Origin of the sequence: Lysinibacillus cavernae, assembly GCF_009724685.1 — a bacterium.
Lineage (GTDB): Bacteria > Bacillota > Bacilli > Bacillales_A > Planococcaceae > Lysinibacillus > Lysinibacillus cavernae.
The window spans coordinates 456,197-513,867 of record NZ_WMEF01000002.1 but is presented as its reverse complement, the minus strand read 5'-3'; the positions used below and the strand labels follow the sequence as shown (position 1 = coordinate 513,867).

Sequence of the window (57,671 nt, the reverse complement as noted above, 5' to 3'; positions counted from 1 at the left end):
AATTCTAGTCTTAAACTATTCTACCCTTTTATAGTCATGATTTACATTTAAATGTTTAACTTTTTCCTTCCTTACTCTATTTAACGGAATAAGGCATTATTATTTGTTCCTTTCCATGATAATGTATTCCCAAAATAGGTTCTAAACAACAATAAAAGAGCATCATTCTTACATGTGAATGATACTCCTCTAAACTGAAACTAGCATAATCTTGTTTTTCTATATTTGAAGAACGTTGAAATTTCTCAACAACATCTCTATTACTTTTATCAGCACCACCTATTCCTTTGTTCCATTATTCATTTGGAAATTTTGGTAGATAAATTATGGCCTTAAATAAATCGCCATCTACTTGAACTATGAACTTTCCGTGCTGGATGTGAACAAGGCTTTCTGCAATAGACAACCCTAATCCGCTACCTTGACTTGATCTAGATTCATCTCCTCGTTTAAAGCGTTCCATTAGCTCATCGACTGAAATATTTAATTCGTATGCTGAAATATTTTTAAATGTCACGAGTATTTCATTTCCTAAATCTTCAACATCTATATATACCCTTGATGCAGGCAGTGCGTATTTAAAAATATTTGAGAATAAGTTTTCAATGGCGCGCCATAGGAGTTTACCATCAGCCTTCATATACACCTTTTCTTTTGGATAGGCTAACTTAAAATCTAATGAAGATGCTTCAATTTTTTCACCCATTTCTCCTACACCTTGCGTTAGTAATGATACGATGTCAATCCGTTCTAATTGAACAGGCATACTTCCACTTGAAGCTTTAGCAGCTTCAAATAAATCGTCCGTTAAGAGCTTGAGTCTTTTCGATTTTTGGTCTAATACGTCTACATACTCAGCAATCATGTCAGGGTCGTTTTCTATTTTTAATAAATCGACATACGTAATGATTGACGTTAAAGGTGTTCTGATATCATGGGAAACATTCGTAATGAGCTCTGTTTTTAAACGTTCGCTCTTGATCTCACTGTCCACCGACTTTTTTAACCCATCGGTAATGCTATTAATATTTGCTGCAAGTTGGCTAAACTCTCCTTTGCCATCTACTTCAATTCGATGATGAAGATCCCCATCCTTAATTTGCTCTACGCCCTCTTTAATGCGGTTAAATGACTTTACCTTTCTCATAGCAAACCAGGCAGCTAGACCCATAGTAACGGGAAACACGAAAAACGTTGCCGCAACTACCAATGGATAGCCAATGACAAGCAGCACGATTTTTACAGCCATACTGCCATTATCAAACACATTTTTTACCGAAAGAAAAACCTTTTTGAGAATTTGATAGATAAGTGTATGCTGAAAAAATGATCTATTTTTGATATGCTTTACGAGCGATAAAATCAACAGTAAGGCAATGCTAAAAATAGGTACCGTGAGGAGCATGTACATATCATGCAACACTTCAACAATCATTGCTACCCACATCGCTATTAAACAAACGACTATGACAATATTGAGATCGTTATATAGTTTGTCAATGACATGAAAATGAATTTCTTTATCTTTAAATGACGTTCTTCCAATAACCAAGATTAAATAAATGAATGATAAAATAAATCCTGCTAGAAATACAATGAACGCATTAAGAAATCTTTTGGCAAGCTCTTTGTCTTTTTCCCATTCCGACATTTTTTGTTGTAAATAAGAATCTTTAAACGCCACATAAATGACGTCTGTTTGTGGATTCAACTTTTCAACGTCTTGTGTAAAGTAATCCAAGTATCGACTTTCTTTCACTTCATTTGGATAAAGCTTTTGTTGATAATCCTCAAATAGTATATATGCACCAAATGATTCAAATTGCTCTTTCTTACTTAGTTTACTATTGGAGAATACATGTTCACCGTCACTTGCATAAAACACGATTCCTTCATATTCTTCTAGTGTGCTGAGTAACCGATAATATGCTCTTACTTGTTCTTGCATGTGCTCGTCTTTTTTACTAGTTATATCATCTGCATATTTTTCTTGATAGATACGCTTATTTTCCACTTCACTCAAATTCGAATCATAACTGTGTGAATAAAGGAATTCATCATATAAATTATCTTCGATTTCTCTAATTTCTTCTTTTGTTAGTGTCTTCCCGCTTAAAATATGCTCTTCACTTTTGTATTTTCCAATTAATTGCGCTACGGAGGCAATAAGGCTGTAACTTTCATCAGCGAATGCTCGACTTTCAAAATAATTATCTTGATTGATACTACTAAGATGAATCTCATTAAATTCTAGATTGATAATAACCTTCGCTATACCAATTAAACATACGATGGCAATCAGAAACACAACCACTTTCGTAATGAGTGCATGACTAATACTTCTCAATTTTCTCAACTTTATATCCAACTCCCCATACAACTTTTAAATACTTCGGCTCTTTCGGATTAATCTCAATTTTTTCTCGAATCTTTCGAATATGAACCGAAACCGTATTTTCTGGATTAATGGCCCTTTCATTCCATACCTTTTCATAAATCTCTTCAATGGTGAACACTCGCCCAGCATTTGTTGTGAGAAGCTTTAAAATTTTATACTGCACGGGTGTCAAATGAACCTCTTGTTTATCAACGGTAATGACTTTCTGTTCATCATCAATCATGAGCCCGCCCGTTTGCAGTACATAACTATCCACCTCAAGACTCCCAAATGTCGTATACCTTCTTAACTGCGATTTCACTCTAGCCACAAGTTCTAATGGATTAAACGGCTTGGCCATATAATCATCTGCTCCGATATTTAATCCGAGTATTTTGTCATGATCCTCCGACTTGGCAGAAAGCATAATTAACGGAATCATATTATCTTCCCGTATCTTCATCGTCGCTGTAATCCCATCCATTTTTGGCATCATAATATCCATAATAATTAGGTGAATAACATGATCTCGAATAAGGTCGATTGCCTCTATACCATTGTAAGCTTTGAATACTTGATAGCCCTCATTTTCTAAAAAAATGCTAATCGCTCTTACAATTTCTTTATCATCATCACAAATCAAAATGTTCAACTACATTCACTCCTCCATCTCTCTTGGCTCATGTGATCACCCCTATAGGATTCGTATAAGGATATAATACTAATTAAATCTTAACAAACGCGCACACCAATTCTTAAGATTTTCTTAGTGTTTTCCTATAGGCATTAAATATTGTTATGTCCATCCTCTTTAAATACGGCGTGGTTTGAAGAATTGCCTATATAATAAGTCTCCGTTACGTTAAAGTGAAATAAAATTTGTCTTTATTTAAAAATGAATAAATAAAAAGGATTAGATTCGATATATACCGAACCTAATCCTTACAAACGCGTTCTCTTTTAAACCCTATTTTGTACCACTCGCTCCAAATCCAGAAGTTCCACGGATTGTCTCCGTTAATTCATTTACTTCTACTAATTGAATGGACGGGACAAATTGAATAACCATTTGGGCAATACGCATTGATTTTTCTACTTTAAATGTTTCTTTACCATGATTAATTAAAATAACGCCAATTTCCCCTCTGTAGCCTTCATCTATTGTGCCTGGGCTATTAAGAACTGTTACGCTATGTTTTAATGCTAGGCCACTTCTAGGTCGAATTTGAGCTTCCGTTCCTTTAGGTAATTCAATCTGTATGCCTGTTTTAATTAGTTTGGATTCGCCTGCTGGTATCTCTGTAGCTTCAATGGAATAGAGATCCATCCCAGCATCCCCAGGGTTGGCTTGCATAGGTAGCATGGCATCAGCGTGAATTCTTTTGATTTTTACTTCTACGTTCATTTTTCTTCATCCTTAGCGATTAAAATTAAATGTGTCATCTGTAATTGGCGCTACTTTTGCTTTTGCATAGGTAGCACCCTTTTGTGAAAAGAAATCATATGTGGAGCCTTCATTACGAATTCCATTCATAACAATCGGATTAACTTCCTCTTCAGGGAACATTGCTTCAAAGCCGACATTCATTAATGCTTTATTTGCATTATAACGGACATAGGCTTTTACCTCAGGAGATAACCCTGTTTCCGCATAGATATCATCTGTATATTTCATTTCATTCTGATATAAATCCAGCAATAATTCATAACCCCATAATTGTAACGCTTCTTGTTTTTCTTTTGAAAATTGCTTAAATAGATTTTGAGCAAAAAATCCTACTGCAACACCATGGATGGATTCGTCGCGTAAAATAAGAGAAATAATTTCAGCACTGTTTCTTAGGAAACCTTGTCCTCCTAAGTACAGTGGGTAGAAAAAGCCAGAATAGAAAAGGAAAGATTCCAGCATAACGGAAGAGTACATCGCTTTCCATAGGCTCTCAGAATCGCCTTCTTCAATACCGTTATAAATATCTGCAATTTTATTCGCTTTATATTGTAGAAATTCATTTTTCTTTACCCATTCAAATAGCTCATCGATTTCTTCGTTTGTACAAAGCGTTGTGAATATATAAGAATATGATTTGGCATGGATCGCCTCAAATGCATCAAAAACGGTTAGTACAGCCTTCTCTTGTAAATCGTTAGTATAAGCGGCAACACGATTCATCCCTATATTTGTCTGAACAGTATCAAGTAAGGTTAATCCTGCGAATACTTTTTTATACGTATCTTGATGCTCAAAGCTTTTCCACTGTTTGATATCTTTGCTGACTGCAATTTCTTCTGGAAACCAAATTTGCTTCCATTGCTGGTCCCAGAATATTTGTGCAAGTTCACTCGTTGCCTTATTCCAGTTGACTGCCTCATATATTATATTTGACATGCTACACACTCCTCTAAGCTTTGTAATCGTTGACGAACATAGTAAACGGACTTAATCCCCTTTACCCATGCATAAATGTATACTTTGGCCAATTGTTCTGTTGTCCAATTGTCAGTTACATAAAGAGTCATTGAAATACCTTGGTCAACGTGTTTTTGAGAAGCTGCGTATAAATCAATTAAATCATAAGGGTCAACATCATAGGCCTCCACATATAAATGACTGTTGTCATTTGTTAAATGTGGCATTGGGTATATGGTTCTACTATCTGCATAATCACGAACTTCTACACGCTCTGTACATGGAGAGATTGAAGCCGTACAGCTACGGATGTACGAAATGCTGCCAGTTGGTGCAATAGCCAAACGATATGAATGAAATAGACCATATTGCATCACATCTTGCTTTAACATGTTCCACATCTTGTTTGTAATGATTGGTATATTACCAAGCGCTTTTAACACAACAGGCGATAGCTCTTCGTCAGTTTTATTTATATATTGTTCAAAATAGCTACCTGAAGCATAATCGCTGTCCTCAAATCGGTAGAAAGTTTCAGCTTTTTCTTTAGCCATTTCCATAGATGATTTGAGTGAATAATAGTTCATGGCCTCCATAAAGCGATCCATGAAATCAATAGAATCTTTCGAGCCATACAAGATGCCCTCAGTAACAAGATGTCCGTGGAGATTCATACAGCCAAGCCCTACTGAATGCATTAATTGATTTGCTTTTGCAACAGAAGGTACATTCTTGATGTGCGTCATTTGCGACACATTTGTTAATAGGTGCATAGCCGTATCGATTAAGGCTTCGAAATCATTCACTTTACTTGCTGCATGAATATCAATGGACCCTAAGTTACAGGATACATCTAAGCCATATTCGTTCGGTTGATCTTGATCTGTAATGACACTAGTTTCTTGAACTTGCAAGATTTCTGTACATAAGTTTGACATTTTTACGCGACCGATATTTTTTAGTGGATGCATTTTATTTACATTATCATCAAAAATTTCAAACGGATAGCCCGATTCAAATTGTGCTTTTTTCACCTCAGTATAAAGTTTACGCGCATTCAAACGTTTAATTTTACGAATTTTAGGGTTATCAAGTAGCTCATAGTACATGTCTGAAATTGAAATCTCAGACATACGTTTACCATATTCTTTAAAAATATCGTATGGACTAAATAATACAATATCTTTATCACGTTTCATCAGTTCAAAGAAAATACTCGGAATAATAATGCCTGTTGATAGTGTTGCAAGGCGAATTTTATCATCAGCATTTGGTTTTTTTGATGAAATGAAATTTTCTATATCTGCATGGAAAATATTTAAATAGACAACACCAGAGCCATTTCGTTGACCAAGTTGATTTGAATAACTGAAAGAATTTTCTAATAGTTTCGCAACAGGGATTACACCACTTGCACGATTTAGTATTTCTTTAATTGGATCACCTAAAGGACGTAAATCCGTTAAGTTTACCCCAACCCCACCACCTAGACGTGATAGCTCTAAACAATAACCAATATTTTCAGAAATGCTATTCATAGAATCATCCATTGATAATTTAAAACAACTTACTAATTCGCCACGGGCTTTCTTCCCACTATTTAAAGCAGTTGGTGTAGCAGGCTGATAGGCTTCCATCATCGCTTCAACAGAACGTTCTGCTAGCACTGTGTTCCCTTGCGCCAAATACAATGCAATAATGACAATACGGTCCTCATATTTTTCTAAGATTTCTTCCCCATCACGACTTTTCATGGCGTAGCTATCGTAAAACTTGCTAGCACTCATAAAGGATGGGAAGCGGAAATTATAATCATATGCTTTTTTGTACAACTGCTTAATAAATTCCATCTCGTACATGTCGATAAATGCCTTCTCATAGTAGCCCTCATCAACTAAATAGCGGATTTTTTCCTCGATATCTATAAAATAACGTAAACGTACGTTGACATACTCTAAAAAGTAGCGACGCGTAGCTTCACGATCCTTTTCTAACTCTAATAGCCCAGTTGTACTGTAACGATTTAGTACGTCATTATTAAGCTTTAAATAGGTTTTCATTTCATTACCCTCATTTCATAAAACGTTTGTATCGCTTCATAATCTGTTTGATTTCCTCGTAAGTCTAATTTCCTCACTAAAGGTACTTGATATGTAGTAGCAATTTTCTCACCTGCAGCGCCAAACACATGATGTCCGAAGTTACTATTGCCACTAGCAACTACTCCCTTACAAAAATCTCTGTTTTTTTCTAAAAAACGTTGCACTTTTGCTGGAATGTCACCTAATCCATCCGTGTACGTAATTAAAAGATAAGGCTTAGTTAATCGTAATTCCTCAGAGAGTTCGATAGATTCAGCCTTTAATTTGGATACAACATTTCGGACATTGCCTGTACGACTAGCGTAAACGATCATTGTGCAATCATCTCAATACGAGAAACAATTTCCTGTGCATCTCCTATAAATGTTGCATCCATTTCTAAAACGGGCACACTTAAAAAACCTGCATCAATAATTGTTTGCTTAGCTTGTTCATCGTGATCAATGTTAACAATTTCTGCTTCAAGTCCTGCACGTTGTAATTCAGATTTTACCCAAAGGCATTTTGGACAGATTGTTTTCGTATAAAGTTTCATAGAAATCCCTCTTTTCGTAAAATAAAAATAGGCTATCCCTTCTAGAGAGATAGCCTAAATGGAAACGTTAACATACTTAAAATACCGACGTTCCCATCTCTTAATCCCCGAAGAAATGATTAATTTGTTTATAAAGGCAGGTCTCCTGGCTTGCATCATTCTCTGATTTCCTTCCCATGCGAATGCACAGTGGTTTTTCAATCATCGTCAGCTTCACAGTTGCGGGGACAGCGTCGGTATGTACCGAACTTCCCTATTAAACTACATGTAGTAGTACCTTTATGAAACGAACACAATATGTAGTTGTTGTTCAATAGTCTTAAGTCTACCATCCTTCAAATAAAAAGTAAATCTAGATTCGAAACTTCTTTCATTTTTGATTATTTAGTATTTTGTGTTATGTGATTTAAGATAGGCTACACTAATTATTTATACCTAAACACATTGTATATTTTAAACTAAGTATGAATTTATCTGTTAAAATTTATTTATAGTAAAAGGCAAATACTTTGTGAAATACCTAAACTAATCTTTTTTTTAAGTTGTATTCATTATAGAAACAGCCTATATTCTAAAGAATAATAGACTGTTTTACACTTTGAATGCATATCAATTTATTTCAATAAATAGGGCCAATTCCTTATAAAATTTAGGTGTTGCTGCAGAATTTATATGAAAATGAGGATTATATTTGGATAAAAGTTTATGTAGTTTAGTAGCAGTTAAAAGATTCTGTTCTCTGACGTAAGACCTGAAACTATCGTAGACTTCTTTCACTTTCCCGTTTATGGAATGACAAAAGAAATGTTGTACATCTGCATCCTCTAAATAATCTATTTCCCATTTGTAACATATTAAATTTGTTAGGAAAAACATTTCTAATCCTGGCATTTCTCCACCCTTAATTAGCAGTGTCAACCCATAATCAAAGGCATTCTCTAACCATTTTATTCCGTGACGTTCCTTGTAAAAACGCAGTAACTTTTGTAAACCATGTCCTTGTTCTTTCACTAGGTAAGAGTGGATATTAGTTTTTGCAGCATTGCTTTCCCATTCATCAAGAGAAAATTTATGTTTTCTTATTAGCTTCATCCAAAGCTTTTGAAGTTTGTCTTCCGAAATATGTTGTGTTTGTTTATTCCATCTTAAAAAAATTTCTAAATTTTTTAATACCATACATCTCTCTAGCTCAAAATTATCCAAATTTCTATATAAGGTCAAAAAATATTCTGAAGGATTGATTAACTCATTTTTTTCAATAATTTTATTGTCGATAATGTCTTCAGATTTGTTTATTTTGTATGTCATTTAAAAGTTCACTTCTCTTACGATTTTTTTATCTATCATCATTTCCATTTCTCTATATGTAAATGTGCTTAATGAATATACTTGTAATCAAAAGTTGTAATGAAATAATGTGCTTACCAGCAAGTTTGTCCGAAATTTGCTGTTTTAATTGATTTTCATAATAAGAAATTGAATGTGATGTCATCTTGTTCACTCCTATTCGTTCATAAAAAAAAACATCTTTCCCTTATGGTTAAGATGCTAGTTATGACTGAAATACTACATAGCTTTGCAACCAATATAAAATAAGTCGTCTATCTTTAATAGAGACCCTTTTTTGGTTGTCACACTATGAGTATGATGAAGGTTATTTGTCACACTCAACACCCCCTATCCACGTAGGTTTTTGGCTGTATTAGACAAAGGCAGGTCTCCTGGCTTATGATCATCACACATTTTCCCTTCCCATTACTTCACATAACAGTGGTTTATAAAATGTGCTCCTAATTACAGTTGCGGGACAGCGCCGGATTTTCACCGTTCTTCCCTTTTAAACAAACTCGCGATGAATTTGTACCTTTATCCTATTATTCCGTTTTTTATAGTATATCATATTATACTTCTCTCGCTGTCTACTCACTATGAAAATAACTATATACAAGAAACCACCTACCTCTTAAATAGTAGATGGTTTAAATATAAGATTGTTTTACTTCATTACTGTCCCACTATTATCTTGAAAGAACTTTTCCATATCAGCATCTGTAAATTCAGCTAATGTTTTATAGAAATACTGTGGATTTCGATCCTTATCAATAACGACAGAACGTACGCCTTCAAAGAAATCCTCATGTTTTAAAAAGTTTTTAGCCAAAATTAAATCCGTTGAAAAACACTCTTCTAATGTTTTATTTCGCGCATCTATAAGCTGCTTTAACGTAATTTTTAACGATGATGGGGATTTAGACAGAAGCAACTCCTTTGTTTCTTGGGCAAATTCGCTTGGGTCATGGTCTAAGGATTCTACAATCTCCTCTACTGAATGTTTTGAGAAATGTTGATCAATCTCATTTAGCAGGCTCGCAAGTTTGCTGTTTGTTAATGGTTTACTTGAATAATCTTCAATTAATTGGTTTAGAGCTTTGTTAGTCTCCATTGTATGCCAATCTGTCTGTTCAATGCGTGTAAGGAATGTGTGTAAATGATCGCTCGTCATGTAGTAATCTGCGCCATTGGCAAAGAGAACATCCGCAGCTTGGATGACTGATGCAGTTAAGGCTAAGTAGTAGCCTACATACCCTGGTGCTTTATTTAAGAAATAGGCAGCTCCAACATCAGGAAAGAAGCCAATATTCATTTCTGGCATAGCCCATTTTGTTTGTTCCGTAACGATTCGGTGGCTAGTCCCATAGGATAAACCGACCCCGCCTCCCATAACAATACCATCAAGGCATGCAATTATTGGTTTAGGATAGTGATAGATAGCCATATCTACTTGGTATTCTTCCTCAAAAAAGACTTCAGCATTTTTGTAAGCTTCCTGATTGGATCGAGCTTTATAGAGTGTTTTAATATCACCCCCAGCACAAAAACCCTTATGACCAGCACCTCTTAGGATGATAAGATGGATTTGATCATTTGCTTGCCATTCCTTCAGTTTCTCTCCAATGGGCTTTAACATGTCAGTGGAAAGAGAGTTTAAAGCTATAGGGCGATTCAGCGTAATAGTTGCTGCGCCACCGTCACTGACCGAAAATAGTACTTCTTTTTCCATATTGGATTCCCCCTACGAATGTTTAAAATCTGGCTGTCGTTTTTCAATAAATGCTTGAACGCCTTCTTTGGCATCCTCTGTTAAAAATAGCTCAGCAAAGCGTGTTCGTTCAAGTTCCAGTCCTTTTTGGAGGTGATCTTTCCCGCCCTGAATGACACATTCAATTGTACGAGATACACTTGTCATACTTTTATTTTCAACAAAGGACTGAGCAATAGCTTTTGCAGTTGGCAAAAGTTCCTCAGGTTCCTTAACTAGTTGAATAATCCCTAATTGTAGTGCTTCGTCAGCACTTAACTGTTTGCTTGTTAAAATTAATTGTAGAGCTATTGCTTGATTCGTTATTCTACTAAGTCGTTGCGTACCACCGAATGTCGGCAGTAAACCGAGCTTTAACTCTGGTAAGCCAACAACGGCATTAGTTGAGGCGATTCTAAAATGGCATCCTAACGCTAGCTCTAGTCCTCCTCCAAGGGCTGGACCATTAATAGCAGCAATAACAGGCTTTTTCATGGCTTCAATTTCATCACATAGAGCTTGACCAGCCTCAGCCATTTGCATGGCTCTTTCCTGTTGCCCAAAGGCAGAAACAAATTCCTTAATATCTGCACCAGCGGCGAAAAATCGTCCAGAGCCAGTCACAATGATGGCGCTCGTTTCCTCGTCCACAGCTAGCTCTTTGAAAACAAGACGAAGATTTTCAATAGATGCTGATGACAAAGTATTTGCTGGTGGATGGTCTAAATGAATAATCGTGATAGAACCTTCTTTGCTTACGTTTGCAAATGTATCGACCATTACTGTTTCCCTCCTGTTTAGTAGAAATAACTTATAGCTTTTGGATTGTTGATCACACTTCTTGCAATCTCTCGCTTTTTCATAAAGAGATTCTGATGTAGCGGTATGTTTAGTTGTTGAATAGCATCTAGCCACGTTTTTCGAGTTTGTTCATTTGTTTCAGCAGCGCAAATAATGTCAATTGCATTTTTTTCTATTTTACGATAGCCTTCTTGACACAAGATTTCTGTCATCAAATGTTTCGTTTTTTCATATGCGATTTTTTCTGTTCTCAGTAAAGAACATTCCATAACGTAAATATCCTTTGCCATATCAGCCAACAGACGCATGTATTCCTGCTCTTGTTCCAGATGAATCTGTGCATCTGTAATGACAGCAATGACTATTTGCAATAAATAATTGGAAAGCTGGATATATTGCTGATTATTTTCCGCTGGTTCATATGCCTTTGGAGCATTATAGGTAGTAGGTGTCTGCACATACTTCTTATATAACATTTTTGCAATTGTTAAACGATTGATTTCGTTTGTTCCTTCAAAAATACGGCTTATTCTCGCATCACGATACAATCGTTCGATCTCGTAATCTTGCATATAGCCATATCCACCATGTATTTGTACAGCCTCATCAACAATTTTTCCAAGTGCTTCTGAGCAATTGACTTTATTGAGTGCGCATTCCAAAGCAAAATCGGCTATTTTTTGAACCATTGATTCTTTACTAGCTAACTCAATGGCATCATCCATTTCTCCAGCTGTCCGGTATGCAGCACTTTCAGCACCATAAATGAAGATGGCCATGTCAGCAAGTTTTTCTTGTATCATTGTAAAGTCAACGATCGACTTGTTAAATTGCTTGCGTTCCTTACCGTAATTCACAGCTAATTGAAGTGCCTGTTTGGCAGTTCCGATATTGGAGAAAGCAAGCTTTAGACGCGCCATATTCAATATATTCATAGCCACCTTATGCCCTTTTCCAATCTCGCCAAGGACATTAACTGTTGGTACAACGACATCCTCTAAAATAAGAGTTGCTGTCGAAGACCCTTTAATGCCCATCTTCTGTTCTTCCTGCCCTACAGATACCCCTGTAAAGGCACGTTCTACAATGAAAGCAGTCATTCCTTCGTTTGTTTTCGCAAAAACAACAAAGATATCTGCTAGTTGAGCATTGGTAATCCATTGTTTTTCACCGTTTAATACCCATGCTGAGCCATCCTCAGCCAAAATGGCATTTGTTTTGGGATGTAACGCATCTGAACCTGCGTCTGGCTCGGTCAGGGCATAAGCTCCAATCCATTCACCTGAAGCTAGCTTTGGTAGGTACCTCAGCTTTTGCGACTCGTCTCCAAAATAGACATAGGGTAATGTGCCTACTCCCGCATGAATGTTGTAAGATACACTAAATGAGCCGCCATGTCCCATTTTTTCTGCAACTAGCCCTGCTATTTTTTTATTGAGCGCCAGTCCTCCATACGCTTCGGGTATCTCGATAGCAAGTAAACCAAGATCACCTGCTTTTTGAAATAACTGACGAGTGATTTCATATTGATGCTGCTCAATAGCTGAAATATTAGGAGAGATATCCTGTTTAATGAAGAGTTCCGCCGTTTTTGCTATGAGCTCTTCCTCATCTTGAAAGTCCTCAGGTGTAAAGATCCCCATTTTGTCCTCAAGTTTATCCATGATAGCCCTCCTATTTTATTTCCTCTTTAGGTAAGATGGTTTTCGCCAACTCACTATCTAAATCTTCAAATTTGTAATAGGAAATGGTTTCATATAGTTCGCTTCTCGTTTGCATATCTTCAATAGCCTCTTTTTGAGTCCCTGTATTTTTTATTAAGTCAAACACTTGCTCATAGGCTTTGGCAGCTACTCTCATGGATGTAACGGGGTAAATAACCATTGAATAGCCCATTTTTTCAAATTCCTTAGCCGTATAATACGGTGTTTGTCCAAATTCAGTCATATTGGCTAATAAGGGAGCATCTATCTTACTTGCAAATTGTTTAAACTCTCTTTCAGTTTGGAGAGCCTCTGGAAAAATAGCATCTGCTCCTGCTGCTACATAGGTTTTAGCTCTTAAAATAGCCTGTTCTAATCCTTCTACAGACCTTGCATCTGTGCGTGCAACAATCACTAAGGTAGGGGCTATTTGTTTGATCATTTTAATTTTTTGTATCATTTCCTCTTGGGAGACGAGTGTTTTACCATTTAAATGGCCACATTTTTTAGGAAGATTTTGATCTTCTAGCTGGACAGCAGCAACTCCTGCCTCTACCATTTCGCGAGCTGTGCGTGCAACGTTCAATACACCACCAAAGCCAGTATCAATATCTACTAGCATTGGTAAATTAGTAGCTCGAATAATATCGCTCGCACGCTGCGCAACTTCATTTGAATAAATCATACCTAAATCAGGTAAGCCTCTACTGGCTGTGTAGGCAGCTCCAGAAAGATACAATGCCTCAAAGCCAACCTTTTTAGCCATTAAGCCAGCCATTGCATCATGAGCTCCTGGTATTTGTAAAATCGTTGAACGAGAGATGAGTGTTCGAAATTGTTCAGCCAATTGTTTTTGTGTTATCATTTCATTGACAATCCACGCCATCTATAAAGCCCTCCTAATAATCCATTTTGCCTCGGCATGATTGCGTGACATCCGTAGGCTTTAATTTCCTGAAAGAAGTTAAACAAATAGATTAATAAATTCATGAACGCCACTTTTTTCAAGAAGCTCTTTATCACCACAAATCTCATTAATTTTAATGAACTGTTTTTGAGAATAGTGTGTTCGAATGTTTTGCTGGAATTTTTCAATAATTTGAGGGAATGCTTCCTCACGACGGAAACGGTGTCCTAAAGGATATTCACACTCAATTAATTCAGATGATGTGCCATCTTTGTAATGAACTTGAACAGCATTGGCAATCGAGCGTTTTTCGGGATCTAGGTAATCGATTGTATATTGTGATTTTTCCACGACCACCATTTTCTTTCTCAAGTCATCGATACGTGGATCTGCGGCCACATCATCTTCATAGTGGTCTGCTGTAATGTCACCGTAAATGAGTCCAATAGCTGTAATGTATTGAAGACAGTGATCACGATCAGCTGGATTATTGAGAGGTCCTTCTTTATCAATAATTCGTATAGCGGATTCATGTGTTGTAATTTGAATGCGTTCAATGTCATGTAAGCGATTTTTCACTTCATGATGTAAATGAACGGCACATTCTGCGGCTGTTTGTGCATGAAATTCGGCTGGATAGGAAACTTTGAATAGAACATTTTCCATAACATAAGATGCAAGTGGTCTAGCAAGCTTTAATTCTCGCTTATTAAAGAGCACGTCTTGGAAACCCCAGCCCGGTGCAGATAAAGCTGTTGCATAGCCCATTTCGCCTTTCACAGCCATCATTGCTAAGTGTACGGCCCTGCTCGTTGCATCACCAGCAGCCCATGATTTTCTAGAACCCGTATTCGGTGCATGGCGATATGTTCGTAGGCTTGAATTATCAATCCAAGCATTTGATAAGGCATTGACAATTTCCTCATGAGTGCCACCTAATGCCTTTGTCACAACAGCTGTTGTCGCAATTTTGACAAACAGAACATGATCTAACCCAACGCGGTTTAAGCTATTTTCTAATGCTAAAATGCCTTGGATTTCATGGGCCTGTATCATCATTTCTAAAACATCTTTCACATTCATAGGCTCTTTACCTTCTGCAACACGCACGCGACTCAAATAATCGGCCACAGCTAATATGCCACCTAAATTATCAGAAGGATGCCCCCATTCAGCTGCTAGCCAAGTATCGTTATAATCTAACCAACGAATCATACAGCCGATATTGAAAGCTCCTTTAACTGGGTCAAGAATATAGGAAGTTCCGGGAACACGTGTACCATTGGGAACGATTGTACCTGGTACTACTGGACCAAGAAGTTTCGTGCATTCAGGATATTGCAAGGCCAAAATGCCACAACCTAAAGTATCTAATAAAACGTAGCGTGCCGTTTCGTATGCTTCTTCACTTGTTATTGTTGTATTTACTACATAATCCGCAATATCTGTAAGTAATTGATCTGTTTTAGATATGTCATTTGTTTTAATCATCTATATCTTCCTTTCAAGACGTGAGTTTGATATACTAGTATGCTGATGGGCATTGGTCAGAATGCCCATCAGCTCAATGGCGAGTAGTTAAAACTTGATTATACCGACAATTCTTCAAGGTTATGACGCTCGCCAATATAATTGACACGAGGTCTAAATAATCGATTATTGTCATGCTGCTCGATCACATGAGCACATAAGCCAATCGTTCGTGAGCCAAAGAAGATGGGTGTATAGATTTCAATCGGCAACCCAAGCATGTAGTACACTGGTGCTGCATAATAATCTAAATTAGGGTACAACCCCTTCTCCTGTACCATCACTTTTTCACCAGCTTCACACATGTGATATAAGCGGTCATCTCCTTGCTCCAAACATAATTTGTGCAAAGCCTCTTTCATAATTTGTGCTCTTGGGTCCATCTTTTTCATATAGACACGGTGACCAAAACCCATAATCTTTTCTTTATTTTGTAGTTTGTTTTTCAGCAAGCTTTCAAAGCCTTCTACCGTTTTGGCTTCTAGAAGCATGTACATAACTGCCTCGTTGGCCCCTCCATGTAAATTCCCCTTCAATGATGCGACAGCTCCTGTTAAAGCACCATACAAATCAGATTGTGTAGAGGCAATGACACGAGCCGCAAACGTCGAATTTGGCATCTCATGCTCACTATATAAAACAAGTGACTGATCAAAAATCTCTTCTTCTAACGTAGTTGGTTTTCTGCCAGTAATCATGGTATAAAAATTGGCACTATAGGAAAGTTGGCTATCAGGCTCAACAACATTTTGTCCATTTAATACACGATAGCTGTTTGCTACAATGTTGGGCATACCACCTAAAAGTCTGTATGCTCGCGACAAATTCATTTCAGTCGAACGATCATTGATGTGCTGATCATAACCTGCCAAAACAGAAATGCCTGTTCTAAGCCCATCCATCGCATGTGTCCCGTTAGGCAATAGCTTGAAAATTTGAAATATCTCTTGTGGAACCTGATAATTGGATTTTAAAGTGTCCTGTAAGTCAGCCTGTTGCTCGGTTGTTGGTATTTCTCCATGTAACAATAAGTAGACAATGTCTAGATACGAATATTTTTGTGATAGTTCAATCAAGTCATAGCCTCGAATAACTATTTGACTTCCTACAGTGTCTAAAAAAGAGAGCTTTGTTTCTGCGGCGATGATTCCATCAAGACCTGGTGAATAAGTTAACTCCATTTAACGACCACCCCTTTGTTTAATTATTCTTGTAAGCGTTACCATTCAAACACGAAAGAACAACAAAAAAACAACTTCTACCCTTTTCTAGAAGTTGTTAATCTACAAAAGCATGACAGCTCAAAAAAACAGTGAATTTACATGAATTCACAATCATCATGCAGTAGCTAACACCTCCCTATCCTCGTAGGTCAATTGATGCTTATTTAGTGGCAGGTCTCCTGACTTATGATCAACGCTACAATAACACCTTCCCATTTTTGAAAAACAAAACAGTGGCCTTGTTATAGAGCTCCTAAATACAGTTGCGGGACAGCGTTGGATTCTCACCAACTTCCCTTTTAATCAAATGAAATCAAATTCATTTGAACCACCAAAATTTAGCATATTCAATTTGTCTTTTTACCTTAACATAGAGTTTTCAAAACAATCAATATAGGTAAAATTCAGAAAAGACTGATTATAAAAAGCTATTTTTCATTTTTGACGAACTATTCTTCATTTCTTAGCATTATTTTGAATAAAAAAAGATTGTTATTTCATACCAATGAAGCTATTTTGAAGCTTATACGTAAAATAGAGGTATTTTATTTAGGGAAGGCGAATAGTTTTTTATGACATAAATGAGGAGGCGAATATGGGGTATATTTCAGAATTAAGAAAACACATCGGTAGTAGACCTATTATAAGCATTGGGGCGACAGTTCTTGTGGTCAACGATGACAAGAAAATTCTCTTTCAACATCGTTCAGATACATTGGATTGGGGATTACCTGGAGGCTCAATGGAACTTAATGAGACGTTAGAAGAAGTTGCTGCTCGTGAGCTCCATGAAGAAACAGGACTAGTGGCCAATAAATTTGACTTGATCGGTGTTTTTTCAGGACCAGATTATTATTTCCAATATCCAAATGGGGATGAAGTCTATACAGTCATTCATCTGTATATTGCGAAAAATGTAAGTGGTGTATTGGACATGAAAGATGGCGAGAGTTTGAACCTTACATATTTCAATAAAAACGAGCTTCCAGAAAATCTTGAAAAGAGAACAAAAACGTTATTAGACCATCTAGGGGACAAATTGTGGGATTTATTGTAGTCCTTTTCGTATAAAAATGTTTCAAGCTTTCCACATCTAGCATCATTGGTAATAAAAAGGCTACTTGTGCTTGAATAATTTTAAGCTTTTTCTAAAATGGCAACTTGTAAAGGCATATCAAGACTTGCTTTTGATTCTTTGGTAATAAACATAACCTACTCAATTTTATTGAGTATAATTAAAGTCTTGGAATAATGAAACGACAGAAGACCAGGTACATTACCTGGTCTTCGTTGTATTTAGGAGAGAAGATGTAGTAGTTGAAGTGGATTAAATCATATTGATTTTGTTATCTCGAGATAGATTGTTGTACTTCCTGGCGCAACGTTTTTGTTGCAGCTACCATATTAGCTAAAGCAGCAACGGTTTCCGTTTCTTTTCTTGTTTTTAAGCCACAATCTGGATTCACCCAAAATTGATGACAATCAAGCACCTGCAAACTATCTCGCATAATAATTAGCATTTCTTCATCACTTGGTACACGAGGACTATGAATGTCATAGACGCCTAGGCCAATGCCTTTTTGATAAGGTTGCACTTGCAGGGATGTGATAAGCTCCCCATGGCTTCTCGATGTTTCAATAGAAATCACGTCTGCATCAAGCGCGCTAATAGGTTCGATGAAATCGTTAAATTCGCAGTAACACATATGTGTATGGATTTGTGTTTCATCTTTGACACTAGATGTAGCTAGCTTGAAGGAATGGACCGCCCAATCTAAGTAAGCTCCCCACTCTTCTTTCCGGAGCGGTAAACCTTCTCTTAAAGCGGGCTCATCCACTTGAATAATCGAAATACCTGCGCTCTCTAGTGCTTCAACCTCTTTACGCAGTGCTAATGCAATTTGATAAGCTACCTCTTTTCGTGACAGATCATCTCGCACAAAGGACCAATTTAATATCGTCACGGGTCCAGTCAGCATGCCTTTTACAAAGCGCTTTGTTAAGCTTTGGGCATAGGCTGACTCTTTTACAGTTATGGGTGAAGCCCATGCAACATCTCCATAAATAATCGGGGGCTTAACACATCGTGAACCATAGGAAACGACCCATGCTTTTTCTGTAAAAGCAAAGCCAGTCAGTTTTTCACCAAAGTATTCGACCATGTCTGTACGTTCAAATTCACCATGAACGAGTACATCAATATCTAGTTCTTCTTGAATTGTAATCCAGCGTTTTGTTTCCTGCTCTATAAATGCCTCGTAGGCTTCATTCGATAACTGTTTTTTGCGCCAAGCATTACGATTCCTTTTCACCTCATCTGATTGCGGGAAGCTTCCGATTGTTGTCGTTGGAAATAGCGGTAATGCTAACGCAAGCTGTTGAATTTTTTGACGTTGAGTAAATTTACTATGTCGCTCAAAGTCTTGTGTTGTCACAGTTTGAACTACTTGATGGATCATCTTGTTTTGACGGATTGGATGATTTTTTAGAGCCTCAATCGCCTTCATACTTTCTGAAAAATTGTGTTGTAAGGTACCCACTTTATCTCGTCTACATGTAGTCAGTTCAATAATCTCTACGATTTTTTCATCTGCGAAGGCCAATGCATGTTTTAAAACTGGGTCAATCTCATTTTCAAGAGCAGTTGTAATAGGTACGTGTTGTAGATTGCTGGATGGTTGAATCCATAGCTCTGCTGCATTACTTAAATGCTCAATCGCCTGAATCGTAGCATTGACCTCCGCTAGGTTGGAACGCCAAATATCACGTCCATTTACAACCCCGATTGCTAGTACTTTATCCTGAGGGAAACCATATTGACGAAGTGACGCCATATTTTCTTTATAGCCATGAACAAAGTCTAGGCCAAATCCTTGTACAGGCAATGCTATCAATGTTTCATAGGCACATAATGCTTCAAAATAGGTTTGTAACATGATCTTCACTTCTGGTACGGCATCGGCTAACTGGTCGTAAATCTCTTGCACTAGCCTGATGTCTGCTGAATCAAGGGTTGTGACAAGGGATGGTTCTTCTAGTTGAATCCAAGTTGCCCCTGCCTCCACTAATTCTTTTATTACTTGGGTATAAAGTGGTAGTAAGGCTAGTAAGTATTCAACCTGTGTTAATTCGCTGTAGCCTTTCGTTAATTTACAAAATGTATAGGGACCAATCAATGTTGGCTTCGCAATAATACCATACGCTTCCTTCACCTCTAAAAAATCGGCTAACACTTTATTTTCTGTTAGTTGCAAGGCTTGTCCCTCATACTCAGGAACAATATAGTGATAGTTTGTATTAAACCATTTTGTCATTTCACTAGCTACAGCTGTTTTATTTCCTCTTGCTACGCTGTAGTAGGTAGATAAATCTACTTTACCTCCTTGCCAGTTAAAGCGTTTTGGAACTAGACCAAACATCAATGCCGTATCTAACATTCTATCGTAATACGTAAAGTCGCCGACTGTCACCATATCTAGACCAAGTTGTAGTTGTTTGTCAATTCTAGATAAACGAATCTTCTTTAATCTTTCCTCAAAATCTTCTTCAGAAAGTTCATTGCGCCAAAATGCTTCTAGTGCTTTTTTCCATTCTCGTTCTTCCCCAATATACGGGTAACCAATGAGTGTGCTTGTGTATGTCATTTTTATATCTCCCTTTCAGAAAAAAATAAAAAGCCATTCTCCTCCTCGGAAAATGGCTGCATGTAAAAATTATAAATTGCATAAACAATACGAAAAAAGTGGGTTCTTTCGCATAAATATTTATTATCGCACAGTGCCTATTTGGTCACTTTTCACCACCTATTTCCACGTAGGTATTTGGTGTGTACTAGAAATTGGCAGGTCTCCTGGCTTTTCATCAATACGTCTCACAGCCTTCCCAGTTCCCCAGTGGCAGTTGTGATTTGCTCCGAATTACAGTTGCGGGACAGCGTCGGATTTGCACCGACTTCCCTTTTAAGCCAAACTTTCATTTGGCACCAAGTCTTACACAATATTCAATTATGCTCCTACTATAACATACATTTCAGAATAGTAGAAATTATTTTTAAACTAATTACCCTATTATTTATTCTAATCTGATTGGATTACTATGTTAAGTATCCTAATAATGGTTTTTAAGTATTTATTCTGCCAACGTAAGGTAACCCATACAAGTTCTATGGGAACAGGTACTTCTATAAGTGGACCAATAACAGCGGCGAATGCCACGCCACTATGGAGGCCAAACACGCCAACTGCCGCAGCAATCGCTAACTCAAAGTTGTTACTTGCAACCCGTGAAGAGAAAAATGAAACAGCAAACATGACCACAAAGTAAATATATAAAGGAATGGCGATTAGTACTACATCGAGTGGTAGCTCGACTAACTGCTCACCTTTATGGATACACACATATAAACAATAGACAACTAAATTCTTATTAAACCAAACTGCTTCGTTAGCACGATAACAAAAAAGGAGCTGATCACAGCCCTCTTTTATTTGAATAACGCTATTTATTTTGAAGTGTATTCTTTCGCAATCTATTGTTCACTTTAATAATTTATAAGTACATTGATAATTGTTCTGAGGGTTTTAGCCTATTTTACTCGTTGGAACATAGGATGGTCTTCTTTAAATTGAATTAAATCCCATAAATTACCGTATAAATCTTTGAATACAGCCACAATACCATATGACTGTTCTTTTGGTTCTCTAACGAATTCAACTCCATTTTCTATCATTTCATTATAGTCTCTCCAAAAGTCATCTGTCCCAAGGAATAGAAAAACTCTTCCTCCTGCTTGATTTCCAATAAAAGATGTTTGTTCTGGCTTTGAAGCCTTTGCAAGTAATATGGTAGTTCCAGATGAACCAGGTGGGGATACTACTACCCAACGTTTATCTTGATCTGGTTGATACGTATCTTCAAGTAACGTAAAATGAAGTTTTTTTGTGTAAAATTCAATAGCTTCATCATAATCTTGAACAACTAAAGCAATATGTACAACAGATTGTATCATTTTATGAACCCTTCTTTCTTTGTAAAGCAATATTCTGTTCTTTGCAAATCATTTCTGATAAATTATAGCAATAATAGAGATTTAGTTATATTCATTTATTCAATGTTATTTATTACACGAAACTACACTGGTAGCATAAAAAGCGACTGCTCTTATTGAACAATCGCACCCTATAGGCTAACTAGAAATCTTCACAATCTTTATTCTAACAAGATATACTCTTTTAAATGTGTTTAGGCATTCCAAAAAATGAGATTGTTTCATCCTTATATATCCTGTGAGGATATCCATTTATTAATCATAAAACCCTAAAATCCTCCATACTTTCTCCAAGAAGATGGTGTGAAAACCACATCAAATTCTGCTTCATAATAGCCATATTCACTCCTGGTTGGTCAGAACTATAGGCCATTCCTTTATATATAATTAATTCTGTATCAACTTCCATATCCCTTAATCCTTGATATAGTTCATATGCATTTGGAGTTGGGACTCTTGCATCCCTTTCGCCATGTTGGATTAGAGTAGGCGTACAGGCTGATTTAATATATGTCATTGGTGATGTTTTCGTATATATCTCTGGATCATTCCATGGATCATTTCCTAAATACATCCTAATAAAGTAAGGGATATCTGTATTTACATAATGGGTACTCCAATTAGTAATGCCACCTCCAACTGAAATAGCTTTAAATCTATTACTAAATGTAGAACAGAAAGCTGATATATACCCTCCGTTGCTCCAACCCATAACACCTACGCTATCTTTATCTGCAATCCCTTTGTCAACCAGTTTATCCACTCCAGTAATAACATCATCGTAGTTAGCAATTCCCAGCTTTCTATAGTTTGCTTTTAAGAATTCATTACCATAACCCGAGCTTCCCCTATAGTTTGGCTCTAAAACGATAAAGCCTTTTTCTATAAACTGTTCAATAGGATATTTCTCATTAAAACAGTCTGAAAATATTGGAAAGGATGCCCAAGCCGGACCACCATGGATTACTACTAATAAGGGATATTTTTTATTTGCGTCAAACTCTACTGGGGTTGATAAAACTCCCTCTATTTCAAGACCATCACTACTTTGCCATGAAATTATTTGCCTGTTGCTTTTAAGCTTTCCTTTGAAAATGCTATTTTCATTTGTTATTTTTTTATGGTCTACATAGATTTCAAAGGTTTCATTTGTTAAAGCCTTATTATAGGCTATATAATTTCCATCCCTTGTAATAGAAGCATCCATTATAAAGCCATCTACATTTTCGCTTAACATTTCCACAGAGCCATTGTCAGATAACAGCCCAATAAGATAATTGGTTTTATGCTGCCATCTAATTAATATTCCTCTTGCTGTCCATCGTAATGGAGTAACCGTACTATCAAAATCTGTTAAAGGTTGAAATAGCTCACCATTATGAATATCATATATCTCTAGCGTACTGTCTTGTATATGGGTCTTATAGTAATCCCTCTCCATTAAGCTTGCTGCGTAACATATTTTACTGCCTTCAGGCGAAAAGCAAACGCTCCCTCCCAACAACTTATTTAGATTCAACTTTTGCAGTTCTCCAGCTTTACTATCTAGTATGTATAGATCTCCATTGATAGTATCTTCCATATTTGGGCTTGGTGTAGCCATTAATACAACCTTTTTTCCACAATTTGAAACATCAAATTCATGGACATGAAAATCCTTACCATCCGTTAGTTGATAAACAACGTTATCTCCGTGTTCATATTTATCATTTTGTATCACTTTTTCTATTTCAATGTAATATAAACAATTATTCTGGAATTCTTTACCTATATGATGGAAATCTCCATATAGTTCCTTACGTTTCTTTATCGACTCAGTTTCTTTTGACTGTGCAACATAATAAAAGCCCTTGCCAGTAGGATCCCACTTGAATTGACTGACACCTTCTTTTTCGTCCGTAATTTGAACCACACTATAACTATCTATTGACTTAACAAAAATCTGATTTTTCTTATTTTCCCCGTCACCAGCTGGGCTAAGGTATGCGATATCTCTAGAATCTGGAGACCATAATGCGTGTGTACTATCTATATCCCTAGTTGTTAATGGGTAACACTGCTCCTTATCTTTTTCATATATCCATACATCATTTCTATATCTATTGTCTTTCCAGTTAGCTGTTTTCTTGACAAATGCTACGTTTTTGCCATTTTCACTTATAGTTGTACCTGATAAGGTTGGTAATGAAATAATCTCTTCTATACGTAGATATGTTTTTTCATTCATTTCCATTAATAAATCTCCCGTAAGCCTTATATTCATTTACATTCCTCTATCACAAGATATTGAACGTGTTTTGTACAATATTTCTATACAATTGACAAAAATTCCTTCTCTCACTAACTAGTACTATAACGAAAAGAAACGCACTTTTATTGATTCGTATTATAAAAGTATCTCCGCAAGCCGAAAAATGCCTTCTTCAATTGCTGCCTCATCAATTTTCGCAAATCCCAGTACCCATCCTTTTCGATTATTTTCTAAACAATACTTACTAAGCGGATAAACACGTATTCCTTTTTCGAGCGCAAGGTCCGTCATTGCTTCTTCATCAAACGATTCTTCAGCTTCAAGAAGCATATGTAAGCCTGTTTCTATGCCACTTAGTTTGAAACGCTCAGCTAGTCCAGTTGCCATGATGGCCTTCGTCATCGCTTCATGTCTGCGTCGATAGACATTTCTCGCTCTCCTCATATGACGCATAAAATGACCGTGCTCAATAAAATGAGCAAGCGTTAATTGTTCCATAATTGGAAGATGTCGATAGGTTAGTTCTTGTACTTGAGCAAGTTGGCGAATGGCATCTTTTGGACCAATAACTGCCGAAATTCGTATGCCAGGAGCAACCATTTTGGAAAAACTCATCATATACAATGTGTTCTGAGGTTGTTGGCTGAACAAGGTAGGAAGCGGACCACCACGATACCTAAATTCGCCATCGTAATCATCTTCAACAATCCAAAATTGATCTTGCGCAGACTTTTGTAGTAGTTGTTGCCTGCGTGGCTCAGACATAATAACACCAACTGCACATTGGTGAGAAGGCGTGACAAAAGTAAGTTTGGTTTGTGGATGAATACGATCTACTTGTATGCCGTACTCATCAAGAGGTACAGAAACAACATGCATTCGCCGGTATTTCATGGTCATCCAGGCAGCAGGAAAACCGGGATCTTCAACACAAACCGTTTCTCCTTCATTTAAAAGTGCTTGGGCAATGAGATCGATGCTATGCTGGGCACCTGAAGTTAAAATAATTTGGTCGATATCAACATGAATACCTCTTTCAAATGTCAGGTAACGTTGAATCTGTTCACGTAGCGGTGTAAAACCATAAGCATTACCGTAACCCCAATTGGTCAAATCTGCGCCGGATGAAGCCTGTAAAAAAGATTGTCTCCAAATTTTTCGAAAGTGCTCGTCCAAATACGGCTCATGAGGGCTAAAATCGATTTCTACGTTTTGATTTTCTTTGCCTCTTAACCAACTGTTTAACTCATCAACTGCCGAGTTTAATAAAGGTAATTGTGGCGTGGTTGGGCCATGAGAAATAACCTCTTCTACCGAGTTGGTTTTATAGCCCCATTCACTTACCCTTGTTCCACCACGCCAATTTGTAACGGTGTACCCACGACTAAATAATTCCTCATATACAATTTGTATTGTTGAGCGTGAAACCCCGACTAGTAGGGCGAGCTCTCGAGAAGGAGGAAGCAACTCGCCTGGTGGCCATTTTCCAGTTGTAATATGATGAATAGCCTGGTCAAGCAACTGCTGCCATATAGGATTTTTATCGTCTCGGTTAACTTTTAACATTCAATTCACTTCCAGTTAAAATGTGGATTGTTACATTATGTGAAAATTAATATTTTGGTTCAGTTAATAATTATTATACTATCAATTGGGAAATTATCTTTGTAATCGGGTGTTCTTACAGAAAAATAGTCTGCCATAAAGATTGCAGTAAACCCTCGTTCTACTAATTAAATGATACGATTCTTTTGAAAGCTACATCTGCAGCATTAATCGTTCTATCAATATCATTTATTGAATGAGCAGTCGATATAAATATGCTTTCATATTGAGAAGGGGGTAAAAGTATACCTTGTTTAAGCATTTCTATATAGAAACGGCGAAACAACTCAGCATCTATTTTTCGAGCATCATCAAAATTTTGTAAGGGATTATCTATGAATGAGAATCCAATCATAGTTCCTGCTTTAGTTGTTTTAAGGGATATCTTATTTTTATGAGCTACTATTGATAATCCTTGAATAAGTCTATCTGATAGCTCTTCGATATATTTGTAACTGTCATGATTTAATTTATTTATTGTAGTATACCCAGCTACCATAGCTATTGGATTACCTGATAAAGTTCCAGCTTGATATATAGTACCTTCAGGTGCAATTAAATTCATAATCTCTTTTCTTCCGCCATATGCGCCTACAGGCATCCCTCCACCAATTATCTTTCCCAAACAAGTTAAGTCTGGCTGGATATTATAAAGCCCTTGGGCAGAGTGGTAATCTATACGAAAACCAGTCATTACCTCATCAAGAATAAATAGTGCACCATATTTTTTAGTTAAAAAACGTATAGCCTGTAGAAAATCGGGGTCAGCTGGTATTCCAGCCATATTACCAGCGAATGGTTCTACTATAACTGCTGCAATTTCTGAGCCAAATTTAGCAAAAATTTTATTTAGTGCTTCAATATTGTTGTATTGAATTGATAGTGTATTTTTAGTTATTTCTAAAGGTACACCTGGGCTGTCTGGAAGGCCGAATGTAGCAATGCCTGAACCTGCCTTTACTAATAGCTGGTCACTGTGTCCATGATAGTTTCCTTCAAATTTAACAATCATGTTTTTGCCAGTAAAACCTCTAGCTAGTCTAATGGCACTCATTGTTGCTTCTGTACCCGAATTAACCATTCTAATCTTCTCTATGGATGGAATCCGATTAGTGATTAATGTTGCTAGTTTATTTTCTTGCAAAGTGGGTAACCCAAAACTCGTCCCACTATTTATGGCTTCAAGTAGTGCACTTGAAACCTCGTTATCTGCATGTCCATGAATTAATGGTCCCCAGGATAGTACATAATCTATATAACTATTACCATCAATATCATATATTTTTGATCCTATCCCATGGCTAATAAAAATTGGGTCGATACCAACTGATTTAAATGCTCTTACGGGGCTGTTTACTCCACCAGGCATCAGTTTTTTAGCTATTTCGAAGGCTTCTGTTGATTTTTTTGTATTTATTTTAAAAACCACCTTTCGTATTAAATGTTTGTTAGTTTATATATTTATCTTTGTCTAATTTGTTGTACCTCATTTATGTGTTGCTGTTTTCTCAATGGAACATTCATTAATAAATGTGCGCCCAAACCAGCTACAAGCCCCCAAAATGCACCACCGACTCCAAGTAATGTAACATTTGCGGCTGTTGCCAAAAAAGTAATGAGTGCTGTTTCGCGACCTTTAGGATTTGTTAAAGCATTGGCAAGGCTACTACCGATTGTACCAAGCAAGGCTAATCCCGCTAATGTTGCAATAAACGTAGCTGGGAGAATTAAAAACAATGCGGCCAACGTTACCCCAAAAACACCGACAATTATATAAAAAATGCCACAGACAATCCCTGCAATATAACGTTTTGTTGAATCCTCATGAGCATCCTTTCCCGTACAGATGGCTGCTGTAATCGCTGCTATGTTAAAGGCATGCGATCCAAAGGGTGCTGTCAGGAGCGATCCCAATCCTGTTACAATCAAAATTGGATTGGCACTCGTTTTAAATCCATCATTTCGCAACACTAACATTCCTGGCATGTACTGTCCTGTTAAGGTAATAATAAAAAGCGGCAAAGCGACACCCAATAATGCATGTAGAGAAAACGTTGGCGCAACAAAAACAGGAGATGCGAAGGCCAGCTCGACATGGCTGAAATCTACCTGCCCCATACTTATCAAATAAATCAAGCCAATGACTAGTATACCGACAATGGCATAGCGAGATGTAAACCGTCTTAATACGATATACGTAGTAAATAGGATAATGACAAGTAATGGTTCCACTTTCGCACCACCAAAGGCTGAAATACCAAACTGTAATAAAATACCTGCCAGCAGCCCTGAAGCAATGCCTGGAGGAATGAGCTGGACAAAACGTTCGAACATTCCTGATAAACCTAACAAAACAAATGCTACTGCAGAAATAATATAAGCACCAATGGCTTCAGCATAGGGTGTAACCGCCAAAGCCGAAACAAGAAACGCCACGCCTGGTGTAGACCAAGCTGTAATAATGGGTTCACGGTATCGGTAACTTAGCCAGATCCCGGTTACCCCCACACCAATGGAAATTGACCATATCCATGATGCAGTCATTTCTGGACTTAAGCCAGCAATCTTGGCAGCCTGAAATACCAGGATAAATGTGCCCCCATAGTTTACTAAGACAGATATAAAAGCAGCTATGGTGGGCGAAGGTAAATCACGCACATTTAGTGAAACGGATGTTGAGTTCATACACTTTCCTACCTTTCTACAAATTATTTAAATCACATCTTCATTCTAGGAATATTCATCACGTACTCTTGTCCTTTAACGTCAGTTCTCTTCAATTGTGGCTGTTGTCATTAGCCCTTTTTATGTATCGTGAAGAGTCCAGTGATGCCTCAAATTGCTTGATTCCCAGAAGCGCTTTACCGAATGAAAAAAGTGTTACGCACTTCCACTTGCCGCTATCCGATAAAGTCTGAACTAAACTGTAGCATGCCCCTCCTTGCTAATTGTCTGTTATAAATGAACGGTCTTAGCATAACGTAATACGGATTGATAAAAAACATCCAAAAATGCGAATTTTAACAGTCCATAAAGTAGGTACAATAAAAAACCACTATCCCTATATGACTAGGGTTAGTGGTGCTTCCAGTGATTTGATTTACCAAGTTTTGAAAACCAGTGCTATGTATGTGGGATTTTTTCAATATTGAACATCTCCCCTAATACAATTGGATTTTCTTTGGCAGTAATATGTTGTGGATCAATTCGGTAAACCTGAACGGGACCACCGAAAACGGCTGATCGATATTTGTCCACATGTTGCTGGGATAAGGGACGATTATAGTAACCAGGCACATATTTAGTAATCATTTCTTGCAACATATGTGTAGCTTCATCCAGATCGACGACGGGTTGAGCCCTGCCAAAAACGATTACACTCATATAAGCGGTGTCTGTCTTGGCTGGTACTGGATTAGTAATCGTTCCATATTCTTCGGAAACTGTAAAGCAGACTTCTGGATTATCTTCCATCACTTGATTTCGTCTCCCACCAGTGGCTCCATGGAAATATAGCGTTCCTTTTGTCCAAACAAAATTAAGTGGGACAACATATGGCAAATGACCATCAACCATCCCTAGATGCCCAATTCGAGCTTGCTGCAAAAATATATCAATTTTGTTTTTGTCCAACACTTCTCTTACCTTGTAACGTACCTCAACCATTGTTATCACTCCTACTAGTAGTATTCTGACATCTTATCAACCTTTGGATTGAATAAAAACGTCCATAACTATAGTTATGATGCAATCCATTTCCCAACGAAAAAACCGTTCAGTTCAAATGTTTCGTCTAAGTGTGATCAAAATATTTATGTTGTAGGGTATTTCTTTGTTCAACATTTAGCTAGTTGATGGAAAATCTTAATGAAGATAAGCTACTCGATAGTTTAATAACTTCAACAAAAAAACGTTAATCCTTTTTCGATTAACGTCATGGTTTATTTAAGAAACTGTTTCCCTTTATTCTTTATCTATCTTGATTTTCATAATATGCTTCATCCGCATATTTTTGGTCTGTTCCCTTTAGATACGCTAAGATTAATTTCGGGCGCTTAAGTAAAACCCAATCTCCATGTTTATCAAACTTTCTGCTTGAAGTTATCATCCCATTTTGAATCGTCCCGTATTTTTTCCCCTTCTTTTTTCCCCACTCTTTTAATCGTTTAGCGAAATCTGCATCTTCTGCCATAAGCATCTCTTCATTAAATCCATTAATCGATTTAAAATCCTTTTTGTAGCACCAAAAAATCCCTACAGAAATGGCCCCATATTTAACTAATAGTGGCCCAATTAATAGTAAAGTTGAAACAAAAATTCCTAAAGACATTCTTTCAAATTTCCCTGTAACTCCACCACCAATGTACTTTCCATTGATTAGGTTTTCCTCTACCTTAGACAACACATGTTCGTTCATCTGTGTATCTGCATCAATCGTCACGATCATTTCACCTCTAGCTATATCAACACCTGCGTTCCTAATCTTAGAAAGGTTTTTATCGTTATTTTTTAGTGTGATACATTTATACGATTTCGCAATTTCTTCCGTTCTGTCCGTACATCGATTTAACACAACAATGATTTCAACTTGATTTTCATATAATTTTGAGGCTCTTGAAATTGATTCTAAGCATTTTCCAATGTACTTTTCTTCATTATGGGCGGGTATTAAAATGGAAATTTTTATATTCTCTTTATTGTTAACTTCTGGTAATGGCTCTTTTTCGTTCATACACTATCTCCCCTTCAAATGAAACAATTTTTATTTTTGTAACTGTGTCTTGCAACAAATAAGCGTGAATGATGTAATTTGGATTTTCCTGATGAAATGAAAGCCTATAACTAATACCACCATTATTTGGAACATTATCCACTTTATTATATTGTATGAACTAATGAAATTGAATATTTTTTTAAATATGTCATTTCTATAGCTGACGGTTAGAGGTCTTTATCAGTATGAATCAAAAGCTGGCAGAAATTAAACAATGAGGCGTGAGTGTGGAGCGAATAGAATGCAGGATAGTAAGAGCGTGTTTTTAATCAATCTTTCTCAAAAACACGCTCTTTTCTATGATCGTTTATCAAGATTACTAGAAAAACAGCACTTAGCTGAAGTTTTTTATATATGAGAAACTGTACGATAAAAGCTTATAGCCATTACTTCTTACTTTGAGTTGAATCAATGACTAAAAAATAGTTGCATTCATCTTTTGAATCATTGATAAATCTATGCTCTGTATCTGCTTCAAAAAAGAATGAATCCCCCTCAAATAAACGCTCGTTATAAACCCCTTTTGCTAGTTCTACTTTTAAACTACCTTTTTCCACATATATGTATTCTTGAACCCCTGATTTATGTGCTGGAAAAACGCCGGATTCTGAAAGTGGAGGCATAACATTTTTCACAAATTCAATTCCTCTTGACGGAAAAGATGGTGACAATAAATGTCTCTGAAAACCAGAGTTTTCATCATAGTACACGGGTCTATCTTCTTTTCTTATAACTACGATTTCTCTCTTCTCTTGCTGATCTAATAGTGCTGATAAAGTAGTATTTAAAGCTTCCGCAATCTGACAAGCTACTGAAATTGTCGGGTTTTTTTCACCACGTTCAATTTGGGATAGCATGGATGTACTCACTTTACTTAACGCAGAAAGTTCCTGTAAACTCATACCTCTTTTTTTTCTAATTAAATTTACCTGTTTGCCAAATTCCATGAGTCTTTCTCCATTCTCTTTTAGTGATTATATAAAATGCCAAATAAACGCTTCCCTTTTATGGTTTTTCGTGTAAAATCATACACTATAGGATAAAAAAATTCGCTATAGCGGAAAAGAACATAAAGGAGTGATTTATTTGTTGAAAGTTTTACTTGCTTTACTACCATTAATTAGTATTATGTTGATGATCTTTGTTTTGAAAAAATCTTCCATCTTTACTGGAATTGTAGCCAGTATGTTAACAGCAACAATCGCTCTATCTCCTATCTTTAATAGTAACATAAATGATTTAACAGACCCTATTATAAAAAGCTTTTTTACTACGTCAGTTATCGCTTATATATTATTTTTCGGCATTTTTTTATTTCACTTAATGGATAAAGCAGGTGCAATTAATGGGATAGCTTCATCTATTACGAATGCTACTGATGATAAAATTTACCAAATCCTCATCTTAGCATTAGGATTATCACCTTTAATAGAATCTGTTAGTGGTTTTGGTCTAGCCGTAATTGTAATAGCTCCATTACTTATTGCATTAGGGTTTAGTCCTATTAAGTCTTCACTTATTGCGTTAATTAGCCTATGTATAATTCCCTGGGGAACGCTTGCAATGGGAACAATTATCGGAGCAACTTTAGGTAATGTACATTTGGATAAGATGGGAATGGGCAGTGCATTAATGTGTATTCCAATCTATATTTATTATGCAATACTAGTTGTTTACATAGGAGTAGGGTTCAGTGCTTTGAAAAAAAGAATAGTCACAATCCTATTTGTTGGGTTTTTATTAGGGGCTTCTGTTTGGCTATGTAATAGATTTGTTAGTGTAGAACTTGCTGGATTATTTGGATCTTTAACAGTCATATCCTTTATTTTCATTATGATTAGAAAAAGGTATAAAACGTATGGAACTACTCAATTAGCAAAAAAATCAGATACCATTAAAAATATAACACCGTACCTACTCTTAATAGTACTTTTGTTTACATCTAGAATTGTCATCCCTCTTAAAAATTATTTATCAAGTACGTTTACACTAACTATTGAAAAATATAATTTCGAATTATCCATTTTATATTCTCCTGGTTTTTTCCTATTTATCGTTTGTATTTTCACCATCTTTTTTTATCGACTACGGGCATTAGAAATAAGAAATAGTGTTATGTTAACTTTTAGAAAATGTTATCCAGTTATCATAACAACTTTTTTATATGTAGTTGTTTCTGAAATAATGTCTGAGGCAAAAATGATTCAGTTACTTTCCTTGCTAGCTGCACAATCCTTCGGTCAGTTTTATGTATTTGTTTCTCCGTTAGTCGGTGCAATTGGTGGTTTTTTAACTGGCAGTAACACGGCTTCCAATACGATGTTTATTCGATTACAAACAGAAACAGCCCTTCATATTGGCATGTCACCTATTCTGGTAGCTTGCGCTCAAAATGTAAGTTCTTCTTTGATGACAATGGTAAATCCATCAAGAGTAGCCTTAAGCTGTTCCGTTTGTAAAATAACTACGCACGAAAATGAAATTCAAAAAAAGATACTTTTTGTTGGTCTTGGAACTTTGGCTATTATTTTAATGGAATTATTACTTCTTTTCATATTCCAATAAATAGTGCTGGGGCCCTTTTAATCGTAATGAGCATTTTAATTGACGAAAACAGGTATTTTTTATGGCGTGAAAAAGTACTTATATGGGGGTATTTTTAGTTCAACGATTAAGAGGTGAAGCTAAGTTGAAAATAAAAACAATGTTATTTTTAATTATTTGTTCTTTATGGTTAGTAGCTTGTAACAGTGATAAAAAAACAACAAAAACGATAGAAATCCAAAAATTAATTATTTTCGAAGAAGAAAAACCCGACACACTACAAATAATATCTGATGCGAAGGATATTAAAATTATTGAGAATTTGGTGAAGTAGATAATACAATCGTGCCGCAATATAAGATCAAACTAAACGAGGATGAATACTATTTATGGATAGACAACACAATCACAGGGACAATAGCAAATGTAAATAGTAGAAATATGTTTTACAATATCCTAGCTACTGACGAATTTAAAGAGGCCATTAATTATCAAGAGCAAAATTAACTTACTTTTACTAAATTTGATGGATGCTATTCGGATAACTTTTCCTTTCTTCTTACTTGTGTAGCAACAATCTGTAAGAAATGAACACTTCTCAAAGATTGTTGCTACTTTTCAGTAGATGATCAAGCTTTTTTGGCTGTCACTTTTCTATCTTCATGATAATACATTGAATACAAATCATTTAATGTAACTTTTCCAAATGCAAAATCCACCACATGTCTCTCAACTAAAAAAGAAGTAAGCGAACTTAATAAGCTTGCTTCAGAACTTGGTAAATGAATTAGTGTCAATCCATTTGTAAGTGTTTGAAGTTTTATAGCTGGATATAGCTCTTGAAGCTGATTTTTAGTAGTACTTTCCATATGTTTTACTCGAATCGTTTTAATATGCGCTTGACTAAAACCTTCTATTATTTGATTGGTATTAACTAGCTTTCCTTCGTTAAATAAGAAAATTCGGTCTGCATATTTTTCTAAATTATCAAGTAAATGCGAGGCAATAATAATAATCTTACCTTCCGCCTTTTTCTTTACTAATATTTTCGAAATAATTTCTACATTATTTGGATCAAGTCCGTTCATTACTTCGTCCATCATCATAATTTCTGTATTTGTGACAATTTGCATTGCGAAGCATAGACGTTGGCGCATACCAAGGGAATACGTGCCTGTTTTTTTATTCACATAATGCCTCATATTTAATGCTTCGATGGTTTCATCTATTAGCTTTACATCGGATTGCCACATGGTTGCAAACATTTTTAAATGCTCGTACCCCGTTAAGTGATTATACAGGTCACTTTGGTCTGGCATCATCGACACGAATTGATGAATTTTCACTTCATTTGATTTATTCGAGTAACAAAGGCCATCCTTAAACACTACCTTCCCTTTCATAGGTTTTACATAATTCATCAAGACATTCATAAATGTGGATTTTCCCGTTCCATTTGGCGCAACAAGCCCGATCATTTCACCTTGCTCAAAGGACATTGAAATATCATTTAACACTTTCATTTCCCCGAATTGCACAGTAATATTTTGAATTTCAATCATCTTTATCCCTCCTATTTAATTAACTTATATTGTCTATTCAATGCTATAAGTATTATTAAAAAAATGACAACTAATGCTAGTCCAAGTAACAATTGTAATCCTAAAGTGAAAACTAAATGATCGTTCATATAATAAAAATTTCGTTGTTTTGAAATAATTTGACCGACTTGAATGTAAGATGTCGGATAGTTTTGGATGTCCCAGAAATAGCCAACGTAACGGCTGAAGTAAAAATTCTCCCCAAAAATAAGGAGCAAGCCAACAGCGAAATTTACCATCTCACTACGCAATAAAATACTGGATAACAGCACAACGTTGATAATGACAATAAACCAGGCAAAAAGCAAAATGAAGGATTGTCCTAAAAACGTACCTAATGTCATCATTTCAAATTTACCTTCCGTGCGCCAATCGAGATGAGGTGCATACACTGGAGATGGTAAATTGAAATGCCCAAAACCAGATTGTAAGCCTATGATAAGGAACCCAACGATAGGCGGTACAAATAATACTAAGCTACCTAGTAGTGCAACAAACATTTTTACAAGTAGCCTTTTCCAATCACTAATAGGAAACCCCTTTAAAATTGACGGATGACGTCGATCTTTTGTAACAATATCGATTGCTAAAAGAAGTACACAGACAATTAAAATAATTGGAAGGGCTCCCTTTAATAAGCGTTCGAACGTTTGAAGCGCTGTACGTTGTTCAAATATTTCCATTGATAATGCATAATCTGCTTTCGAATGAGTATCGTAACGGGCAGCCTGCTCTAAATAAGCATAAAAGGCATCATCTTCTGCATACTGGTTATTTTCTATAAAATACTTTGAGTTATATGAAAATGTATCGCTTTTATATGTAATTGAATTCGTAAAGTAGTACCAATCACTAGTTAAATCTGCATATTTTTTTAAATCTCCCGCATCTAATGCATCTAATCTTGCTTTATCTATGGGATTAATTTCTTTAAATATTTCAATCGCAAAAATAACGAGAGGATGGATACCATATAAATCTTTACCCTCCATACGATCTAAAAATTCCTGACGTGTTAAATAGCGTGCCTCAATTTCTTCATAATCTACACTTTCAATCGGTTCGAATGCTGGCGCTATTTTAAATACATAAAAAAAGGTTGCAAAAGCAAGCAAAAAATAGATTGCTATGTTTTTCTTATTCGTAAAAAATTGCTTGAATTCAAATTTGAAATAACTCCACATGCTTATAATACCTCCCCTATGCCCTTTTGATTTTTCCTGTTGAGAAAAATGTTTTAATAATGACTAACATTAAAATAATACTTACAAACATGATGATTAAGCCTAAATTCATAGTAATATCAACAGGCTTTACTAAATCTACTGGTACGCCTCGTAAAATATCATTGAAGTTCATGAAATTAAAAGGATTATAAGGGAATAGACTAATAAGTGATGGGAAAATCATCGGTAAAAAGAATAAAATAAAATGTACAAATAACGTTAAATACATATTTTTCAGTAACACATTCAAAATAATCGACAACAGCATGACAAAAATTGAAATGACCAACATATAACCAACGCTCATTGTTATATATTGAATTGCAGATATTAATGTCGCATTTCCTACATATATCCCTACAGGCTCTTGGGGGTTACCAAGCCCATTCATGATCCACAAAGGAATTGCACAAATAAAAATGAGTAAAATGCTTGTAACGATGGATAACAAAGCAATAATGCATTTAGATAAAATATAGGAATCAAATCGAACAGGAAAGCCCTTAATTAAACTAGAATGCTCAAAGTCATCAAGTAAAATAGAACTTGTATGGAAGCTAACGAATATGTACCAGCCTGCTCCAACGAGACTAAAGAAAAATAATAAGAACGGTATGTATTGAAATAAATCGGTTATTGAATCCTCTCCCGCATCAATCATCCACTTAAAATAAAGGTAGTCCATAGAATTTTGCAATTTAGAAGGTAATAATTCTGCTATATTTTCGTATCCTTCTAATTCAAATGCCGCTTGCCTTAATTCAGCGAGTTGAAGTGAAGCCTCAAAATACATAGATTGTCTGTCCATCGTTAATGTCGCTATTTGTAAAGCAATTTTGCTTTTTTGTTTCGTTAAATTTTTATATAAGTCACTTCCGTCACCTGCTTCTGAAGCATCTTTAACTTGAAACTTTGATAGTATAGCCTGTGTTGAATAGTAATCACCCTTTTTTTCGACAAGCTGATTACCAACGGCTTGTGCCTTTATATAAAACATAAAGCCAAAAACGATAATTACAACAGCGGCTAGTGCAACTAAATTTTTTCTATTCGCTCGCTCAATAACTAGACCTATTTTTAATGCTCTTAACACAGTCATCCTCCTCACTTATCTGAAAGCCTTTACATTACTATAATAAGATATTGTGGATATTTTTTCAATTTTTGCATTTTAAAGCCTTGCTATAACGAATCACCATCTTTTGATACATATCGTAGTTGATGAAATGGTTTTTCTATGATGATTTTCAGAATGCCATGCTCCAAAAATCCGTGTTCTTCAGTTAAACCTAGTCGATAACAAACTCCCAATTAAATTGAAAAAAAACCAGTCGCCGATACAACACCGTCAACTGGATACAAAATAATTGTTTTATTGATGAATCGAAAATGACACTGATGTATCAACGTAAATAAAGGCCTTCAGTATTAGCGATCTTTTCTAATAGAGCAAGATTCTGTTGGCTATAAAGTATAAAACATAATCCATTCCCACTAAACACAATATTCTCCTCAGGTATGATGAAATGTAAAGTGAGATGATCGGAAACTGCTAATTTAATTAGAGAAATTAGCATAGAGTACTCATCAATGTTTATTAGATTTACTTCTTCACGATTTTTAGGAATTATTTTTTTCCATTCACGCACGTAGAATTTATAATTCATTCCCTCTTTATATAAAGTTTCTGGTAAAAAATAAAATGCATAAAATTCAGTCGATCGTAACCATATCATTTCAAAAAATTTCTCGAATTTTTCTAAGCTTTTCATATATGAGTAAAAATTCTGCGTTTTTTTTTGGAAATCTTTCACTTCCAATTTATCAAAGAATACTTCTACTTGACTAAACTTTTCATTACTTTTTATCTGAAAGGGGTAAATATCAAGTATTTTAGGATTATCATAATCGGTAAGCTGATCTAGTAATTCCTCTAATTTTTTACTATCTCTATTTTTAGCTTCATTGCAAATACAAGTAACTAAATTTATTAATGTCATATGATTTTAAACTCCTCATCTTTTTTATCATCCTTGTGACTTCATGCAGTATGTGCAGCACTATAAATTTTGTCTCCATATAGCTCAATATGTTTTTGGTTGGATCTACTTGTAGCTAATGTACAAAAAACCACTTACTATTTAGCTGGTAAGTGGTTGATGATTCAATAAAATTATCGTCTACCCCTATCCTCGGATAGCCCTACAATTTGGACATCTAATCGGAGCTAGCAAAGCTATAACCAGAAGCGTGAATAAATTTTGTTATAAAGCCATCATGAGGAGAATTTCAATACAATCTCCGTTCCATCTCCTGATTTACTATCAACGTGTATTTGACCACCGTGAGCTACTGTCAGTTGTTTAGCGATGCTCATACCCAAGCCAGAACCACTTGTATTTTCTTCAGAGTTAGTACCTCGGTAGTAACGTTCAAATAATTTATCTAAAGTCAATTGATCCATTCCAATGCCATTATCACGAATCACCACCGTGAAGCAATGATCATTCTGTCTTTGAATGATTACATCAATTTTAGTTTTAGATGGATTATATTTAATAGCATTCGAAATCATATTATCAATAATACGGGTAAACCATTTAATATCTAGTGGGTACATGATCGGCTCGTTAGAAGCATAAAAAGAAATTTCATACGAACTAAATTGAGGATCATTTATAAAATGTAAAACGGATCTTCGAATGACTTCGTTCACTTCTTGAGTTTGGCGATCCATTGGTAATGCATCGTTTTTTAGACGATACGTTAAACTTAAATCCTCAATTAGCTCAGCCATAAATGTCGATTTCTCTCGTAGTGTTTTCCCGATACTTTGTAATTCATCTTGTGACCATGTGTATGGGGCTGACTCAAGTACATGTGCATAGCCATTTATAGAAGATAAAGGTGTTTTTAGATCATGGGAAACGCCAACAATCCATTCTTCACGGGTTTGCTCAATTTGTTGACGAAGCTTTTCATTTTGTTCTAGTTTCTTCTTTAAACCATACAGAGAATCATTAATTTCGCGAAATAAACGATAGGAACGCTTCATTTTTCCTTTACGATTTAATGTAATGTCTTTCTTGGGAACTTGATCATTGTAGTTACCCTCCGCCAACCTTTGAATAAAGTTAATAATAAAAAGAAATGGTTGTCCAAATCGTTTGCCATACCAAAAGGCTGTGGCTACTATGAATAATATAAGTGCAACTCCATAGATAAGTAGTGCTTTTCCAAAATAGAATGAAGTATTATCCCCTTCATCTACCACCTTTACAGCAGTCGACGCAAGCTCAACAACCCAGGTCTGCTGTTGCTCAGCATCATAGTATACATATTGATTACCATTATTTCTAAGGTCATCAGCCTCTTTTCCAAGTAAATGATCAAGCTTGAGTTGCTCTTTAGGCTTACTTACTTCCCCAAACTGTCGTATTACTTCCCCACTTGTTGAATAAATTTGCAAGGCGCCATGTACTTCTTGCAATAGCTGCTCCCCTCGCTGTGACAAGCGATAGCCATCCCATTCTAACGATAGTTGCTCTGCGAGCTGTCTTGCAGGGTGTTTTTGCCCTAATACAACATAATAGGTTTGCCCACCTTTTTCTTCTCGACTAATCGTGAGATGGTAAGGAAAAGGTCTGCTTTGCTGCCAAAAAGCGATTAATTCCCCAGGCGTGTAATGCGATGGAACATCCGCTGGAAGTCTTGAAGAGGCAAGCATATTGCCTTGAGCATCTACTATTTGTAACCACTCTTCACGTTTTTCAATAGCAGAGATTTTGTTTGAATCTACTAACACATGGCCATTCTCTATCGAAAAAGTTTGCCTTAGTGCACTATTGCTGTCACTCGATAATTGCTGCGTTTCGGGTTCACTTTCTAATTGCATACCAACATACACTAAAAAAATGATTGTGCCTATTGCTAAAGCCACCAACACAAACACAATTTGCGATATAAAAGTAAAGGTAAGCCGACGACTAATTCGATTCATGACAAACCCTCTTTTTGGATTAATTTATAGCCAAGCCCTCTGATAGTTAACAAATACTGGGGTGCCTTTGGATCTTTTTCAATTCGTTCTCGAATTCGTCCAATATGGACCGCAACCGTATTATCATCACCAAAGCTATGATCACCCCAGACAGCTTCGTATAACTGACTTTTTGTAAATATTTGATTTGGATGCTTACAAAAAAATAACAGTAATTGATACACCTGAGCTGGACAAGAAACGATCTGACCATCTACAGTTAATTCGCCTGCCCGCTCATTCATTTGAAATCGACCAAAATCATAAATATACGAATTTGAAGAAACGTGCATTGTTTTTTCTTCTTCGTATAATCTAACACGACGCAGTTGCGCTTTCATTCTTGCTACTACTTCTAATGGGTTGAAAGGTTTTGTAATATAGTCATCTCCGCCCATAGCAAAGCCAGTTAATTTCTCTAAATCTGAGTTTTTGGCTGTTATAAATAAAATTGGGGCAGCTGTTGTCTCTCTTATGAAGGGACAAATATCAAAGCCACTCTTATCTGGCAGCATGACATCCAAAAGAATCATGTCGTATTGCTTCCTTTCGCACGCCTTTAACGCTTCTTGAGCCGTGCTTGCACGATCAATTTGTCTAAAGCCTTCTTTATTTAAAACCATTTGCAACATATCCAGAATGGCTGGTTCATCATCAACAAGTAAAATGGCAACATCATGCAAATTCATATTTAAATCTTCCCTTTCCCGTCTAGCATGGAATTCATTTTAACACGTAATTATACCATTTGAATGCCTACTACAATGAAAATAAACAGAACATAAACTGTTTTGATAAAAGTTTATTAAAAGGTAATCTACCGTTTCGGCTTACGTTAAATCCAGCATGTATATTCTAGATAAAGCTTTTAAAAATATTTACTAATGGAGGAACAACAATGATTGCTATTTGGAAAAAAGAATTTATTCAATCATTTCGCAGTGTCTTTTCACTCATTACGATTGCCATTTTTATTGCCGTTTCCTATTACCTATCTGATTTCGTCTCAAAAAGCAGTATCATTACTGGCATTGAATTTGCAGAGGCTGGATACGTAAGTGGGTTGGTATTCCTAATTTATATTATGGGCTTTTTATTTATCTTTTCTTTATTTCACGACACAATTAATCGGGAAACGGAAAGCAGGACAATTCGATTCCTCGTTACAAAAACATCTCGACCAGCTATTATTTTAGGAAAGTTATTAGGAATCTTTTCATACTGGTTTGTTTGTTTACTAGCATCTTTTAGTATCATCGCATTCTTTTCCCATCAGTTCTATATCAAAACGTTCGGTAGCTTATTTGTTATGCTAACGTACATTGTGGCTCTGTGTGTGCTAATGTCATGTCTCATTCCTAAAAGATCGATGTCTATGTTTGCGGGATTGCTGATAAGTATTGCTATTCCTACTTTTGGTTTATGGAGCCTTTTGTCAGATAAATTATGGTTAAAAGTCATTAAATATATTACACCATATCATTATATGCTTGAAGGCGGGACTTGGGGATGGCTTGTCGTTCTGCTGTTTGCAGCTATCATGGTCGGAATTTCGATACTTAGTCTTCATAGGAGGGATTTATAATGGCCGTTATTGAAACAGTGGATTTAAAAAAATCCTATCATAAGCATTCAGTAGTACGTGGCATCAACCTACAAGTACAAGAAGGAGAAATCTTTGGCTTTCTAGGTAGAAATGGTGCAGGAAAAACAACTTTTATCAATATGCTTACAGGGATTGTACTTCCAACTAGTGGACAATTTCGCATATTAGGCGTATCAAATAATCAGCTAGATCGGGTCAAGCACAAAGTAGGTGTGCTTCCAGACTACACAGAATTTTACGCTAACGATACAGCGCTTGAACATCTTCAATTTTTTGCAAAGATACAAAAGCACACTGTTACAAAGCAACAATGCATGGATTTATTAGAGCAGGTTGGTTTAAAGGACGCTATACATGTTAAAACAAAAAAATTCTCTTTTGGGATGAAGAAAAAGCTAGGAGTAGCGCAAGCTGTCATCGGAAATCCAGAACTTATTTTTCTGGATGAGCCCACTTCTGGAATGGACCCAGAGTCTGCCCTAGAGATGCAAAAATTTATTCGTACATTAGCCAGTCAAAATAAGACTATTTTTATGACATCTCATAATCTAAATGAAGTGGAAAAACTATGCAGCCGTATTGCGATTATGAAAAAAGGCATCATTTCAGGACTAGGAACTATAGAACAATTGCAAAAGCAATTTCAAACAAATATCGAAACAACTATCAAGTTATTCCCTAAAAATGAAGCCTCGTATCGTCAAGCACGCGACGAAATCGAAAATTGGACTTCAGTTAAATACTGGGATAACCATCAACTGACTACCGAAATACGAGATGAATCGGATATTGCTAGAATCGTACACTCTTTATGTAATGTTGATACGGACATCTTTGCTATTCAAACGAATCGTCCTTCTTTAGAAGATATATTTATGAATGATTGAGGAAAATAGAGTAAGTTTTCAATATAGAACTAGTAACAGGTAACAAAAGCCAGGTGCTACTCCTTTTATAGGAGCACCTGGCTTTTGCAAAGTTAATTAGAGAAATCACAGACGACCTTAAAGCTTGAGATGAGTTCCTAGTTGATTTTTTAACGCTTTTTCATAAAAATAGTTTGCCACTACAATGTCTACAACTGCTAAACCAACAGACTTAAATAGTGTAATTTCATCAGCGTTCTCTCTTCCCTTTAATTCGCCAGCTACAATTTGTCCAAGTTCTCCATGAACACTAGTTGCATCAAAAACACCTTCATTTATAGGAATTATGAGGTCACCAGTTTCTTCGATAGCTGCTTCCCTTGATTCAACAACTACCTTGTTTGCGGAAGAAACAGCATGGGACGGTAATTCTTGCATTGTAGGTCTGAATGAACCTACTGCGTTAATGTGAACACCAGGCTTTAATGCATCAGAAAACACAGGTGTAGAAGCGTTCGTTGTAGTGACGATAATATCAGCATCATGTATAGCTTCATTTGCATCGCAATAAACATGTACTTGTTTATTAAATTTAAGTCTAATATAATCAGCAAATTCATGCGCTTTCTGTTCCGTTCTGTTAAACAGTAAAATTTCTTCAATATCTCGAACTGCCAAAATGGCTTCAACAAGTCCTTTTGCTTGTTCACCAGTACCAATAATACATAATTTTTTGGAATCTTCACGAGCTAAATAGTTAGTGGCAACACCCGATAATGCACCGGTTCTTATCATTGTTAAAAAAGAGCCTTCTAATAGTGCAAGTGGTTCCCCTGTTTTAAAGTCTGAAAGCATAACTACACCGTTTATTGTTTTTTTACCTAACTTTTGATTATTAGGTGATACCATTACCACCTTTACCCCAACACAACTAAGTTCTTCAGCAACGGAAGGCATAGTTAGTGCTGTACTTTGGCCATTATCAAAAGGAAGAGCTGATCGGATAGGTGTTAGCGTTCTTTTTGCTGAAAATTCTTTTAAAGCAACAGCTGCTAATTCAATAATTTCCTTCATAACAACTAAATTTCTTTGTTCTTCAGCATTAATAACTAGCATCATTTATCACCCTTTCTGTCAATTTGTCTTGTTCCATCAGATCTACTTAAATAAAAAACCATTAGCAAGTGAGTCTCTTGGATCAACTACAAATTGATGGAATCCGGTGATAAACGCATTCCCTGTTACTTTGGGAATAATCGATTCATATTCTCCCACTGTTGTGAAGGAAAGTACTTCACCCACAAAGTGTCCGTTTGTTATGCTTTCGTGAATAAATTTCTCACCTTGTTTGAGTTTGCCACGGGAGTATAGCGTAGCAACTCTTGCAGCAGTTCCTGAACCACAAGGAGAACGATCAACTTGTTTATTTGCAAAAACGGTTACATTTCGTAAATCTGCTCTACTATCATTAGGCTGATCTGAGAAAATGGTGCCGTAAATACCTGAAATATCTTCAGTCGGATGTCTCACATCAATTTTACTTTCAATGTAGTGTTTTATTTTGTCCCCTATTTCTTGCAAATCATGCAGATCCTTTGAATTTACGTTTAAGCCAAAATGGTGAGAGTCGACAACGGCGTAGAAAGCACCACCGTATGAAATATCAACGTTGAATTCATAATCGTCCATCTCGATTGGAAAATCCTTTCGATAAACAAAAGAAGGTACATTCTCAAAAGATACGGATTCTACTTCAAGCCCATTGCACTTTGCATAGGCAGTCACTGGTCCACATGGACAATCAATTATTAATTTTTGATTTTCTTCGTTCACTTCTATGAGGCCAGTTTCAATCGCCATTGTGACTACTGCAATAACACCATGGCCACACATTGTACTCCAACCTTCATTGTGCATGAATAAAACTCCTAAGTCAGCTCCTGGCGTTGCTGGTGGCGTGATGATACAACCGTACATATCATAATGTCCACGAGGTTCATACATGAGTACTTCTCGTACATGATCTAAGTGTTCCATACAGTAAGCTCGTCTTTCTAATTGAGTTTTACCTTTAATCTCTGGTAACCCACCTGTAATTACACGTAATGGCTCCCCTGACACATGTAAATCAATCGTAGTAAACATCTTTTTAAAATTCATGAATTTACCTCCATTTACAACAAAATTTTTAATATGGATATGAGTTGTTACCAAACCTCATAATTTTAACTACACTTTTATTTTTATTTAAAAATTTAAATGGTACTTAAATTTATTATACATAACCTATTTGATTATTCAATATTTTCTAAATATAACTATTTCTTTCGTAATTTTAATGCTTTAATATAAACTCTTTCTCAATTTAAGGTTAAATTAAGTTCGAATTAAGGTTTAAATAAAATCCATGTAATGTTAAAAAGATATCCTATCTTCTGTAGACAAATGAGTTCACGAGGGAGAAGATCTTATTTTGAAAAAAATTGTACAAGCAAAAAATGTCCAGAAAGATTTTGGTTCTAAAGGTAATCTATTTAGAGCTCTACAAGATATAAACATAGAAATTAATGAAGGTGAATTTGTAGGGATCATGGGGCCGTCTGGTGCAGGAAAATCAACATTATTAAATATTTTCTCAACTATTGATAAGCCAACATCAGGAGATATCGTTATTGATGGTAAAGAAATTATGATGATGGACGATGAACAACTATCGGACTTCCGTCGCGACAGATTAGGTTTTATATTCCAAGATTATAATTTATTAGATACATTAACGGTGAATGAAAACATTTTACTTCCCCTTGCACTCGCAAAAGTGCCAGAAAAAGAGATAGAAAAACGTGTCGAGAAGATTGCAGATTCATTCGGCATTCGTGAAATTCTAAATAAATATCCATATCATATCTCCGGTGGACAAAAGCAACGAGTTGCTGCATCCCGTGCGATTGTAGCGAATCCAAGCTTGATTCTAGCGGATGAGCCAACAGGAGCCTTGGATTCAAAATCCGCAACTAATTTACTAGAAAGCCTCAGTAATTTAAATAAAAAAAATAGTGCAACCATCTTGATGGTTACACATGATGCATACGCAGCTAGTTTTTGCAAACGTGTGCTATTTATTAATGATGGAAAACTTTACATGGAACTGCATAAAGCAGAAAAGACACGTAAAGCGTTTTTTCAAGATGTGTTAGATGCGCTCTCTTCACTCGGAGGTGGTCATCATGACGTTATTTAGTATAGCTCGTAAAAATATGAAAAATAATTTCAATAACTACTTTCTATATTTCGCATCGATGATTTTTAGTATCGTGATATATTTTACATTCGTTTCATTAAAATATGATAAAACAATCTTAGCTTCTTCCGATAGCTCACCAAAAATCAGTGCTGCGTTTAGTGCTGCGTCTGTAGTATTAATGATTTTCGTAGCTATTTTTATTTGGTATTCGAATTCCTTTTTCACACGAAAACGAAAAAAAGAAGTTGCGCTTTATTCGTTATTAGGTGTTCGTAAGAAACAAATTGGCAAAATGCTGTTTTACGAAAACTTTCTATTAGGAGTTATTGCACTTGCTATCGGGATAGCGCTAGGATCCATACTATCGAAGTATTTTGTATTACTTTTAATGAAGGTAATGGGACATGAATCATTGGCGCACTTTTCAATTTCATTTTCAGCGATTGTCAATACAATCATCGTATTTATGATTATTACCTTACTCACATCATTTCAAGGATATCGAGTTATTTACCGTTTTAAACTAATTGATTTATTCCAAGCAGAAAAACAAGGGGAGTCAGAGCCTAAAGCATCATTATTCTTAGCATTATTGTCCATTGTCCTTATTGGAGTTGGATATTGGATTGCTTTGCAAAATTTAGTTACATCAAACGTTTGGAAAACACTTGGGATGGCAATTACCCCTCTGATTATTTTAGCTACGGTCATACTAGGTACATATCTTTTATTCAGTACAGTAACCGTTTATATGTTGAAATTAGCTAAGAAAAATAAAAAAAGTTACTGGAATGGCATTAACATTATTGGGGTATCACAATTACTATACCGTATTAAAGGTAATGCTCGAACTTTAACAATTATCGCCATATTAAGTGCTACAACATTATCTGCCGTTGGAACATCATACAGCTCTTATTACAACAACAAACATAATGTAGAGATGACCAATCCAAACAGTATCATGTTTACTGTAACTGATAACAACATTTCAAAAAAGGTACAGGATACCATTTCAAAGGATAAAAATCATCAGATCTTATATCATGAAACGATTCCAACAATTGAAGTAAATGTAGATACTAAAAACCTATATGATTATGGTGATATGCCCTACACGTTTATTTCTGTCAGTGATTTTAATATATTAGCAAAAGAGCAGCATCGAAAAGATTCTCTTTCATTAAAAGGAAATCAGGCTGCTATCTTAGACGCGGCATACATGGAAGGCTTTTCACCCAAATATATAGGTACAGAGGTTTCATTTAATCTCAAAGAGCATGAGCAAAAAATTTCATTTATTGATTTAAAGAAATACAGTGTATTAAACGCCAAAACGGTTTTTAATACGATTGTAATCAGTGACGAGTTATTTACTGAATTAGTAAAAGTAACTAACCCATTGGATATGGAGGTTTATAAAATCAAAAATGAAGATGATGCAGAGAATGTAACAAAAGAATTAAAATCCATCATACCCGATCAAGCTAAATTCTCAAACTTTTATACAGATTACACAAGTGGTTTAGAAACTACAGGTTTATTGATTTTCATGAGTGGCTTTCTAGGGCTAGTCTTCTTAGCAGCTACAGGTAGTATCATTTACTTTAAGCAGTTAACAGAAGCAACATCAGATAAAGGACGTTACGAAATTTTACTCAAAATTGGTGTAAAGAAAAAAGAAATTTACAAATCCATCGCCAAACAAGTATTATTTATTTTCGCTATACCATTACTTGCAGGAATCGCGCATAGTGCTATTGCTTTAACGGCTTTATCAAACTTATTGCAAACCAACTTAGTCGTTCCTGTCGTGATATGTATAAGTGTATATACAGCTATTTACATCTTTTATTACTTTTTAACTGTAAATACTTACTATAAAATAGTAGCAAAAACTAAGTGAAATACTTGAAAAGGAGAAAATAAAATGAAAAAAATAGTGTTTACATTTCTGTCACTCAGTATTGTACTTGTCGTGTTATTCTCATCTCATTTAACTAATGCTTCAGAAGTTTCTGCTGCCTCAAAAGTAAATGCAGCAGTAAAAAAGCCAAGTGTAGTACCAAAAATAAGGAATAGTCAATATAATCATGATTCTGATCTTAACTATCCTCAAGTTTTTGGTTTAACCAATAAAGCTGTTCAAGATAAAATTAATACTACTTTTAAAAATCATATTATTAAATCTGCTGAAAATAAAAAACAGTTGTTGCAAAATCAAAGTAAACAGAACCCTGAATGGAGTTATATAACTGCATTTGATGTTGAGTACAATAAAAATGATAAACTCAGTATCATTATTTATGATTATCAGTATACAGGTGGTGCTCATAGTGAGGGGTATGCACAAACATACAACTTCAGTTTAAAAACTGGTGAAATAATCCGATTAAATGATATCTTAAAAAATGACGAAAATTATACAAAAGTACAAAAATATGCGTATCATACAATGATGAAGGACGAGCGTTTTAATATTGCTAGTCTCAATGAGGTAGTTGTTAATAAAGAGACACCTCCACAATACGTTTATTCTGATAATGGAATAAAACTTGTATTTCAGTTGTATGAAGTAGCACCTTATTCAGAGGGCCATCCAAAAGTATATATCCCATCCTCTGTATACAAATAATTTACTGGTTAAAAAACAGCCTTGAACATTCTGAACTGCCCCGTAAATGTTAGACATCAATCTAACTTTTACGGGGCAGTTCATTCGAATTAAGTCTGTTAGAATGGGGTTATGCTTGATTATGAAATTCTCTTGGTATTGTAAGCGAAAAATGAGGCTTTTGTGGTCGGCGTATTTTATAATCAATTATAGTCTAACCTTAACCTCAGTACCGTCCTTAGCTTTGACATCTACTAGCACAAGGCCTTTATAATTTTGCAGTTCCTTCACGATAGGCTTTAGTGTTTCTTTGTCTATTTGTGGGAAGGTAAAGTCCAGTTTTTTTCTTTCGAAGTGCTCTTTTGTCCATTTATTTGCATTTTGCTGAATAAATTTTGACGACAAGATGGAGATAGCGATGTTTAAAATAGCATATGGAACTGGGATCGTAAACCGAACGTCTTTTGCTTTCACTTTTACATGCATCATAAGCCTATCACTAATCAATGATGACCGAAACGGTATCCCCGTTTGCTGATTTAATATCAACAATTTGGCCATCTAATTCATTTTCGATTGCTTCAATAAGAAGAGTTATATCTAAATCTTTCACGTATTTTTCCGATTGAGGAATACTCGCTGCGATGCTGTGACCGGCCATTAATACTGCCTTGACAAGTTTTATAGGCAAATTAACTGTTACGTTATCATTTTCAGTTGATACAACACGGATTTTTAATGTCTTATCTAAATATTTAGTTGGTTTTTCAAAAAGCTTATTACCTGATTCTGCTTTCTCTTGTAGTACTTGAATGAGTTCTGATCCCTTATCTGCATCTATCTTTCCTTCTTGAATCATTGTTAACACTTTTGTAATTTCCTCTTTCATAATCCATTCCTCCTTATTCTTCTTTTAAAAGTTTAATGGCCTCTTCTGTTGTGATTTCGCCATTTTCCAACATGGTAACAATTTTTTTCTCATCTATTTCATTTTTCTTTTTCTGTACATATCCAAGGGATGAAATAATGTCGGTTAGCTTGCCTCGAACTGTTGGATAGGAAATCCCTAGTTCCTTTTCAACCTCTTTAATATTCCCTCGGCATGTTAAAAATACTTCCACAAAATGCAGCTGATCCTTGGATAAGGATGCTAGCTTAGATAATTCAAACTCGTTTTCAATTGTAGTGTGACAATGAGTACACTGTAACTTGGTAATTTTCAATGTTTTACTGCAGACAGGACAATTTGTGATTACTTGATAAGCCATAGTGAACTCCTTCCTATAAGTTAAATTGATTATATAATAAAGAATTTAAAAAATAAATAACAAAATTTATTTTTTTTAATTAAAATAATTAATTATTTTAATTCATTGTTTAATATTATTGATTATCTGTTGTGGTTTTGGCATTATGCTTGTTTTAGGTTTTAAAATAGACTAAATAGAAAAACGCCATTTTGAAAAATGCAAAATGACGTTTCTTTCTTATTTAGTAAGTGCACTTTCATGTAGTGCTCTTCAGCATATTAAGTAATTCTTCTGGTACTAATCTTAATTGTCCATTTGAAAATTCTTCAATGGACTTCCAAAGCAATTTAAAGGATGCGCCATTATCTTCTTGTCCAAAAAAAGAAGGTTGATTATAAAAAGACTTTTCAACAAATTCAGCATCATATACAAAAACCACCTCGTGTCCAAGGTCACCGTTGTATGTAAAGGTGTTTTCAAATGTACCTAGATGGTGCACATTACTAATTTTTGCCCCGATTTCTTCTAAAACTTCTCTCTTTAATGCTTGCACACTTGTCTCCCCATATTCAATTCCACCACCAATTGGTCGATAAAAATAATCTCCCTTTACTTCGTCAATGCCTTCAGCAACGAGTATCGAATCGCCTTTCCTAAAAACACAGATAGCTATTGCTCGAATTTGTCCTTTCCTCATCCTATACCTCCATTTTCTCTGCTTCAATTGATCACATGCGGTTTCGTATAACTTTTTCTATAGTATAACAAATGGTATGTAGTGATCCTGCTTTAGTGAAATAAAGAACCTAGGAGTTTTACACGTTTAACTTAGCATCATTCAAATCTGTTATTAGCTCTTTCTCTAGGATGTGATGGCAAGATAGCGTTGTATAGTTCCTGGGAAGCGGGATGTTGGTATGCGCCATCTTCCCCAATCTCCTCCACTAGCTGACCATGCTGCATCACAAGGATACGGTCTGACATAAAACGTGTTGCTTGTAAATCATGAGAAATGAAAATATATGCTAACTTCATTTCCTTTTGAAGTGTTTGGAGTAACTGTATAATATGTTTTTGCAAGATCATATCAAGACTACTTATGGCTTCATCTAATACAATTAATTTTGGATGTAAAGCAAGGGCTCTAGCAATGTTGACTCGTTGCTGCTGTCCTCCACTAAGCTGCGATGGATAGTTTTGAGTAAGTGCGCTCTCTAGTTCCACACAGTCTAATAATTCCCTTACTTTTTGTTGTCGCTCTGATTTATTAAAATGTTCGAAATTAAGGAACGGTTCTTCTAATATCTCAAAAATCGTCTGCTTCGGATTAAAGGAATGATAGCTATTTTGAAAAACAGCCTGCAAATCCCTACGCATCATTTTTTTGTGCTTGCTGGTTGCTGTGTAAAGATTAATACCTTGAAAAAGAACCTCACCGTTTGTTGGTCGCTCAATTCCTAAAATAATGCGGCCTAATGTACTTTTCCCTGAACCACTTTGACCAACGATTCCTAAACATTCACCCTCCTGAAGTGAAAATGTCACCTTCTGTAATACAGGAGCTTCCTGTCCTCGTTTGAATAGGAACGGTCTTTGACCATAATGCTTCTCAATGTTTTTCACTTCTAGTAGCACATTTTCACCTCTAAAACATAATTCTTGATTGTAAAAGTTTATTTGTATAGGGATGCTGGGGTGCATCAAAAAAATCATAGACATTTGCTTGCTCAATGATTTCTCCTCGGTACATAACGGCCACATCGTCAGCTAGTGCAGCAATAACACCTAAATCATGCGTCACAAGAAGGATAGCAGCCTCCGTTTCTGAACGAATACGGTCAAATAATGTTAATACTTGTTTTTGATTGACTGTATCTAGAGCTGTCGTTGGTTCATCTGCAATGTATAGAGAGGCTTGTATCGCCAATGATAAAGCAATCATCACTCGCTGTAGCATTCCCCCACTTAATTGGAAAGGATAATAGTGCAAAAGCTGTTCAGGATTGGGTAAATGAACTTTATTCATGGCATCAAGGGCAATCTGTCTCATTTCTTTTTTCGTCAACTTAAAATGTGCTTTTAATGTTTCGCGAAAATGACTTTCAATCGTTTGAATACGATCAAAAGCAGTGGATGGGTTTTGCACAATCATCGAAAGATGCCGACCACGATAATTTCTCAAATTAGTTGCTGATACGTTCAATAAATTATCTTGCTGGTAGAGAATTTCACCCTGTGTAACCTGTGCTATAGACGGTAATGTTTGCATGATGGCTTGGCAAAGCATGGTTTTACCACTACCACTTTCCCCTATAATTCCTAAGACTCTTCCCTTATAGGCTGTCAGATTAATAGAGGTTAATACATTTTTCTCCCCAATTTTTACTGTTAAATCTTTTATATCTAAAACTGTCTCCATAGCTGCCCCTTTACTAGTCAAGCTTCTTTAAATTATTTGCCAAATGATTAAATAATAGCACAACAAGGACGATGGCAAGCCCAGGATAAAGCATTAATTCAGGATGTTGACGAATGTATTGTTTTCCTTCATTCACCATCATGCCCCATTCAGGGATGGGGGCCTGCACGCCAAGTCCAATAAAGGAAAAGCCTGCAATTTCTAAAATAACCTTTCCAACATCTAATGCAACAATTGTGACGATAGGTGGCAATAAATTAGGGATATAATGGCGAATGACTAATTTGATTCCTGAAGTGCCCGTGATTCTTGCTGCTTGAATAAACTCTTTTTTATTTATCCCAATAAATAAACTTCTGATCATCCTTGAATAATAAATTAGCTGCGTAAAAATAAGTGCTAATAACACATTTTTTAAGCTAGGGCCTAATAAACCTAAAAGCCCAAATGCAAGTACAAGTGTCGGAAAAGCTAATAAAATATCACATATTCGAATAAATAGGAAATCGATTATACCCCTTTTCAGCGCAACAAAAGCACCTAGTAAAAGAGCTAAAACAATGGCAACTAGTTGAATGACGAGTGCTGATCCGAATGAATAGCGAATACCTAAAAGCAATCGTGATAAAACGCATCTTCCTAAATGATCTGTGCCTAATGGATAGTCCCATGAAGGAGCTAAAAACTTCTTCGCAATATCGACTGCTAAAGGGTCATGTGGCATTACTATTGGTGCAAACAGACCCAACAAGCCAATGATCAAAAGGAGCGGTAGACTAAATAATCCCTTACTATGAACTCTGTCTTTTCGTACTAGGTTCATTTCAATCTCTCCTGTCCTTCATCATTAGATGAGGATCCAATAGACGGTGTAATAGATCCGTGCATAAGTTGGCAATTACATAGATGACAGCAATAATCAATACATAGCATTGTACAACTGGGTAATCCCTGTTCGTAATGGATTCTATTAAATACCTACCAAGCCCTGGCCAACTAAAAACCTGCTCCACAATGACGGCACCGCCCAATAAATTTCCAAGTGTCATACCTAACAAAGAAGTTAACGGTATAGCAGCATTCCGTAACACATGACGAATAAGGATCACAGAATGTTTTAATCCTCTTAACTGTGCATATTGAACATAATGCTGTTGTAATTCTTCAATGATGGTTGAACGGATAAACTGAACGAACAGACCAATTGTTGGTAAAGCTAGGGCTAGTGCAGGTAAAACGACATGAGCTAGTGTGCCCTTCCCATTGGTAGGAAATATACCTAGTTTTAAGCTAAATAGATAGAGTAGTAGAAAACCTAACCAAAATGTGGGAATCGATACGCTCAAGATAGTCAATAATCTAATTACTTTATCGACAATGGAATGCCTATACAATGCACCTAAAATCCCTAATGGTATGCTTAGCCCTAAAATGAGTATAAATGCAGCAACTGCTAATTCAATGGTTGCAGGTAATTTAGCGAAAAGCTCATGCGCCACTGGTAATTTACTAACAAAAGATGTTCCAAAGTCTAGCTGTAAAACCCCTTTTACCCATAGTAGATATTGAATAAATAAAGGCTTGTCTGTCCCAAGTTCTTCACGTAATGCCTGAATAGCTTCGGCAGTTGGCGCAACTCTTGCTAAGCGAAGAATGACCTCAGCAGGCTCTACTGGAACGAAACGAATAAAGACAAATGTCAGGATGGATACGCCTAGTAATACAAACGGCAATGTGAAAATTCTTTTTAAACTAAACATCCATGTTGATTCATACATGCTGTCACTTCCTACTCAATCCTATGATAAAGAGAGAGATGTCTTACTAGACATACTCTCTCTTCTACTCTTATTTTTCTTTTTCTTTTTCCATTTGTGCATAGGGAATATCATACTCAGATGCACGTGGCGCAAAGTCCTTCATATATGGTTGATAAATCACATTATTTGTTTCGTAAGATATAGGATAGAATAGTGCTTCATCATGGAACATTGTTAAAATATCCGTGTAAAGTTGCACTCGTTCCTCTTCATCTGTACCCACTAGTAATTGATGAATTTTCGTATCGATTTCTTTAGCATTTGGTAAACCTAATTTTGCTTCATAAACACCACTAGCGTTTGGTGTAGCTGATTCATTGGCAAAGCTATGTGGATCTGTTGGTGGTCCATTTGTTCGCCAGAAATTAATATCAACCTGATCATCCATTAATTTTTGAAGACCTACCATCACATCTGCGCCTTCTAAATTCAACTGTACCCCAATTTTTGCTAGTTCACCTTGCATTAATTCCGCCATTGGTTTTTGAATCGCGTCTGTTGCAATGTAGATTAAATCTAATGTTAATGGTTGACCGTTTTTCGAACGAATTTTTTCACCCTTCGGTAGCGTCCATCCTGCTTCATCTAGCAATTGTTGCGCTTTTTCTGGATTATATAAAATCGGCGCTAAATCAATATTGGCATAAGGAATCGCATCCCAAAATAGTGTGTTAGCCACTTTTTCTGTACCATGCGTAATACTGTTAACCATTTGTTCCTTATTTATTGCATATTGAATGGCTTGACGTACCTTTAATTCAGCTAACGGACCTGACTGTGTATTAAATAACAGTGCTTTCGTAGACAAAGGTTCAGATGTAGCGGTTTTATACTTGCTACTATCTTTTAAATACGTATAGTTGTCTAAACTAATGATGCCACGTCCATAAATTAAATCTAATTCTTCGTTTTCAAATGCCAACGAAATAGATTCTGAATCAGGGATAATTTTTACTTTTATTTGATCTACGAGAGGTTTTTCCCCCCAATAATTTTCGTTTCGACTAAATAAAGCATATTCATCCTTTTTATACTCTTTTAATACCCACGGGCCGGTCCCAATAGGCTCTTTAATCGAATCTTGTGTCATGTCCCCTTCTGGGAATCCATTGTCTCCTAAAAAGCGGAAGGGTCTTACAAAGGCAAGTTCGTTTAAGACAGGATAATAGGGTTCATCCAATTGCAAACGAATTGTAAAATCATCCTCTTTTACAACCTCTTTAATATGGTTGACCATACCCATCCAAGAATGCATATCACTATTCGCTAATACTGCATCAAAGTTACGTATCACATTGTCTGCATTAAACGTTGTTCCGTCTGAATACTTTACATCTTTTCTTAAATGAAAAGTGTAAGAAGTTTTATCCTCTGAGATATCCCAGCTTTCTGCTAGTTTTGGTGTAACAGTTCCATCGTCGTTATACTCAACCAATGATTCATAGACCATTGCTTGAGCTGTCATCTGATTCGGTAAATATGTATGGGGATTCAATGGACCAACATCTAATGGCCAGCCAATCGTTATCATTTTTTCATCTGTTTGTTGTGTTGTTTTCTCTCCCTTTTCTTGATCTGTGCTTGTGCAGCCAGCAAGTAAACTGAAAGTCAGTACAAGCATGAAAGGCAGTAAATACTTTGTCAATCTCATTTCCTGTCTCCTATCTCTATTCGTGGTACAAAAACAATCTACTAGTAGATAGCAAAAATGCATAAAAAAAACCTTATTCTCAAAAAGAATAAGGACTGAAAAACTTACAATGAGCAAGTCTCCATCCATCTCCCTATCTTTCGTAGATCATTAATGAATCTTCTTACAAGCAGGCATTCTGGCTCATGAATCATGATTTTGCTTCACCTTCCCAAGTAATCACTCAGTGGTATTGGAAACAAAACTCCTCATTTACAGCTGCGGGACAGCATGGGATTTACACCCATTTTCCTTTTAATTGAATGAAAGTACTTTCACTCAAACTTGTAATGAATAATATAAAATTAGTAATAAACATAACATGCTCAAATGTTCACGTCAATTTTATCTTGATTCATTGTTCTTTGAATATAATAAAAGTTTCGAAAAAATGACAACATAAAAAGACCAGGTAACTTACCTTGCATTGAATTGTATTCAGTAAAAAAATCTGTTACTATAAAAATACAATTATGAGAGGACTGATGAATGGACAATGATGAACTAAACTATATTTTTATTTGAAATGAATCACTTCAAAAGACAAAATATAGGGTTAGTCTATCCATTTTTAACAATCAGTTTATCGTTATTTGTCATGATTCCAATGGCAAATAGTTCTTACGTCGAATGACTAACCCTTCCAATGACAATTTGGGAGGTTTTTTATTTCTCTCATAGTTAAAACTTTCATCTACCCTCATAAAGGAGAGAGAAAAATGAGTGAATCAGATACTATTGTGACACATGTAATGCTCCGTATAAGTCGTTATTATCCATCAAACGTATACGGAGATATTTAATATAGATGGATGTACCGACTTTGTATGAAAAGTAAAACTGTTCTATACAAAGGAGGAATTATCATGTCAATGATACAAGTTCAAGACTTAACTTTTTCTTATCCAAGCAGCTTTGATACTATTTTTGAGGACGTCAACTTTCAAATCGATACAGATTGGAAACTTGGTTTTATCGGTAGAAACGGACGAGGTAAAACAACATTCTTTCAATTATTATTAGGGAATTATGAGTATAGTGGCAAAATCATTTCTTCTGTAGATTTTACTTATTTCCCCTATCCAGTTTCAGATAAAAACAAATATACCTACGAAATTTTTGCGGAAATTTGCCCCGAGGCAGAAGATTGGGCGTGTCTTCGTGAAATAGCTTATCTAGATGTTGATGCTGAGGTCATGTATCGATCGTTTAAAACATTGTCCAACGGTGAACAAACGAAGGTGTTACTTGCCGCACTTTTTTTGACGGAGGGACAATTCCTATTAATTGATGAACCAACGAATCATTTAGACACAGATGCAAGAAAGATCGTCTCTGAATATTTAAGGAAGAAAAAAGGATTTATTTTAATTTCACATGACAGGACCTTTTTAGATGGCTGTGTTGACCACATCTTATCTATAAATAGAGCAAATATTGAAGTTCAGAGTGGTAATTATTCTTCTTGGAAGTTAAATTTTGACCGACAGCAGGAACACGAAGAAGTAACAAATTTGCGCCTACAAAAAGATATTGACCGTTTGAAACAATCATCCAAACGATCAGTAGGTTGGTCTAATCAAGTGGAAGCTTCCAAAAATGGGACAACAAATTCGGGCTCTAAGTTAGACAAAGGTTTTGTTGGACATAAAGCGGCCAAGATGATGAAGCGAGCAAAGAACCTTGAATCAAGGCAACAAAAGGCAATTGAGGAAAAATCAAAACTGCTAAAAAATGTAGAAAAAACAGAGTCATTAAAATTAGAACCATTGCCATTCCAATCAAAAGCATTGATTGCTTTAGCTGATGTGTCTGTTAAGTATGATGACCAAATAGTGAATAAACCAATTAGCTTTAAAATTGAACAAGGAGATCGAATTGTACTGGATGGAAAGAATGGAAGTGGAAAAAGTAGTATTTTAAAACTCATTCTAGGAAGTCCACTACAGCATACAGGCTCAATGAATGTAGCTTCAGGTCTTATTATTTCCTATGTCCAACAAGATACTTCCCACTTAAAGGGACTGTTATCGGACTTTATTGAAGAGCATGAGATAGATGAAACGTTATTCAAATCCATTCTGCGGAAGATGGATTTTGATCGGATTCAATTTGAGAAAGACATCTCTCACTATTCTGGTGGGCAAAAGAAAAAACTGCTGATTGCCAAAAGTTTATGTGAACAAGCGCATATCTATATTTGGGATGAACCTTTAAATTTTATAGATATTTACTCGCGTATGCAGATTGAAGAGCTTATTCAAAGATTTAATCCCACAATGCTTTTTGTTGAGCATGATCTAGCATTTCAACAAACAATTGCAACAAAAACTATATCTATGTAGATAAGGTATAATGAATGCTCAAGAGAAGAATCCATTTTCAATATGGATTCTTCCTTTTTTATGTTT

General features: G+C 35.8%; 50 protein-coding genes, 1 pseudogene and 5 riboswitches (1 of these 56 cut by a window edge). Of the genes and pseudogenes, 9 read left to right on the top strand and 42 right to left on the bottom strand.

The genetic code is table 11. The annotated features are described in order from the left end of the window. Positions 1-295 precede the first annotated feature (295 nt). The 14 genes from GJU32_RS06970 to mmgD all read right to left on the bottom strand — a co-directional run bounded on the left by GJU32_RS06970 (position 296) and on the right by mmgD (position 16,622). Complete coding sequence (locus GJU32_RS06970; protein WP_155591208.1) at positions 296-2,356, bottom strand: HAMP domain-containing sensor histidine kinase; 2,061 nt, start codon at positions 2,354-2,356, stop codon at positions 296-298. Next, complete coding sequence (locus GJU32_RS06965) at positions 2,334-3,029, bottom strand: response regulator transcription factor (RefSeq protein ID WP_155591207.1); 696 nt, start codon at positions 3,027-3,029, stop codon at positions 2,334-2,336. Before GJU32_RS06965 ends, GJU32_RS06970 begins: the two co-directional genes overlap by 23 nt. A gap of 315 nt (positions 3,030-3,344) precedes the next feature. Beyond that, on the bottom strand, positions 3,345-3,782 hold the full coding sequence (dut, locus tag GJU32_RS06960) for a dUTP diphosphatase (protein ID WP_155591206.1): 438 nt from the start codon (positions 3,780-3,782) through the stop codon (positions 3,345-3,347). Between the two features lie 12 nt (positions 3,783-3,794). After that, on the bottom strand, positions 3,795-4,763 hold the full coding sequence (nrdF, locus tag GJU32_RS06955; RefSeq protein WP_155591205.1) for a class 1b ribonucleoside-diphosphate reductase subunit beta: 969 nt from the start codon (positions 4,761-4,763) through the stop codon (positions 3,795-3,797). Beyond that, positions 4,751-6,844, bottom strand: coding sequence for a class 1b ribonucleoside-diphosphate reductase subunit alpha (gene nrdE / locus GJU32_RS06950; protein WP_155591204.1), 2,094 nt, complete (start codon positions 6,842-6,844; stop codon positions 4,751-4,753). The genes nrdF and nrdE overlap by 13 nt, the downstream gene beginning before the upstream one ends. Beyond that, entirely contained in the window at positions 6,841-7,200 is a 360-nt protein-coding gene (nrdI, locus tag GJU32_RS06945) for a class Ib ribonucleoside-diphosphate reductase assembly flavoprotein NrdI (RefSeq protein ID WP_155591203.1), read from the bottom strand. The genes nrdE and nrdI overlap by 4 nt, the downstream gene beginning before the upstream one ends. Next, entirely contained in the window at positions 7,197-7,421 is a 225-nt protein-coding gene (locus GJU32_RS06940) for a glutaredoxin family protein (protein ID WP_155591202.1), read from the bottom strand. The genes nrdI and GJU32_RS06940 overlap by 4 nt, the downstream gene beginning before the upstream one ends. Positions 7,422-7,539: 118 nt before the next feature. Further along, positions 7,540-7,717, bottom strand: a riboswitch (cobalamin riboswitch). A gap of 313 nt (positions 7,718-8,030) precedes the next feature. Next, the gene (locus tag GJU32_RS06935; RefSeq protein WP_155591201.1) at positions 8,031-8,729 is read right to left on the bottom strand and encodes a hypothetical protein; all 699 of its coding nucleotides are present in this window, start codon (positions 8,727-8,729) and stop codon (positions 8,031-8,033) included. 386 nt (positions 8,730-9,115) lie between these two features. Next, positions 9,116-9,304: riboswitch (cobalamin riboswitch) on the bottom strand. A gap of 113 nt (positions 9,305-9,417) precedes the next feature. Then, entirely contained in the window at positions 9,418-10,482 is a 1,065-nt protein-coding gene (locus tag GJU32_RS06930) for an enoyl-CoA hydratase/isomerase family protein (RefSeq protein ID WP_155591200.1), read from the bottom strand. A 12-nt stretch (positions 10,483-10,494) separates the two neighbouring features. Continuing rightward, positions 10,495-11,280: an enoyl-CoA hydratase-related protein gene (locus GJU32_RS06925; RefSeq protein ID WP_155591199.1), complete on the bottom strand. Its 786-nt coding sequence runs from the start codon at positions 11,278-11,280 to the stop codon at positions 10,495-10,497. Positions 11,281-11,297: 17 nt separating this feature from the next. Then, the gene (locus GJU32_RS06920) at positions 11,298-12,965 is read right to left on the bottom strand and encodes an acyl-CoA dehydrogenase family protein (RefSeq protein ID WP_155591198.1); all 1,668 of its coding nucleotides are present in this window, start codon (positions 12,963-12,965) and stop codon (positions 11,298-11,300) included. A 10-nt stretch (positions 12,966-12,975) separates the two neighbouring features. After that, complete coding sequence (prpB, locus tag GJU32_RS06915; RefSeq protein ID WP_155591197.1) at positions 12,976-13,890, bottom strand: methylisocitrate lyase; 915 nt, start codon at positions 13,888-13,890, stop codon at positions 12,976-12,978. A gap of 78 nt (positions 13,891-13,968) precedes the next feature. Continuing rightward, entirely contained in the window at positions 13,969-15,402 is a 1,434-nt protein-coding gene (locus tag GJU32_RS06910) for a bifunctional 2-methylcitrate dehydratase/aconitate hydratase (protein ID WP_155591196.1), read from the bottom strand. 98 nt (positions 15,403-15,500) lie between these two features. Then, positions 15,501-16,622 (bottom strand): citrate synthase, encoded by a 1,122-nt coding sequence (mmgD, locus tag GJU32_RS06905; protein WP_155591195.1) that lies wholly within the window; start codon positions 16,620-16,622, stop codon positions 15,501-15,503. A gap of 194 nt (positions 16,623-16,816) precedes the next feature. After that, positions 16,817-17,012: riboswitch (cobalamin riboswitch) on the bottom strand. Positions 17,013-17,259: 247 nt separating this feature from the next. Between mmgD and GJU32_RS06900 the strand changes: the two genes are divergently transcribed. Next, entirely contained in the window at positions 17,260-17,721 is a 462-nt protein-coding gene (locus tag GJU32_RS06900; RefSeq protein ID WP_155591194.1) for an NUDIX hydrolase, read from the top strand. Between the two features lie 289 nt (positions 17,722-18,010). Here the strand turns inward: GJU32_RS06900 and metE are convergent, their stop codons facing one another. The 10 genes and pseudogenes from metE to GJU32_RS06850 all read right to left on the bottom strand — a co-directional run bounded on the left by metE (position 18,011) and on the right by GJU32_RS06850 (position 31,288). Beyond that, complete coding sequence (gene metE, locus GJU32_RS06895) at positions 18,011-20,308, bottom strand: 5-methyltetrahydropteroyltriglutamate--homocysteine S-methyltransferase (RefSeq protein ID WP_155591193.1); 2,298 nt, start codon at positions 20,306-20,308, stop codon at positions 18,011-18,013. 179 nt (positions 20,309-20,487) lie between these two features. Continuing rightward, a riboswitch (cobalamin riboswitch) is annotated at positions 20,488-20,666 on the bottom strand. 74 nt (positions 20,667-20,740) lie between these two features. Beyond that, positions 20,741-21,049, bottom strand: a pseudogene (locus tag GJU32_RS06890) (arsenic resistance protein); the annotation flags it as partial. Positions 21,050-21,249: 200 nt separating this feature from the next. Beyond that, the gene (locus GJU32_RS06885) at positions 21,250-21,672 is read right to left on the bottom strand and encodes a VOC family protein (protein WP_155591192.1); all 423 of its coding nucleotides are present in this window, start codon (positions 21,670-21,672) and stop codon (positions 21,250-21,252) included. Between the two features lie 298 nt (positions 21,673-21,970). Further along, complete coding sequence (locus tag GJU32_RS06880; protein ID WP_155591191.1) at positions 21,971-23,944, bottom strand: S9 family peptidase; 1,974 nt, start codon at positions 23,942-23,944, stop codon at positions 21,971-21,973. Positions 23,945-24,097: 153 nt separating this feature from the next. Beyond that, positions 24,098-25,528, bottom strand: a complete 1,431-nt coding sequence (pdxR, locus tag GJU32_RS06875) for a MocR-like pyridoxine biosynthesis transcription factor PdxR (RefSeq protein ID WP_155591190.1) — start codon at positions 25,526-25,528, stop codon at positions 24,098-24,100. A 163-nt stretch (positions 25,529-25,691) separates the two neighbouring features. Then, positions 25,692-26,984, bottom strand: a complete 1,293-nt coding sequence (gene hemL, locus GJU32_RS06870; RefSeq protein WP_230874978.1) for a glutamate-1-semialdehyde 2,1-aminomutase — start codon at positions 26,982-26,984, stop codon at positions 25,692-25,694. A 44-nt stretch (positions 26,985-27,028) separates the two neighbouring features. Continuing rightward, positions 27,029-28,252 (bottom strand): benzoate/H(+) symporter BenE family transporter, encoded by a 1,224-nt coding sequence (locus tag GJU32_RS06865; RefSeq protein ID WP_155591188.1) that lies wholly within the window; start codon positions 28,250-28,252, stop codon positions 27,029-27,031. A gap of 438 nt (positions 28,253-28,690) precedes the next feature. Beyond that, complete coding sequence (locus GJU32_RS06860) at positions 28,691-29,233, bottom strand: pyridoxamine 5'-phosphate oxidase family protein (protein WP_155591187.1); 543 nt, start codon at positions 29,231-29,233, stop codon at positions 28,691-28,693. 304 nt (positions 29,234-29,537) lie between these two features. Further along, positions 29,538-30,299: a glycosyltransferase gene (locus tag GJU32_RS06855; protein WP_155591186.1), complete on the bottom strand. Its 762-nt coding sequence runs from the start codon at positions 30,297-30,299 to the stop codon at positions 29,538-29,540. 428 nt (positions 30,300-30,727) lie between these two features. Beyond that, the gene (locus GJU32_RS06850; protein WP_155591185.1) at positions 30,728-31,288 is read right to left on the bottom strand and encodes a helix-turn-helix domain-containing protein; all 561 of its coding nucleotides are present in this window, start codon (positions 31,286-31,288) and stop codon (positions 30,728-30,730) included. A 139-nt stretch (positions 31,289-31,427) separates the two neighbouring features. On the opposite strand from GJU32_RS06850, the gene GJU32_RS06845 reads away from it, so the two are divergent. Both GJU32_RS06845 and GJU32_RS23330 read left to right on the top strand, forming a co-directional pair. Further along, positions 31,428-32,906 (top strand): L-lactate permease, encoded by a 1,479-nt coding sequence (locus tag GJU32_RS06845; RefSeq protein ID WP_155591184.1) that lies wholly within the window; start codon positions 31,428-31,430, stop codon positions 32,904-32,906. A gap of 82 nt (positions 32,907-32,988) precedes the next feature. Continuing rightward, entirely contained in the window at positions 32,989-33,219 is a 231-nt protein-coding gene (locus GJU32_RS23330) for a hypothetical protein (protein ID WP_230874969.1), read from the top strand. 295 nt (positions 33,220-33,514) lie between these two features. Here the strand turns inward: GJU32_RS23330 and GJU32_RS06835 are convergent, their stop codons facing one another. The 6 genes from GJU32_RS06835 to GJU32_RS06810 form a co-directional block, all read right to left on the bottom strand. Further along, the gene (locus GJU32_RS06835; RefSeq protein WP_155591183.1) at positions 33,515-34,447 is read right to left on the bottom strand and encodes an ABC transporter ATP-binding protein; all 933 of its coding nucleotides are present in this window, start codon (positions 34,445-34,447) and stop codon (positions 33,515-33,517) included. An 11-nt stretch (positions 34,448-34,458) separates the two neighbouring features. Next, the gene (locus GJU32_RS06830) at positions 34,459-35,670 is read right to left on the bottom strand and encodes an ABC transporter permease (RefSeq protein ID WP_155591182.1); all 1,212 of its coding nucleotides are present in this window, start codon (positions 35,668-35,670) and stop codon (positions 34,459-34,461) included. A 16-nt stretch (positions 35,671-35,686) separates the two neighbouring features. After that, complete coding sequence (locus GJU32_RS06825; protein WP_196426618.1) at positions 35,687-36,811, bottom strand: ABC transporter; 1,125 nt, start codon at positions 36,809-36,811, stop codon at positions 35,687-35,689. 304 nt (positions 36,812-37,115) lie between these two features. Further along, the gene (locus tag GJU32_RS06820) at positions 37,116-37,712 is read right to left on the bottom strand and encodes a hypothetical protein (RefSeq protein ID WP_155591180.1); all 597 of its coding nucleotides are present in this window, start codon (positions 37,710-37,712) and stop codon (positions 37,116-37,118) included. 275 nt (positions 37,713-37,987) lie between these two features. Then, positions 37,988-39,712, bottom strand: a complete 1,725-nt coding sequence (locus GJU32_RS06815) for a sensor histidine kinase (RefSeq protein WP_155591179.1) — start codon at positions 39,710-39,712, stop codon at positions 37,988-37,990. Beyond that, positions 39,709-40,434 carry a response regulator transcription factor gene (locus tag GJU32_RS06810; RefSeq protein WP_155591367.1) on the bottom strand — a complete coding sequence of 242 codons (726 nt, stop codon included), beginning with the start codon at positions 40,432-40,434 and terminating at the stop codon, positions 39,709-39,711. The genes GJU32_RS06815 and GJU32_RS06810 overlap by 4 nt, the downstream gene beginning before the upstream one ends. A gap of 215 nt (positions 40,435-40,649) precedes the next feature. Between GJU32_RS06810 and GJU32_RS06805 the strand changes: the two genes are divergently transcribed. Both GJU32_RS06805 and GJU32_RS06800 read left to right on the top strand, forming a co-directional pair. After that, complete coding sequence (locus GJU32_RS06805) at positions 40,650-41,336, top strand: ABC transporter permease (RefSeq protein WP_155591178.1); 687 nt, start codon at positions 40,650-40,652, stop codon at positions 41,334-41,336. After that, complete coding sequence (locus GJU32_RS06800) at positions 41,336-42,244, top strand: ABC transporter ATP-binding protein (RefSeq protein WP_155591177.1); 909 nt, start codon at positions 41,336-41,338, stop codon at positions 42,242-42,244. Before GJU32_RS06805 ends, GJU32_RS06800 begins: the two co-directional genes overlap by 1 nt. Positions 42,245-42,361: 117 nt before the next feature. On the opposite strand, the gene GJU32_RS06795 is transcribed toward GJU32_RS06800, so the two are convergent. Beyond that, the gene (locus GJU32_RS06795; RefSeq protein WP_155591176.1) at positions 42,362-43,339 is read right to left on the bottom strand and encodes an ornithine cyclodeaminase family protein; all 978 of its coding nucleotides are present in this window, start codon (positions 43,337-43,339) and stop codon (positions 42,362-42,364) included. Between the two features lie 42 nt (positions 43,340-43,381). Further along, positions 43,382-44,383, bottom strand: coding sequence for a proline racemase family protein (locus tag GJU32_RS06790; protein ID WP_155591175.1), 1,002 nt, complete (start codon positions 44,381-44,383; stop codon positions 43,382-43,384). Between the two features lie 313 nt (positions 44,384-44,696). Between GJU32_RS06790 and GJU32_RS06785 the strand changes: the two genes are divergently transcribed. The 3 genes from GJU32_RS06785 to GJU32_RS06775 are packed head-to-tail and all read left to right on the top strand — an operon-like array spanning position 44,697 to position 48,102. After that, entirely contained in the window at positions 44,697-45,464 is a 768-nt protein-coding gene (locus GJU32_RS06785; protein WP_155591174.1) for an ABC transporter ATP-binding protein, read from the top strand. Next, positions 45,451-47,373, top strand: coding sequence for an FtsX-like permease family protein (locus GJU32_RS06780; protein ID WP_155591173.1), 1,923 nt, complete (start codon positions 45,451-45,453; stop codon positions 47,371-47,373). The genes GJU32_RS06785 and GJU32_RS06780 overlap by 14 nt, the downstream gene beginning before the upstream one ends. A 24-nt stretch (positions 47,374-47,397) precedes the next feature. Beyond that, a complete protein-coding gene (locus tag GJU32_RS06775; RefSeq protein WP_155591172.1) occupies positions 47,398-48,102 on the top strand; it encodes a DUF3298 and DUF4163 domain-containing protein in 705 nt (234 codons plus the stop codon). Between the two features lie 186 nt (positions 48,103-48,288). Here the strand turns inward: GJU32_RS06775 and GJU32_RS06770 are convergent, their stop codons facing one another. The 9 genes from GJU32_RS06770 to nikA all read right to left on the bottom strand — a co-directional run bounded on the left by GJU32_RS06770 (position 48,289) and on the right by nikA (position 55,221). Continuing rightward, positions 48,289-48,570, bottom strand: coding sequence for a hypothetical protein (locus GJU32_RS06770; RefSeq protein WP_155591171.1), 282 nt, complete (start codon positions 48,568-48,570; stop codon positions 48,289-48,291). 10 nt (positions 48,571-48,580) lie between these two features. Further along, a complete protein-coding gene (locus GJU32_RS06765) occupies positions 48,581-48,970 on the bottom strand; it encodes an SHOCT-like domain-containing protein (RefSeq protein WP_155591170.1) in 390 nt (129 codons plus the stop codon). Positions 48,971-48,983: 13 nt separating this feature from the next. Continuing rightward, a complete protein-coding gene (locus GJU32_RS06760) occupies positions 48,984-49,349 on the bottom strand; it encodes a DUF2089 domain-containing protein (RefSeq protein ID WP_155591169.1) in 366 nt (121 codons plus the stop codon). Positions 49,350-49,587: 238 nt separating this feature from the next. After that, positions 49,588-50,028 carry an NUDIX hydrolase gene (locus tag GJU32_RS06755; RefSeq protein WP_155591168.1) on the bottom strand — a complete coding sequence of 147 codons (441 nt, stop codon included), beginning with the start codon at positions 50,026-50,028 and terminating at the stop codon, positions 49,588-49,590. Positions 50,029-50,165: 137 nt separating this feature from the next. After that, entirely contained in the window at positions 50,166-50,966 is an 801-nt protein-coding gene (locus tag GJU32_RS06750) for an ABC transporter ATP-binding protein (protein WP_230874968.1), read from the bottom strand. A gap of 10 nt (positions 50,967-50,976) precedes the next feature. Beyond that, positions 50,977-51,750 carry an ABC transporter ATP-binding protein gene (locus GJU32_RS06745; protein ID WP_155591167.1) on the bottom strand — a complete coding sequence of 258 codons (774 nt, stop codon included), beginning with the start codon at positions 51,748-51,750 and terminating at the stop codon, positions 50,977-50,979. Between the two features lie 13 nt (positions 51,751-51,763). Then, on the bottom strand, positions 51,764-52,573 hold the full coding sequence (locus GJU32_RS06740; protein WP_230874967.1) for an ABC transporter permease subunit: 810 nt from the start codon (positions 52,571-52,573) through the stop codon (positions 51,764-51,766). Between the two features lies 1 nt (position 52,574). Next, positions 52,575-53,528, bottom strand: a complete 954-nt coding sequence (gene nikB / locus GJU32_RS06735; RefSeq protein WP_230874966.1) for a nickel ABC transporter permease — start codon at positions 53,526-53,528, stop codon at positions 52,575-52,577. Between the two features lie 70 nt (positions 53,529-53,598). Next, positions 53,599-55,221, bottom strand: coding sequence for a nickel ABC transporter substrate-binding protein (gene nikA / locus GJU32_RS06730; protein WP_230874965.1), 1,623 nt, complete (start codon positions 55,219-55,221; stop codon positions 53,599-53,601). Positions 55,222-55,372: 151 nt separating this feature from the next. Next, positions 55,373-55,564, bottom strand: a riboswitch (cobalamin riboswitch). 562 nt (positions 55,565-56,126) lie between these two features. On the opposite strand from nikA, the gene GJU32_RS06725 reads away from it, so the two are divergent. Further along, a complete protein-coding gene (locus GJU32_RS06725; protein WP_155591166.1) occupies positions 56,127-57,605 on the top strand; it encodes an Lsa family ABC-F type ribosomal protection protein in 1,479 nt (492 codons plus the stop codon). Between the two features lie 64 nt (positions 57,606-57,669). On the opposite strand, the gene GJU32_RS06720 is transcribed toward GJU32_RS06725, so the two are convergent. Beyond that, positions 57,670-57,671: a 2-nt sliver of a hypothetical protein gene (locus GJU32_RS06720; RefSeq protein WP_155591165.1), read on the bottom strand. It continues 418 nt past the right edge of the window; a 2-nt sliver of its 420-nt coding sequence is all that appears in the window; its start codon lies beyond the right edge, outside the window — the gene reads right to left on this strand; the stop codon is cut by the window's right edge — 2 of its three bases fall inside, at positions 57,670-57,671.

Bases quoted from the DNA above. Each gene is read 5' to 3' on its own strand.
- GJU32_RS06830 (WP_155591182.1), bottom strand. From the start codon at position 35,670: ATGTGGAGTTATTTCAAATTTGAATTCAAGCAATTTTTTACGAATAAG.
- GJU32_RS06795 (WP_155591176.1), bottom strand. From the start codon at position 43,339: ATGCTAGTTATTAATGCTGAAGAACAAAGAAATTTAGTTGTTATGAAG.
- nrdF (WP_155591205.1), bottom strand. From the start codon at position 4,763: ATGTCAAATATAATATATGAGGCAGTCAACTGGAATAAGGCAACGAGT.
- GJU32_RS06740 (WP_230874967.1), bottom strand. From the start codon at position 52,573: ATGAACCTAGTACGAAAAGACAGAGTTCATAGTAAGGGATTATTTAGT.
- GJU32_RS06745 (WP_155591167.1), bottom strand. From the start codon at position 51,750: ATGGAGACAGTTTTAGATATAAAAGATTTAACAGTAAAAATTGGGGAG.
- GJU32_RS06900 (WP_155591194.1), top strand. From the start codon at position 17,260: ATGGGGTATATTTCAGAATTAAGAAAACACATCGGTAGTAGACCTATT.
- GJU32_RS06885 (WP_155591192.1), bottom strand. From the start codon at position 21,672: ATGATACAATCTGTTGTACATATTGCTTTAGTTGTTCAAGATTATGAT.
- nrdI (WP_155591203.1), bottom strand. From the start codon at position 7,200: ATGATCGTTTACGCTAGTCGTACAGGCAATGTCCGAAATGTTGTATCC.
- GJU32_RS06855 (WP_155591186.1), bottom strand. From the start codon at position 30,299: ATGAACGAAAAAGAGCCATTACCAGAAGTTAACAATAAAGAGAATATA.
- GJU32_RS06835 (WP_155591183.1), bottom strand. From the start codon at position 34,447: ATGATTGAAATTCAAAATATTACTGTGCAATTCGGGGAAATGAAAGTG.
- GJU32_RS06800 (WP_155591177.1), top strand. From the start codon at position 41,336: ATGGCCGTTATTGAAACAGTGGATTTAAAAAAATCCTATCATAAGCAT.
- GJU32_RS06770 (WP_155591171.1), bottom strand. From the start codon at position 48,570: ATGATGCATGTAAAAGTGAAAGCAAAAGACGTTCGGTTTACGATCCCA.
- nrdE (WP_155591204.1), bottom strand. From the start codon at position 6,844: ATGAAAACCTATTTAAAGCTTAATAATGACGTACTAAATCGTTACAGT.
- GJU32_RS06850 (WP_155591185.1), bottom strand. From the start codon at position 31,288: ATGGAATTTGGCAAACAGGTAAATTTAATTAGAAAAAAAAGAGGTATG.
- metE (WP_155591193.1), bottom strand. From the start codon at position 20,308: ATGACATACACAAGCACACTCATTGGTTACCCGTATATTGGGGAAGAA.
- GJU32_RS06725 (WP_155591166.1), top strand. From the start codon at position 56,127: ATGTCAATGATACAAGTTCAAGACTTAACTTTTTCTTATCCAAGCAGC.
- GJU32_RS06765 (WP_155591170.1), bottom strand. From the start codon at position 48,970: ATGAAAGAGGAAATTACAAAAGTGTTAACAATGATTCAAGAAGGAAAG.
- nikA (WP_230874965.1), bottom strand. From the start codon at position 55,221: ATGAGATTGACAAAGTATTTACTGCCTTTCATGCTTGTACTGACTTTC.
- GJU32_RS06815 (WP_155591179.1), bottom strand. From the start codon at position 39,712: ATGAATCGAATTAGTCGTCGGCTTACCTTTACTTTTATATCGCAAATT.
- GJU32_RS06935 (WP_155591201.1), bottom strand. From the start codon at position 8,729: ATGACATACAAAATAAACAAATCTGAAGACATTATCGACAATAAAATT.
- GJU32_RS06940 (WP_155591202.1), bottom strand. From the start codon at position 7,421: ATGAAACTTTATACGAAAACAATCTGTCCAAAATGCCTTTGGGTAAAA.
- dut (WP_155591206.1), bottom strand. From the start codon at position 3,782: ATGAACGTAGAAGTAAAAATCAAAAGAATTCACGCTGATGCCATGCTA.
- GJU32_RS06860 (WP_155591187.1), bottom strand. From the start codon at position 29,233: ATGGTTGAGGTACGTTACAAGGTAAGAGAAGTGTTGGACAAAAACAAA.
- GJU32_RS06790 (WP_155591175.1), bottom strand. From the start codon at position 44,383: ATGAATTTTAAAAAGATGTTTACTACGATTGATTTACATGTGTCAGGG.
- GJU32_RS06755 (WP_155591168.1), bottom strand. From the start codon at position 50,028: ATGAGGAAAGGACAAATTCGAGCAATAGCTATCTGTGTTTTTAGGAAA.
- nikB (WP_230874966.1), bottom strand. From the start codon at position 53,528: ATGTATGAATCAACATGGATGTTTAGTTTAAAAAGAATTTTCACATTG.
- GJU32_RS06760 (WP_155591169.1), bottom strand. From the start codon at position 49,349: ATGGCTTATCAAGTAATCACAAATTGTCCTGTCTGCAGTAAAACATTG.
- GJU32_RS06910 (WP_155591196.1), bottom strand. From the start codon at position 15,402: ATGATTAAAACAAATGACATATCTAAAACAGATCAATTACTTACAGAT.
- GJU32_RS23330 (WP_230874969.1), top strand. From the start codon at position 32,989: ATGGGGGTATTTTTAGTTCAACGATTAAGAGGTGAAGCTAAGTTGAAA.
- GJU32_RS06780 (WP_155591173.1), top strand. From the start codon at position 45,451: ATGACGTTATTTAGTATAGCTCGTAAAAATATGAAAAATAATTTCAAT.
- GJU32_RS06775 (WP_155591172.1), top strand. From the start codon at position 47,398: ATGAAAAAAATAGTGTTTACATTTCTGTCACTCAGTATTGTACTTGTC.
- GJU32_RS06865 (WP_155591188.1), bottom strand. From the start codon at position 28,252: ATGAACTCAACATCCGTTTCACTAAATGTGCGTGATTTACCTTCGCCC.
- GJU32_RS06880 (WP_155591191.1), bottom strand. From the start codon at position 23,944: ATGGAAATGAATGAAAAAACATATCTACGTATAGAAGAGATTATTTCA.
- GJU32_RS06805 (WP_155591178.1), top strand. From the start codon at position 40,650: ATGATTGCTATTTGGAAAAAAGAATTTATTCAATCATTTCGCAGTGTC.
- GJU32_RS06925 (WP_155591199.1), bottom strand. From the start codon at position 11,280: ATGGTCGATACATTTGCAAACGTAAGCAAAGAAGGTTCTATCACGATT.
- prpB (WP_155591197.1), bottom strand. From the start codon at position 13,890: ATGGCGTGGATTGTCAATGAAATGATAACACAAAAACAATTGGCTGAA.
- GJU32_RS06930 (WP_155591200.1), bottom strand. From the start codon at position 10,482: ATGGAAAAAGAAGTACTATTTTCGGTCAGTGACGGTGGCGCAGCAACT.
- GJU32_RS06820 (WP_155591180.1), bottom strand. From the start codon at position 37,712: ATGACATTAATAAATTTAGTTACTTGTATTTGCAATGAAGCTAAAAAT.
- GJU32_RS06920 (WP_155591198.1), bottom strand. From the start codon at position 12,965: ATGGATAAACTTGAGGACAAAATGGGGATCTTTACACCTGAGGACTTT.
- mmgD (WP_155591195.1), bottom strand. From the start codon at position 16,622: ATGGAGTTAACTTATTCACCAGGTCTTGATGGAATCATCGCCGCAGAA.
- pdxR (WP_155591190.1), bottom strand. From the start codon at position 25,528: ATGTTAAAAGTTAACCGAGACGATAAAAATCCTATATGGCAGCAGTTG.
- GJU32_RS06825 (WP_196426618.1), bottom strand. From the start codon at position 36,811: ATGACTGTGTTAAGAGCATTAAAAATAGGTCTAGTTATTGAGCGAGCG.